We start from the raw sequence: 57,671 nt of genomic DNA, 5'->3' as shown, positions 1-57,671 counted from the left end.
ATGACAATGCGTTCATGGCAAGAAAATGGTCATACTAAATTTGGACAATGGATGAAAGATGTAACAAAGAATAAATGGCATCAAATTGCAATTATGGACTTTCCGGTTGCTAATGTTGCATTTAATCATGGATTAGGAATGTTTCAAGAAGACTGGGCTGATAGTGGACAGAATGTTCGAGAAGCGCGCCTAAAAAATGGTTATAGCCGAAAATTAGTTGATAAACAATGGAGTTCTTGGAATAATCAAAGTATTTCTGGGACGCATGATAATACTTATCAATATGATGGAGGATCTACTTCAGAATATGTATGGGTCAAAGCAGGAGGTAATACGCAGTCTACTATTGGGTCAGGAAAAATATTCACGCTAAATCAACCTACTCAACCTGAAATAGGAAAACTAGATTTTGATATCCAATCTATATATTATGAAAATGAAAAATTAAATGTATCTTGGAAACTAAAAGAAAATAGTACACCGCAATTTAAGGGGAAAATTGAAATTTATAACAATGAAAATATGACAGGCCAACCTATTAACGTAATTAATGATATTAAATCCTATCAAAATGGAATCAGTCAATCTATATCATTACCAACAAATGCTTATGCAAAGATTGTATTAACGGATATATTTGATCAAACTGTTGAGAAAAAGGTACAAATCAAAAATGAGTCTCCAAACATTTTTGAAGGTAATGAATTTGCATGGTCGCTGAAAGGGATTGGAGATTTTGAATTTGCGAAAGTAAATTTAAATAAATCAACAGAAGAAATGCAAATTGATCTAAAAGCAGGTGTACCACATGACTACTTTGATAGTACATATGCAAGTATTAAAGTGCAAAACACATCAGGTAAAGTGGTCTATAACAAAGAGATTTATGGAAACAAGCAGCAAAATGCTGAATCGCAAAAAGTTCCAGTCAAAGTAGGCGATTATATAGAGTTAACACATCTAGAAGGTGTACATAGAGCTACTCTTACAAATGTAGATAATAGTAAACAAGAGAGCTTTGGAAAAAAAGCCATATACGAAGTTACAAAGGAAGGCCTGAAGAAAGTAGAAAAAATGCCAGAAGCAACAATTTTAGAAGGAAACAAGTTTGCATGGTCATTAAAAGGATATAGTGATAGAGAAATTGCAAAAGTAGATTATGATAAAACGGTAGAAGAGATGAAGGTAAAACTAGAAGCAGGTGTACCACATTCCTATTTTGCTAGTACGTATGCGAGTATTAAGGTCCAGAATTCTTCTGGTAACGTTCTGTACAATAAGGAGATCGTGGGAAATAAACAACAAAATGCTGAAAGCCAAACTGTGCCCGTCAAGGTAGGGGATTACATTGAATTTACCCATATAGAAGGAGAAGCAACAAAGGAAAAAACGCGAGCAATTTTAATTAACCTTGAAAATAACAAAAATGAAACCATTGGAAAAACAGCAAGATATCAAGTTACAAAAGAAGGCTTGAAGAAAGTAGAAAAAATGCCAGAAACAACGGTTTTAGATGGAAATCATTTTGGGTGGTCATTAAAAGGATATAGTGATAGAGAAATCGCAAAAGTAGATTATAATAGGACAACAGAGAAAATGCAGGTGAATTTAGAAGCGGGCGTACCACATTCTTACTTTAATAATACGTATGCAAGTATTACAGTAAAGAATTCAACCGGTAGTATTTTGTACAATAAGGGAATAGTGGGAAATAGACAGCAAACTGCTGAAAGCCAAACCGTGCCCGTAAAAGTGGGAGATTACATTGAGTTTACCCATATAGAAGGGGAAGCAGTAAAAGAAAAAACACGCGCTATACTTATTAATCTTGAGAATAATAAACAAGAATATATGGGCAAAAAAAGAACCTATCAAGTTACTTCAACGGGATTAAACAAAATAGAGTAACATGAAAAACATTCTAATTATTAGTTAGATGCAAATAGTCGTTCATTATGAACGGCTATTTGGCTTTTATTTAAAGAGAAGTGAAATGAAAAGATTCTCTCTTTTGTATATACTCTCGTTGCTATCAACTGCTACATTCTTTTATCAGGAGAAAATAATTTAAAAAATGTGCTTGAGAATTGATACATGTTTAAGTGCTATAGATTTGAGAAAAAAGAAACAGAATAGTAAGGTATTTGTTGATAAATCAACTTTTATATTACAATATTTTACATATTTAGTATGATGTATATGAGTTCTGTATATTAAGGGAGGAATGGGAATGAAAAGGTTCATAACACGTGTAAGTGGTAATGCAATCTCAAAAAAGTTAGTTTTAATGGTGTTGTCGATGGTTTTAATGATATTGATGATTACCCCATCGAATGATGTATCGGCAGCCAACCTATCAAAAGCAGGTTCACTAAAAGGCGTGAATTTATTTAATGGAAGTTGGACAGTTGCTATCCAGGCAGCAAATTTACAATATGTTTCCGCTGAGCCTTTTGGAAATGTAATAGCAAATCGTAATGCAGTTAATGAATGGGAGAAATTCGAATTAATTCCGACTGGGGAATTATATACGTACGCTTTAAAAGCTAAAAGTAATGGGAAGTATGTTTCGTTTGAGCCAAATGGTAGAGTAGTAGCAGATCGTACATCAATTGGGGCATGGGAAAAGTTTATCTTATATAATGGTGGAGACAATAGGATATATGTATTACAAGCACTAAGTAATGGTAGATATATATCAGCAAATGGTGGTAGAGAATTAACAGCTACTAGTTATGTAGCTGGAAGCTGGGAAAGATTTGTTATTGTATACTTCTAAACTTTGAAGTGTTATATATTTAAATGATAATGGCATGTTTAGTTTTTATAAACACCTTAATACAATAAAGTGTTAAGTATTTAATACAAGTGTATATTAACGTGTAAAAGGGCTGCAAGTAATTAGCAGTCCTTTTTACATGTTAAATAAGGACTTACTGAGGTTATAATGAAAAGAAAAAGAACCCTATAGGGTTCTTTTTCAAGGCATATTAACAGTAAGGAGAATCATGAAATGCTACTTCAAATCTTTATTAGGGGAAAGATTTTGAATAAGCTTAACATACATCTATTTTTACATAAATGTAATATATAGTAAATTGATAATGTTTATACTTACTATTACTAATATTCAATTAAGATAATTAACACTATTTGTATAGTGTTAATTAAGTCTGTATTTAGAAAACTAATAATAGTCCCCAAGTTGGTTATATATGTATAATATTATATTATATTTGCTAAAAGAGCTTATAGATATATCATTTTAAAAATTAATTAACATTTAAAGAATTTTAACTGAAATTGGGTGTGTATTATCTAAAAGCAAATAAAATAAACAAAGACCCTGTAATTATTGTAGTAAGTTACATAGAACTAAAACCAAGATATTCTTGCGAACTCAAAAAGCCTAAATTCCTTAATTTAGGCTTTGACGCTATGTCATGGATTACAATCGGAATGGAATCGGGCATATCTACTACAACAGAGTTATAATTTCTTCAGCTCATTAAATTAGAAACTGGTGTTTGATTACCGTAGTTGAATTATTTCTCTTTTAAAAGAACGGAAAGATTTTTTACGTTAGCATTTTTTACATAATAATTATTTAAGAGAAAAAATACTACTGAGTAATGCTATTAAATCCCAGTCTAATTTCTAATGGTCCCAGTATCTTTTATTTTGACGTGCGTCTTTACATTTATTTTAGCCTCTGCTAACGCTTGCAACCAATCACCTTTTACTTTTTTCCACTCTTTATATTGAAATGCTCTAGCATATAGGGATAATCCGATTGGATCAATTTTATTCTGCTGTATTTCATACAACATATTTTGTAAATTATTATTAATTTCTTTTTGAATAGCCCTTTTTAAATTATTTATATTTTTTTTATTATCATAGTGCCCCTTAATTAAATTCGCATTGGTTTTTTCTATTAAAGCTACATTAGCATATATATCGAGATTAAATACAAACTTTCCGTTTTGAAAATTAACAACTACCTTCCTTGTCGCGTTCTGTACGAAGATAGAAGTGTTTGTTTTTTTGTTGGACTTTTTAGGAGGAAGCGCAAGGTGTAGTATCATTCGCCCGCTACTTTTTTGCTTATTTATAAGATTGAAAAATTTAACATCTTTTTTAGGGATATGAGTTAAATATTTCCCTTTTCGATTTAAAAATGCAATTCCTACTGTGTCGATTTCATTCTTTGTTTTTTTGATAATTGGAACAGCTTGCGTCATTCCTTCTTCATTTTGTTCTCTCATTAATTGTTGAATTGTAGAAGAGACGGATTGGTTATTTTGAATTGACGATTCAATTACACCATTTATATAAGATGAAAGTGATGGTTTACTAGGCTTATGAATTTTAAAAATTTCTTCTGCAGGTCCATCTACAAGTACTACTTTAGCATTAATGGTAGCGTAAGGATCACGGTAAGAAGAATCAAGCTCCTGCAACCAATTTGCTTCTTGCGCTAATTTTTTCCCAATTAAAATGATTTCAGCTTTGGAAGCTGTCATAAAGCCCGTTAACTTCGTATCTATCTTACTGAATCCAGTATATACAGTTGATGCTTGTGTCCAATGTTCTATAGTACTTTTTTGCTGTTTATGATGAAAGAGTGGTATGCTTGTTCCAACTTTTATATCTCCATTAGGGGTTCTATCCAAGCCAATTAACAGGATTAATGAAACCTTCTCAAGAGGAATTCTCTGACTACAACCAATTATATATACACAACAAATTACAATCCATATCCATTTTCGAATCAAAGTTGTTTCCTCCTAGTAATCCAAGTAAAAAGAATACTGTAAGTGAAAAATAAGATTGGTAATAGAATAAAGAAAACGACATTCAAGATATCCATAAGAGAATATATAAACAAATATTGATCCACATCAGGATTTAGGAAAATAAATAGGCCAACTATAAATAACATAAAAGCAAGCAGCACCCAATTGCGGGCGTTTTTTTGAAGTGAAATGGTCACAGATTCAAAACTGAAAAATAAATACGGATATATCGTAGTGGAAAATACAATTAAATAGTAAGCGATATATATAATTTCTAATCGTTCCATGAAAGAAAAACGAACCCCTTTTAACAGATGAAATACTGGCCAGATTACGTCTTTTATCCCCTCTGGACTAAAGTATATATAAGAAAGAATAGTAACATATAGATAGAAAAACATGGTTCCAGTATTCGCTATTAGTAGTCCTTTTATGGCTTTTTGTTTTTTTTGTAAGAATGGGTATATATAATATGCAATTTCTAGCTCAGCATAAGGAGTAATGGTTTCTTTTGTTGCTTTTACAATAGGGTATAATCCTTCTTTAAATATAGGTAGTAGGTGTAAAGGATTGTAGTTAGTCTTTAGTGAAAAAAGAAGAAATAGTGGCATCCAAGTAGTGAAGAAGAAAACAAGCATAGAATAACTAGTAAGAGCCCTTAACCCACTCAGGGCTAAAATAATGAAAGGTAATAGTAATAATATGGTAATTTGATAAGCAGGAGTGGAAGGGAATATCCACACTTTTACAATATCAGTTGCCTTTAATAAAGTATTAAATCCAGCAAAAAATAGATAAAAGGCATATGCAAGAAAAAGAATTGTCCCTATCCATTTACCAAAGTATGTTTTTAAGATTTGTGAGAAATTTTTGTTAGGATTTTTTTGTAACATTAATATAATAAATACACCGATTATAGAAGTAACTATCCATCCGAGAATGATCGAAATCCAGCCATCTGTACCAGCAGTAGTAGCAAGTGGGCTGGGCATAATTAACATACCAGATGCAAGTTGCAGCGAATGAATGAAAATAATAAATTCGAATAAAGTTACTTTTTGGAACTTAAGATTCCCCATGTTAACCACCTTCTTTTTTCTTTCTTTGTTTCGGCTGTCCTGTACTCGAGCGGGTGGTAATCATCGAAATAGGAAATCTTACAAAAGAATCTTTTAGCTCTTGGAGACGAAATGGTGCGATTGGCATGCCGTATGGTGAACCATAGGAAGTTAGTGAAACAAAATGAGCAAATAAGAGCATTAATCCACTAACAATACCGACAATCCCATAAAAGTAGGCCAATAACATCATTGGAAAACGGATAAGGCGAATAGAACTTGATAAATCATAATTAGAAACAATAAATGAAGCAATGGCTGTAATAGATACGATAATAACCATAACGTTACTAACAAGACCAGCTTGAACAGCCGCCTGTCCAATTACAATCCCTCCAACGATCCCAATAGTTTGTCCAATTGGTTGTGGTAAGCGAATACCAGCTTCACGTAGCATTTCTAGTGTAATTTCCATTATAAAAGCTTCCAATAAGGGGGAAAAAGGGACTTTGACTCTTGATGTTGCAATAGAAGTGTATAAGTCTATAGGAATAATTTCAAAGTGAAAAGAGACTATAGCAATATAAAATGCGGGTAAAAAAATAGCTATAATAAATCCTGCAAATCGTAATAAGCGAAAAAATGATGCGATGAGCCAATGAATATTATAGTCATCTGGGGTTTGAAAAAATCCAATCAAATTCATAGGAACAACCATTGCACCAGGGGATCTATCCATTAATACTGCTACTTTCCCATCAAGTATATGATTTGAAATGGCGTCTGGGCGCTCGCTTAAATAAGCCTGTGGAAAAGGAGTCCAATTTTGATCTTTTGTATAATTAGATAGCTCTCCAATACTTAATACCGCATCTGTTTTGATTTTACAGATTCTAGTTTCAATTTCTTGGACTACATCTGCGTTTGCTACATCACCTAAGTAAATTAAATAGACTAAAGAAGTGGCTCGTTCTCCAATCGTCAGCTTTTTGATTTTTAACTCTGTAGAAGGAATATATCGACGGATAAGACCTATATTTTTTGTGGCATTTTCAATAAATCCATCATGGGATCCTTTAATAGTAACTTCTGAAATTGGCTCTTGAATTGCTCTCTCTGCCCAGCCTTTTGTATTTATTAGAAGTGACCGCTTTTCTTTCTCCATAAACAGTACACATTGCCCCTCAAGTAATCCTTCTTTAATTTCATTCCATGTATATACTATTTTGGTATGAGTAGCAATAATATTAGAATTAAATATTTGACTGTCTTCATTTACTTCTTGTAATAATGGTGTAACAACATTGGTTTTTAATGCAACACCATCTGTAAGGCCTTCAAAATAATATAGTAAAATATTCGTGTTTGTTTTTAATTGCAAAGGATGTTCAATTAAATCTGCACTAATATCAAAGATATTATCTAGTGTATTTTTAAGTTGTTTTAAGTTACTTGTTTGGATCTTTTCAATGGTTTTATCTGTCTTAGTTTCTAAGGTCTCTTCATGTAAGGACAAAATTGACACCTCTTTAATATATAACGATTAGTTGTATTTATTATTTTTATATGATTGAATTTTATTCACTAATTTAAACTAATTGAAGATAAGAATTAATAAATTTGATGTGCTATATTATTAATTCAATAATTGAGAGCAAAAAGTAGATGTAATTTATGTGGAAATGTAAGTATTAAGATAGAATTGAAATTTGAATGATTATAATAAAAAGAACCCTCGATAGGTTCTTTTTATTTGGTAAATATGTTGTCAACAATAGATGGCGATAAAGGTAGTAATTTAGATGTCTTTATGTTAATCAGCTAAATTTTGTAGGAAGAATTCTTTTTTCATACCTTAATACTCAATGAAAAAGGATATTTCATTTATTTGGATGTTCTAGTGTATTTGAATTTTGCGCACCAACAAATTTTGTTTAGGGACAAAATGCGTTTTCTTAATTATCAGAAAAAACAGCGCAACAAAATTCCTATTCATTATTTTGGTAGGTATCAAATATTTCTTTGGCCTTATTTTCTTGATATTACCGTACGTTTATATGTTTCTAAGGGAAAGAAATACTTTCATTTTTATTACCATCTATTGTTTGATTAAGATGGTAACATGAAAGTGAAACGTTTACAACCAGAAAATAAAGAAAAAATATTAAAATGCGACTTTTTTCGACAATTATTCTATGTTTATATTTAATTTTATTATAGGAAAAGGCGGAGGGAAGCGGACCTTTTCCTATAAACTGTTTTGTTGGAATTAGAAATAACTAAAAAAGTAATAATAGCTTAAAAGGAAAATGAAATTCAATGATAAAGTTATTATTGAATTTGTAAACCTCAGGTATCTTGAAAGTATGGTCAAATTTTAATCCACTTTGCGTTTCTTCCTTTTGTAACTAGCTTAATATGGCCAAACAGTTGCAAGGAATTTAAAGCCTTACTGATTGTACTCTCTGCAATGTCTGGATAAGTGTTACGAATACTTTCCTTGGTAAAGGGTTGTTTTTGTTTAAGTATAAAATCCTGAATTCTCTCAACTTTAGTATGTTTACATATAGAATCTAGAACTGTGTTATGAAGATCTTTGTAAGCCTCTAATATAATTGTTAAAAACGTTTTTAACCAAAAGCTATTATTATGTTCCTCGCAGTACCAATTCACCGAAGATTTATAAATCGAATTGTAATAATCAGATTCATGTTTCTTAATATATTTATCCAAACATACATATTTTACAAATGTATGTCCACTCCTAATTAACAGCAATTGCATTAACATAAATGCCAACCTGTTATTACCTTGATTGAAAGGGACTATGCAATAAAAATTTAATATAAAACGAGCTATTAATAAAAGTGAATGAAGCCCCTTACTAGTATTTAATGAGTTGTATTGATCACATAATTGCTCCATAAACTGTGGAATAAGTTCATGCGGAAGAATGCGGTAACTATTCAAGTGCATTCCATGTTCTGGAATTCCTGGAATAATAAAAGGTTTTTCACGCCATTTGGCACTGTCAGAGGTAATGTAATGTATTAGTTGAAAATGTAATTCCTGTATAGTTGCTGGATTGATTAATAAAGTACAGGAGTTTTTATGTACAAAAGAAAGTGTTTGATAATAGCAAAAAATAGCATCTTCCGAAATATTTTGAGGTACGATATCATCTAAAATAAGTTCTTTTAATCTTTTATTAGGAACTTTTATATCCTCGTAAATAGTTGTGAAATTTTTTATGTAATGTAGTGGTATAGTTTTTTCTAAGCTATTAAATATGTCCGGGTTTTGTTCCTGATAAGCAGCTAATTTTCCTTTGAATTCGCTAATTTCACTTATTAAATTTATTAACCTCCTTTTCAATTCAATATTTTTATACTTATCATCAAAAAAGTCTCTCATTTTTGTTCCCCCTGTAACCCCTTAACGCGTTGTTGCATATATCTTTCCATTCTAAAGGTATTCCACGACATCATTGTAAAATAACGACATTTTCGTTCTGATTTTAAATATATATCAGAATCAATATTTTTATTTAACAATTAAAACATGGAAATTATAAAGAAGAATCGTTAGGATTCAATTTTAATAGGCATAATCCTAACATCAAATGTACAAATGTACAATAAAAAAATAAAAAATATAAAACTATTGACTCTTTTGAAAGATTATTTAAAAGAATTTTAAGAAATTGTAGGTATAGAGGTGCTTTAGTTTAGAGGTAAATATTGAAGTGGTAATAAAGTTTTCATAGCTAATCAAAAAGTAGATAAACTATTAATTTGTGACAATTATGTGTCTAATCTATTATATACTTTTATGAGAACTCTAAAATTAAATCCTAAAGAGCTAAATTTTCTATATTTATCATAAAGATTAGAAGAGGCGTGTTGATGAAATATATCATTTTATATAAAAATATGTAACGTTTAATACTCGTATTGTAAAATATTTTGACATACGTTAATTTAAATATTAGGTACAGGAACATTTAATAAAAACTCAGTACTAAAGTACCCTTTAAACGTTCCACCCTAAGAACGTTTCTCAAGCACACTGAAGTTCATCCTTTGTTTCTGTACCTTATTAGATAAAAATAACACAATAAATTATTAAAATATGATAATTAAAATTGGATTTTTAAATCATTTCTCTTTTCTTGGACATTAATAATCTCTTGATAATCTGTTTAAAGTAAGGAAATACAGGATAGAAAATGGCTATTAATAAAGAAAATATAGTTAAGCAGCTAGATACCTTAAGTTATTTTATGAGTAATTAAGCGTTAGTTTGAATTAGTAGGAGTATTATATGTGTTTGTTAAAAGGCTTGTTTTATTTGATTTGTTACTATTAATTTATGAATTTTAACATCTAGAAGCTAGTCAATATATAGATAATATTAGTTATGTGGGTTTTAACCTCAAGTGTATATGTTTAAGGTTAAAGGATTTGTGGTGGTATAAAAGAAGTGAAAGTCTGGAAGAAACGGATATAATCGGTTTCTTCCAGACTTTTTTTGCTTTTTTGTAATATAAAAAATTTATTTTTCCTACATGATTTAATTATCTGTTTTAATATTTGAATTTTTTGTGAAATTAAACGGAGTTTTTAGTCTTCTTTAAATACATAATGTTACAAAATAGCGTAATTGTATTTACTTTATTTTTATAGGAGATTAAAAATAATAATAAATGTACCAATTTATGAGAGATATTAATATATTAATTGGTGATTTGTTCGTTTATCCCTATATTGCTATTATATTAGCGAGAACAATATATTGGGGGGACAAGAATGAATTTGAAATTAACATCTAAATTGGAAAGATTAAGAAAAAGTAAAAAAGGAATTGGTGCTTGTGTTCTGGCTGCAGGGATGACGGCAATTACAATGATTCCTCAAAGTGCGTATGCACATGGGTTTGTTGAAAAACCGAGTAGTCGTGCTGCTTTATGTAGTCAGAATTATGGGGCATTAAATTTAAATTGTGGAAATGTAATGTATGAACCTCAAAGTCTAGAAGCACCTAAAGGGTTTCCAGATGGTGGACCGATTGATGGTAAAATTGCTTCGGCAGGAGGATTATTTGGAGGAACTCTTGACCAACAAACAACAAATCGTTGGTTCAAAAACACAATTAAGGGTGGAGCAAATACATTTACATGGAAATATACAGCTGCACATCTTACAAGTAAATGGCATTACTACATTACAAAAAAGGGATGGGATCCTAATAAACCATTAACGCGTGCTGAATTAGAACCAATTGGAACTGTGAAACATGACGGTTCGGCTGCATCAAATAATTTAACACATACAATTAATGTACCAACTGATCGTAATGGTTATCATGTTATTTTAGCTGTATGGGATGTAGCAGATACGTCAAATGCCTTTTATAATGTAATTGATGTAAATTTAGTAAATAATGAAACACCTGATACAGTAGCTCCAAGTCAACCAACTGAATTAAATGCCTCTAAAGTTTCTGCCAATAGTGTTGAAATAACATGGAAGGCTTCTACTGATAATATAGGTGTAAAAGAATATCAAGTGTTACGTAATGGAGAAGTAATTGATACGGTACCAGGTACAACTTTTATTGATAAAAAGTTAAAAGCAGATACGGAATATACCTATACAATAAAGGCATTAGACTCTGCTGGAAACATATCAAAAGAAAGTGAAAAACTAAAGGTTAAGACAACACATGCAATCCCAGATAAAGAGGCTCCGACTCAACCAAAAGGATTACATAGTATGGGTACAACAGCGACAACTGTTGATTTGATGTGGAGTCCGTCAGAAGATAATGTAGATGTTGACCATTATATTGTATATAGAGAAAGCGCTGGGGTTATGAATAAAATTGGGACATCAGCTAATACATCCTTTATAGATAAAGGTTTGAAGGCTAATACATCGTATAAATATGTAGTGACAGCGGTTGATTTAGCTGGAAATGAATCTAGTAGAAGTGATGTTTTGAATGTAACTACTAAGTTAGAGGATTCCACATATGAAAAATGGGATGCAAGAAAAGTATATACTAAAGGTGATAGGGTAGTACATGAGGGAAAAGTGTATGAAGCGGTTCAAGATCATCAAGGAAATGGCGACTCAAATTGGATTTTTGCCTTATCGCTTTGGAAGCCAGTTTTGAATAAATGATAAGCTGAAAAAGGTAGCTAACAATTTTGGATTTCTCTTTAAAAATTAAGGGCCGTTCCAAATATAATTATCTAATGGATTAAATGATATGTTAATAAAGTGAAAATTTAATCGCCATCCTAATATTTACGAAATGAAATCAAAAAAGAATCCCAATGGGATTCTTTTTTTCTAATTTGTAATAGCGTATATTTTCACTGTGAATTTGCTAGTGGCACCAATTGGACTTGCAATATAATATTTAGTATTTGTGTAAGCTTCAGTCCTAGATTCATGTGAAATATTTTTCCAACGAGTAGAATCTATTCCTAGAGAAACATCAATCATTACATTGAAAGAAATAGTATAAGGATAATCTTTTTCTGAAGGCTCAATAACCCATTTTAATTCTTTGGTACCTACAGGTAAACTATCAATTTTAAAGTTTTGGCTGGATCGATTTTGTTGCCCTGATAAAGGACTAGATTCAGATGATATTTGTGAAATTAATATTTCTTTTTCATTTGAATGTATACCATTTAATTTAATGATACTATCAATTAAACCTGGACCGGGAAAATCAGCCGCGATGATACCAGAATGTTTAATTGCGCCTTGTTGTAAGAGTTCGGTCCCAAGTGTATTCATCCCCCCATAGTATACTTGTCCGTTTCTATCGCGAGGGAAATCACTCCACGCATTAGTGGAATTCGTTTGAATCAATTTAGGACTACTGTCAGTATTTCTGCTTTCTTTTCCGCTTGCAACAAACCAAGGATATACATTATTTAAAAATGCGGCTGCGCCTCCCGTACCACTAAAATGGTTGAGATAAATTTTTCCATTATTAAAATTAATATTTGTATTATGTAGATGGTTTTTTATCGCAATCCATTTTGTATATATTTCGTCTGGTCCGCTTCCAATTTCAAATTTATCTTGTATATTCAAACCTTCGTAATCAATCCCGTACAATTGAGCGGATGTAAAGTTTTGTAAGATTACAATTTTTCCGCGGGTACCTCCTAAAGTAGGGTTATTTCTATCTGAAGTTGGTACGGAATTAGGATCCCAAAAATATGAAGCATTAACGTTTTTATATTTTAAAAATATCTCCTCAAATGATAGAGATCCACTTTCAGGAGTAGTTTCTTCTTTTAAGCGCATTAATATTGTTTCTGTTGGATGATCTTTTAAAAATTGAATGGTCTCTTTTAATACATCTTCAAACACAGCTTTTTGATTTACAACGCCATGATACATTGTAAAAGAATCTTTTACACGTTTAACACGCATATCTACATATCGAATTCCGGAATTTAATTGTTGGGATAAACTCATAGTTTGATTTCTTGTCAAATTTTCATCAAGAAAACTCGCTCCATGTAAAGCCATCGTACCGTGAGTCCCTGGAATAGATATTTCACTTATTTTTGTTGAATCTTCTATTTTCGACATCCACGATGGATTTTGATACCCTATATTGGATTCATAGGAGTAACCTGGATGACTATCAGCTAAAATAGTAGATGGTGTACTTAAACTTGCTAGTGTAATACAAGTAAGGATACTAATTTTAAAGAAATTTCTCATTTTTATTTTGTTCATTTTTTCTCTCCTGACCTTTAAACAATTGTTAGATGATTTTCTACTATATTTATTGTTTTTCATTCTTAAGATAATAAATTTTTGTATTTAAAAATAATTAACAATAGGGGGAGTAAGTTATTTGAGACTTTAATAATTTTTTATTATAAATTTTCCCTAATAGCCAAACGGATTCTTGAAAACTCGAAGTATAGCCTCCAAAAAACAACTGTTTATCGTATTAAATACAAACAAAACAGAAGTCCTAAAAAAGACTTCTATTTTGTGACATATAATGAATGATAAAGTGGTAAACAAATCAAGATAATGTGATTGAGTGGTAAAAATTTATTAATAGCTGTTTTAGAATCTCTTATAACAAGGCTGATTACAAAAAGCGGATCTCTATACTGCTAATAAAAATTGAAAAATTCTACTCATTAAAACTTAGACTAACTACAGTTGCAATTGATTGGGCTGCATGTTCCCAGCTTCCATCTATAACTTTACCAATCTGCTGACCAAGTGCATTTAAATCATTTGGATTAACTGGAATTCCATTATACGCAGCAAGAATTGATAAAAGTGGAGCAGCAAATGGTGTCCAACCACCTCTATCAATATTAAATACAGGTTTATCTAGTACCTTTCCATCTTGTACTGTAAACTCATAATAAAATTGATCATCTGGACGAAAACTTAAATGATGAGAGATTTGCCCCTTAACATATTTTTTTCCTGCACCTAGATTTACTACTTCTATTTCTTTTACATTAAATTCATGTTCAAATACTTTGATTTTTTTGACTTCTGGACCATTTAAGGCAGCTTGAACGGCTGTTTCCAAATTGTTTTGTGCAAAAGGTTGAATACTTAATTGTGCCTCTTTTGGTTGAATGGGAGCCTCCTTTTCTGTAGCAAACACTGAGGTAGTAGGTAGTGCACCTGTAGCTAACGTAGCTGCAAGTGCTGTTGTCATAATGATTTTTCGTTTCATCTTCATAGTTTTCCTTCCTCTCTTAAAGTTATGATATATAATTTTTTAAGATTGACACGGTACAATTTTTTCATAATGTACGCAAAAAACTAGTTTAAGAACTATGTGAAAAAACGTGTCAGAAAATTAAAATTAATTATATATGTATTTTAAATAATATCTATCTACACATGTTTTTTCAATTTTTAGACAAATTAAACAGTAATTACTGCATAAGAATCAATTTAGCACTTTATTTATCTATACATTTCCTATAAACACATTTAGTTCATAGTAAAAGTAATATATTTGATATTAAATGTCTTGCATAATGCGATAAAATTTCACAATTTTATCGCATTATATACAAAAAATGAAGAATTTAAATAAGTATGGTCCCAAAATTCGCAAGAAAAGAAAGAGAACTGCTATTAATACAGTAGAAGAATTTCAAGAAATTTTGAGCAGTGTTCACCAAATAGTTGATATAAGAGATGTATCGAGTTTTGCTGCAGGTCATATTGAGAAGTCAATAAACATACCTTATAAAAATTCTTTCACAACTTGATGTGGATGGTTATTAGATTATAAAACAGAAACTTTAATAATTTTAGATGAGGAAAAGGTTAAAGTGGAGGCAGTTATTAGAGAATTTGAATCTATTGGGTTAGATAATATTATTGCTTTTGCACCCTAAAAAGTAATACAGAAACTTAATAGATTTGAAAGTTACAAAGAAAAAACATCGATTGAATTATATCCGTATATAAAAAGTGGAAGTGTTAAGGTTATCGATGTGCGTAGTACAGCAGAGTGGGAGGAAGGAAACCTTCATGATGCAATATATCACTTTAGGCAATCTATTTGAACAATTAGATTATATACCGAAAAATTGTTCAATAGTTTTGCAATGTCGAACCGGATTGCGTTCCCTTATAGCAGCTAGTATTTTACAAAGAGCTAGTATAAAGGAAGTAGTGAATTTAAAGGGAGGATTTCTTGCATGGAAAGAAGAAGGGCTTCCTTATACAATATGCAATCTCAATGTGTAGGAAAATGATAGGTAAGAATAATTAAAAGAAGTTATAAATGAAGTGTTAGACAAGGAAATCATAATTATTGTAGCTTCAGGAAATACATTAGGATTATTAATTGATTATCCGGTTAGATATAAAAATGTAATATATGTTTCAGCATTAAAGAATTTTACAGTGGATCCATCTTTTACGGAATGGCAGTGTTAGAAGACTTAGGCATTATCAATAAGAACCCAATAAAAAAATTCTTGGATACAAGAGAATTTTTTATTGCGAATAGTGAGGGTGGGAGGCGGTACATTACATATGGGAAAAGGTAGAAGTAATAATGCTGGTAAAAAGAAACCGAAATTTGATGATTCATCTAATTTCGCTAAACAAAGCCAACCGACAGAAAAGAAGAAGAAATAAGCACAGGGGCTCTCTTGATTAAGGGAGCTCCTGTTAAAAGTATATTGACGTTCTACAACAACATATCGATGGATTAATCCAATAGTCATAAATACAAGGTTTAAATTCTTACGAATGGCACTTAATTTAATATTATTGTCCCACTTTTTTATACTTATTGAAACGTTAAATTCATTTGAAATGCTCTCTTAATGGACTTCAATTAAAATTTTTTAAACCTAATGGGACTTACCATTAAGAGAGCAAGGGTTAATGTAATCCATGTATTGCTATATGAAAACAATCCCATACCAGCCAATGATAATCCTGCAGCTGGAATAGGTAATCCCTTAAAATATCCAATAGTTGGTTTAATACTAAATTTAGCTAATCTTAAAGCACCCATTGTTGGGAAAAGGATAAATGCCAAAGAAGTTAAAATAGAAGGTGTTGCTATCGTATGAAATAAAAGCGCAGGAGCGACGCCGAAACTAACAATATCAGCTAAGGAATCCAATTCTACACCAAACTCACTATTCACTTTTAATTTTCTCGCAATTCTTCCATCAAGAAAATCTAAAACAGCTGAAAAGAAAATGAAAATAGAGGCTAATCCCAAATATTCACTCATATTTAAGGTGATTGAGAAAACACCACACAATAAATTTCCAATCGTAAATAAATTTGGTATAACTTTCACAATCTGATTAAACAAGTTTGTTCCTCCTAAATTAATTAAACTTCACATTTCTGTAGCGATTTCTATATATTCTTCCGTTATTCTTAAAAATATATGACTATTGTATTACTGTAAGCTAATTAAATTTCGATAAGAGAAAAATCGACTTCCTAAACGTTACGCTGATTTATAATAATGTTTAATCATTTTCGGTACGCGTTATTGAATATTAGCACCTGATAGTTGATATTTCGAGTAGTCAGGGATTTTCCGGTTCTGGTGCAAAAAATTCAAGGTAATTAAAAATAATCTCTAAAAAGGAGACATAATGATACTATTATTCTAAAAAGGTTCGTGGTTGGTATCGAATATAAAATGGGGTTTTTATACAAAAAGCACCCGAAAGGGTGCCTTTTGTATCTCTTAAAATGACTGAAGATGCGTATACTTGAGTTCATTAGGTAGTTAGAGACTATCTTTAACGAAAATGTTGAATAGTTCATCATCATTATATATATCAATTTAGTAATGATTAGGGGTTTAGAAAGTTCCATGGAAAGTACATATCAACCTCATTGGAAGATTGGAAATTTAATAACTGGTGATACATTTTACTTAACGCAACATTTTGGTACGCAAATGAAAAATTTTAAAGTCCACACAAATGGTACCCTAGAACGATTTCAAACAATAGAACTAGAATTAAAATAAAATTTTTGCAGGATCAATTAAATTCATTTCTTGTTATGCAAACACATTTTCAGCGGAACTAACTTCTTTACTATTTTGCGCAGGACAGACTTTATAAAAAATGGCTACGTTTCCTGATTTTGAAATAATCCTCTTAAATTGCAATTCTGCTTTTCTAAAAGCTTTACTGCATCAACAATAGAAGTAATTGCTAAAAAATTTTTTCAAATAAAATTTATAAAAACTTGATAGGCGATACCAAGTGTAAATACCGTAGCTACTATATGTGCAGTCCATTTAGGCATATTTAAATTTAATACGGTATTGTACAAGATCCCATATACGATACAAATGATTAATACAAATGCAATGAATTGAAGAACTAATAAAAATAGCGGTTGTTCCATTTATTCTCACTTCCTTTATTTAATATATTAATATAATTTATTTGGAAGTGAAAGTTTTATTTCTATGAATTTCCAAAAATGTGATATGAAAGGAATAGTAGTAATCACAAGAATTACTGCAAAACTATAATGTAACTAAAAGTATTATTACGAGATCAGTAAAGTAGTAAAGAAGGTCGCCATTCAAGGCGACCTTCTTTACTATGCGTTATACCCAAATAATTTTAAATCTTCTCCTGAATCTGAAATGATTTTCTCAAATCGTAATCCTACTTTTTCTAAAAGCTTTCCTGAGGCGATGTTATCTATAGAAGTAATTGCTACAATTCGTTTCATGCCGAGCTTTTGTACACCGTATTCGATTATCGCAGAAGCTGACTCGTAGCCATATCCTTTTGAACGGAATGTTTCCAAAAAGGCAAATCCGATATCAACGTCTTCTAATGAATCTCTTTTAATAAGGCCACACATACCAAGTGGAGTGAGATCTTCTTTGCGTTCTACTAAGTAAAGGCCAAATCCGAGTTTGTTATACATATCGATAGGACCGTTTACAATATAATTTTTTGCATCTTCTAAGTTTCTAACTCCTTTGTCACCGATAAACTGAATCCATGCAGGATCGTTTACTAAATCAAGAATAAAAGGAGCGTCTTTTATATCAAACCAACGAAGATTAAGACGTTCAGTTTTAAGAACTATCAATTATTACACCACCTTTAAAAAGTTATAACAATTAGTATGGATTGTGTAAAACAAAAGTGCAACATATTTTAATAGGGGTGTTTGTTCACATAAAGTTCGTTTGTTTTGTATAGAGAGATATTTTATAATTAGGATTGATTGTAAAGAGTGAGATGCTTATACAATGACTCCTAGGTGACTAGGAGTTTTTACTATATAACTATCATTATTACTAAATATGACACACTACACATTCTACTCAAGGAGGTACATAATGAAGAAATTATATAATGCATCGTTTACGTATTTGATTATCGGTTTATTATCAGGGATTTTCGCTAGGGAGTATGGTAAGTATAAAGGGATTTTAGGATCTACTTTGTTAAATCTTTTGCATACGCATACACTTGTACTTGGCTTTTTCTTCTTTTTAATTGCTTTAGGATTAGCAAAAGTATTCGCGTTTCATGAAGTGCAAGGGTTTAATAAGTGGTTTGTTTTACATAACATTGCATTAACATTAATGTTAGGTTCGCTAGCAGCGAGAGGGCTTCTTCAGTTAAATGGAGCTGACTTTAAAGGGTTAACTTATATTGTAGGCTTTTCTCATTCGTTGATGGCAGTTACTTTAATTTGGTTTATGTTGTTAATAAAGAAATCGTTTAAAATGTAGTGAAAAAGAACTTGTAGCGTGTGCTGCAGGTTCTTTTTTGTATGTTCAGATTTAATAATCTTATTTTTCTAATTATTCGGTATAAAGATGGTATACTTGTTTTAAAATTAAAAAGGAGAGTTGATTATGGAAATAACAATTGAACATGTAGTAAATGAATTAAAAGGCATACTTCCTGAAGATCGAGTAGTAATAAATATGACAGTACGAGAGTTACATAGTAAAGATGAATCTTACCATGTTAGTAGTTTACCTGATGTAGTTGTTTTTCCAAAAACAACCGAAGAAGTTAGCGCGATAATGAAAATAGCGAGTCAGCACGGAACAGCTGTCGTTCCATTTGGAGTAGGATCCAGTTTAGAGGGACATGTAATCCCTTACGAAAAAGGAATTACAATGGACTTTTCTCTTATGAACAAAATACTTGAAATAAGAGAAAGGGATTTTCTTGTGAGAGTACAGCCAGGGGTGACGCGCTCTCAGCTTAATAAAGAATTGAAAAAGTATGGATTATTTTTTAGTGTAGACCCAGGAGCTGATGCAACGTTAGGAGGAATGGCTGCTACAAATGCGAGCGGAACGACAGCGGTAAAGTATGGTGTAATGCGTGATCAAGTTCGAGATTTAGAAGTCGTTCTTGCTGATGGAGGAGTTATACATACCGGGAATTTAGCCGCGAAGTCATCATCAGGTTATCATTTAAATGGTATTTTCGTAGGATCAGAAGGAACACTTGGATGTTTCACGGAGTTAACTTTAAAAGTATACGGTATACCAGAACATGTTATGGCTGCGAGGGCATCGTTTCCAACTATAAATGATGCAGTAGAAGCTGTAATTAACATATTACAAGCAGGTATTCCAATCGCGAGAATTGAACTCGTTGATGAATTATCTATGAAACAAGTAAATCATTACAATGAAACAAGTTACAGAGAAGAACCGACACTGTTTTTAGAGTTTCACGGCAATGAAGCAGGGTTAAAGCAAGATATTGAATTTACGAAAGAAATCGTTCTTGATCATAAATGTATAGAAATTGCATTTGAGACGGAAACAGCAGCGAGAAATAAAATGTGGGATGCAAGACATAACTTAGCGTACTCTTACGTGCATAGTTATCCTGGTAAAAAGCTAATGAGTACAGACGTATGTGTGCCAATTTCGGAATTAGCTGGCGCAATTCAACATGCGAAAGAGGTATTAGATAAAGTAGGCCTTATTGGTGGTATTCTCGGTCATGTTGGGGATGGGAATTTCCATGTACTCTTAATGATTGACGCAAATGATAAAGAGGAAGTGAAGAAGGCAGACGAAATAAACGAAAGTATCGTTTTGTATGCTCTTAAACGAGGAGGAACGTGTACAGGAGAACATGGCGTTGGAATCGGAAAACGAAAGTATCAAGAAGAAGAACATGGGGCGGCATTATTTGTAATGGAGAAAATAAAGAAAGCTCTTGATCCGCAAAATATTTTGAATCCGAATAAGGTGTTTCAATTAAAAGATAGGGGCTGAGTGGATGAAAGTACTAGAAGCGATAAGTAATATAGCTGGAAAGTATTTTGCATTTTGGGTTATTTGTATGGCAGCTATTGCATATTTCACTCCCACGCCATTTCTCGGGTTAACTAGTTACATAACGATTTTACTTGGGATTGTAATGTTTGGGATGGGATTAACATTGAAGGCTGTTGATTTCAAAATCATCGCTACAAAACCATTGCCAGTTATTATCGGTGTATGTGCTCAGTTTATTATTATGCCACTTGTCGCATACGTACTAGCCTACGTTATGGACCTGCCAGCGGAATTAGCAGCTGGATTAGTGTTGCTCGGTTCAGTACCGGGTGGCACTGCATCAAATGTTATGGTTTATTTAGCAAAAGGGAACTTAGCGTTGTCTATTGCAATGACTTCATTATCAACGTTACTAGCACCAATTGCTACACCGCTCATTCTATTATTACTTGCAGGGCAATGGATGCCAGTAAATGCTATGTCCATGTTTCTTTCTATCGTACAAGTCATTATTGTGCCTATTATTTTAGGACTAGTAGTGAAAAAGTTTTTCCCTCATATCGTTAATAAAGGAATGACTGTTATTCCTTTATTATCCGTTGTAGCAATTATTATGATTGTTTCCGCAGTTGTTTCAGCAAATGTAAGTAGTATTACTTCTTCAGGACTTCTTATCTTTATTGCGGTGATGCTCCATAATGCTTTCGGTTTTTTGCTCGGATATATAACTGCGTTCGTACTTGGACTAGACGAAGGGACAAGAAGGGCTATTTCAATAGAAGTAGGAATGCAAAATTCTGGCTTAGGTGTTGCACTGGCGACAGCGCATTTTGGACCGGCTGCTGCACTCCCAAGTGTATTAGCGGCAGTATGGCATAACATTGCAGGGCCAATATTAGCAACCATCTGGTCAAAAAATGCAAAGAACACTTTCAGCGATGAAAATGTATCAATAAATATAGAAAAATAGGAATGATAAATAATGCAAAAACGTATTGTACATTTTGAAGGAATGGTTGTATTTTTAGCCACGATTTATATGTATTCAATATATGAGTTTAGTTGGATTATATTTTTTGTATTCCTTTTAGCGCCGGATCTATCAATGTTAGCATATGGGATTAATAATCACGTTGGTGCGAAAATATATAATGTATGTCACACATATATCATATCCATATTAATTGTTCTAATAGGTGTCTATTTTAAGATAGATACCGTTATAATGATTGGCTTAATATGGACAGCACACATTGGAATGGATCGAATGTTTGGATATGGATTGAAATATGAGACGGATTTTAAGGATACTCATATTCAGAGGGTATAAGAGATGATGTAATGTGGGCAAATAATAAATTGAGGAGTTGAATTTTAAACAATTGTTGAGAAATATATATAAATATGGATATAGATAATTGAATTGTGTTATTTTTAGAATAATCAAAGAGAAGGGGAGGGGTTTCAATGAATATACAAATCACAGGTAATAAATTAATTACCAAGATGCTGAATGATTGGTACCAAAACATCAGAGCCCAACGAGTAAGTGAAGCGAAAAAATTAAAGGAAGAGATTGATAAAAAGCTACATATTATCGAAGAAGATATAAATGTCTTATTTCACTATTATCTTTTAGATTTTCGATATAAAGTGCTAATGGATGGTATAGGTATTTCAAAAAATTCTTTTGATAAAGTAGATTCGTTACCTAAACCAAATGATGAATTTTTGGAATATTATTATTATTTATTTAAATCTATATATTCTACAATTCTCTCAAATTATAGTGAAGCGAGTAACTATTTTGATAAAGCGGAAGAATTACTAAAGCATATTCCAGATGAAGTTGAACAAGCAGAGTTGAACTACAGAGTTTCTACATTAAAATATCAAATGTATCAAGCGTATTCAGCTATTGAATATGCTTCGAAAGCAAGGGATATCTTTGCAAAACACGCAGGGCATGAAATGAATGTAGCGCTATGTGAAAATGTTTTGGGGTTATCTTTTTCAAAATTAAAACAGCATGAAAGAGCAGAGGAGTATATTGTTTCAGCATTAAATACTTTGCAAAAAAATGATGCTGAAACACTAGTTTTAAGAATAAGACATAATTTGGGATTATTGTATGCGAGTCAAAACCTTTCAGATTTAGCTATTAGGCACTTATCGGAAGTTTCTGAAAAAATGCCGAATCATTATAAAGCTATTTTTATAGAGGCAGGGGAATATTATAAAATAGGAAAAATAGAAAAGGCAAAAGAGTTAATTGAAATTGGATTGGAAGTTTGTGAAGAATTAAAAAATGATGAATATAGGTATCATTTTTTAATTCTAAAGGAATTTTGTCAATGTTTGAAAGCAGAAAGCGTAGAACAAATTATGCTTGAAAGTTTTTCTTACTTTGAAAAAGAAAATTTAATCGAATATATTTGTGAATATGCTGAAAAGCTGGCAATAGAGTTTCATAAAGAAGGCAATATAGAACAGGCTGAAAAGTATTTTTATAAGACTTATGAAATAAGAAGAAAAATATTTGATAAAGGAGCGTTGAAATAATGAGAAAAATTGGATTAACTATTATGGGATTAACAGTTGCTGGTGTTGTATCTTTGAGTATTGGGGGTATTTTAACTGAATCCAAACAAGCGGCACATGAAAATTTTTCGATGTTAAAACTTGATACAAAACAATACGCTGCTCATGGAGATACGCCTGCACCTGCAAAACCAGATTTTTTAGTAGTAGAACGTGTATAAATATAGAATGAAGTATTTTTGATTTGAAGTCGGCATTTTTAGTTGATTTTAAAAGTGGACATTAAATAAGTTAGCTTAAAAGGTGTTTTCAATATTGAAAACACCTTTTAAGTTTGTTGTTAACAGTTAATATAATTAGAAAGATTCTTTTAATTGCAATCAAGTGCCACAAAAAGTACGATAAGGGCGATTCGTCGGTGCAGGCGGAATGCAGTATTCTTCTTGATCTGTAGAATGCGCATAAGGGTTTGATAAAGCTTCAAGAAGTTGCTCCATTACGCTATAGTCGTCATTTGTAACAGCTGCTTCTAGTGCTTCTTCTACACGGTGGTTCCTCGGGATGATTGATGGGTTATTATTTTTCATCATCTCGTAGGCGTTTTCTTTTGATTGTTCTTGTCTTTCTAATCGAGATTGCCACAGTTTGTACCAATCTTTAAATTCAGGACTTTCAAATAGAGCTGTATTTTCGATAGCATCAAGAGTTAATGAACGGAATGTATTTGTATAATCCGCTTTATATTTCTCCATCATTTTTAAAAGTTGCTCAATAAGTGATTGATCTTGTTCTTCGTTGCTAAATAGTCCTAATTTCTTTTTCATTCCAAGGAACCAATTGTTTTCATACTGTACGCTAAATTTCGAAATTTCGTCTTGAGCGATTTTTAGTGCTTCTTCTTCATCTTCGTGCAGAATTGGTATTAAAGATTCTGCTAATCGGGCGAGGTCCCATGCGGCCATATATGGTTGATTTCCATATGCATAACGGCCTTGTGTGTCAATAGAGCTAAATACGGTTCCTTGGTCGTAATTGTCCATAAATGCACAAGGACCGTAATCAATTGTTTCGCCACTGATCGTTATATTGTCAGTGTTCATTACGCCGTGAATAAATCCAACAAGTTGCCATTTTGCGATAAGACTTGCTTGTTTTTTAATGACTTCTTGTAGTAATGCAGTATATCGGTTTTCATGGGATTCACTTTCTGGGTAATGTCTTTTTATCGTATAGTCAGCTAGCGATTTAAGGTCCTCTATTGAACCACGAGCTGCAGCATATTGAAATGTACCGACCCGTATATGACTACTAGCTACTCTAGTTAAAATTGCTCCAGGTAACTTTGTTTCACGATATGTAGGTTCACCAGTTGTGACAACAGCCAAACTACGAGTAGTCGGAATATCAAGTGCATACATTGCCTCACTAATAATATATTCACGTAGCATCGGACCGAGTGCAGCACGGCCATCTCCTCGGCGTGAATAGGGAGTAGGGCCAGAACCTTTCAGTTGAATATCGAAACGCTCACCTGAAGGAGTAATTTGTTCGCCAATTAAAAGAGCACGACCGTCGCCTAACATATTAAAATGTCCGAATTGATGACCAGCATATGCTTGAGCTAATGGATGAGCTCCTTCTGGGAGTCCATTACCAGCGAAAATGGCAATTTCAGCTTCCTTTTTCAGTTCTTCAGGGGTCAAGCCAAGAGATATCGCTAATGAATGGTTTAGTTTAACTAACTCAGGTGAACTTACGGGAGTAGGGGGGATTTCTGTATAAAATGATTGTGGTAAAGTCATATAACTATTATCTAAATTCCAACCTGTTTCATTATTTTTAGTCATTGTATCTCCTCCTTTTTGTATTTTAAATTATGTATTTGCACGTATGTATTCTTTGTAAAGTTAACTAAAAGTATAATACAATATTTCCCCTTGCAATCTATTGTAAGGACTTCATTGTACTATGTCTATTTAACAGCAAATTTAAAACCTCCATTTTTAAAAATGGAGGTTTTATTATTATTTTATTTTTACAATTATTTTCCCTTTTGCTCTTCCAGACTCTGAATATTCCATTGCTTTTTGCGCATCTTCAAAAGGAAAAACTCGATCGATTACAGGTTTGATTTGTCCAGCTTCAATATAGTTTGCAATAGTACGTAATTGATCCCCGCTTGGCTTCATAAATAAAAATGAATATTGAGCATTATGCTTTTTTTCAAGTGCAGTAAGTTTTTTGCTGGCTAATGAAAATAAGAGAGTTTTAAAGAATCCTGAACCAAATTCTTTACCGAAGCGAGCATTCGGCATGCCTGAAACGGAAACAATGTTTCCTCCGCTTTTTATAATATTGAATGATTTTTCAAGTGTTACACCTCCGATTGTATCAAATACCGCATCATAATTTTTTAGTATATCTTCAAATTTCTCTGTTTTGTAATTAATAATTTCATCTGCGCCAAGAGACGTTACTAAATTCGCACCAGCTTCACTAGCAGTCGTTGTAACAATGGCACCCATTATTTTTGCTAACTGAATAGCGAAAGTACCAACACCACCGGATCCAGCGTGAATTAAAATCTTTTGTCCTTTTTGTAATTGCATGATGTCATGTAATGCTTGATATGATGTTAAGCCAACGAGTGGAATCGAAGCAGCTTCCTCAAAATTTAAATTTTTCGGTTTTAAAGCTATATCATCTTCATGAATGGCTATATACTCCGCGAAAGTACCAATCTTATTTTTTCTTGGGCGTGCATATATTTCATCACCGACTTTAAAGTTAGTCACTTTTGCCCCAACCTTTACGATGACACCGGAAAAGTCATTACCAAGGATTAGGGGCATCTCATATTTAAGCAACATCTTCACTTTTCCATCGCGTATTTTAAAATCAATTGGATTAATACTAGCTGCATGAATTTCTGCGAGCACTTCATACTCATTAATTTCAGGAGTAGGTACCTCTGCCATACGCATTGGGACTTTTCCGTACTTATCAATTATCATTGCTTTCATTTCTTATACCTCCAAGTTTTAATAAAAGTTTTGCAATAGCTTCTCAATATCTAATACAAGATTTTTTAATAAACCTAATTTTGTGCGTATATCAATATAATAAAAATTCTTTGTACCTTCTTTTCTCATTAAAATAATGCCAGCTTCTCGTAAAATCTTAAGGTGATGTGATACTGCTGGACGGGAAAGGTGTGTTTGCTTCGTGATTTCTCCTACACGTAAGCCTGTTTGACATTCCGTTTCCATTAGTACTAATAAAATAGCTTGACGCGTTTCATCACCAATTGCCAATAATACTTTTTGAGAATCAATAAAATTTTTTTTTATAATATTTAATTGTTCTTGTTTATTCATTTCAATCACTTTGCCTCCAGGTAATTAGTCGAAAGGTTTAAGATGATGAACCATTATTTCGATACGGTAATGCTACATGATTGTTGTATGAGGTGCAATATTGAGAAAGAAAATCGAGACGAATGAATTTTTTATTGTTGAAAATTATAGGGAGATAGAAAAGGCATTGGAAGGATTACATAACACAATAGATGAAGTTTTAAAAACAAAAAATGATGTAACAATAAAATAAGCGGTTGTAACCTTGTATAATCCATAAGGTTACGACCGCTTATAATGTTTGTATTATTTTTGATTTTTACGATAGAACATGGTTCAACGTAAAGTACGTTCATTTGTTTTACACTTTCATACAGCCACAATTCAGGTGGATTATAGATGTATGAAAAGGTAAAAGGAATTTTGGGGCGTAATCTATCTATATGATAATTCAAAATGAAATATAAGTCTATATTTTAATGTTTTTTTTGATTATATTTATGTCACTGAGCTCAGAACAATGATGTGGAGGGTAAATATATGAAATCGAATTATGTACCAGTTTTAATTGTTGGAGGGGGATTATCTGGGTTAGCGTCTGCGTTATTTCTTGCAAAACATAACATTGAGTACTTATTTATTGAAAGGCATCCGTCTACTGCCATTCATCCGAAAGCAGGCGGTCTTACTTTACGTACAATGGAGTTATTTCGAGAATTAGGCTTGGAAAAAAGAATTACATTGGCAGGTAAAGCATTAGAGAACTGCCGAGGAAGAATAGCAGTTCATACAATAGCTGAGGCGAATAAAGAAGAATTGGAACAAATGAGAGCGACGCAATACGGAAACGATGAAGAGTTACTTCAAAAAATAGAAAAGATTAGTCCATCAAAACAAACTGCTTGTTATCAAATTATTTTAGAAGAGATGATGTTACAAGAAGCGAAAACATTAGGCGGGCAACTATCTTTTTATCATGAATTAGTTTCATTTGAACAAAATGAAAACGGGGTAAAAGCAACGATTCGAAATCGTGAAACAGAAAAAGAAAGTGTCATACATTGTGACTATGTAATTGCAGCAGATGGAGCGAAAAGTAAAATACGTGAGCAGTTAGGGATTAAAACTGAGGGGCGTGGGACCATTGGTGGCTATTATATGAATATTTATTTTGAAGCAGATTTAAGTGAGTTTATACAAGGAGACGCATTCGGTTTTTCTATGGTACTTCATCCAGAGGTTCTTGGTGCACTGATCCCAGTAGATAACGTAAAAAAATGGATTTACCATGTAGCCTACGATCCATTAAAAGGAGAGGGACCAGAGGATTTCACTATAGAACGTTGTAAACAAATTATTGAAATAGCAATTGGAAGTACAAATGTTGAGTCAGAAATATTAAGTGTTTTACCGTGGGAAGCGGCCGAAAGTACAGCAATGAAATTTCAAGGAAATCGAGTCTTTCTAGTTGGAGATTCAGCACATATTATGCCGCCAACAGGCGGATTTGGTTCAAATACAGGAATACAAGATGCGCATAACTTAGCTTGGAAATTAGCGGCTGTTATAAAAGGGAAGGCAAAACCAAAATTGTTAGAAACATATCATGAAGAGAGACACTCTGTTGCAAAATTAACGACAGCTTATGCAAGTAGTTTACTGTTTCGTGCTGCGAATAGAGAGGAAGGCAGTTTGAATAATATGGATGGTTTAGCTGTTACAGTTGGATATCAGTATTGTTCAGAGGCGATTATAGATGATTCAGTCACTCCGCATAGAATGGATAGTGTAGAGTTGAACGGCAGATCTGGAACGCGAGCGCCACATGTATGGGGAACGTATGCAGGGAAGAAAGTTTCTATATTAGACTTATTCGGTAACAGTTTTGTATTACTTACAGGAGTAGAAAATAGTTCTTGGGCTGAAGCAGCACATACTGTTTCAGCTAAATTAGGAATAAATATAAAAGGGTATCGTGTTGGCTTAAGTGGAGACTTTATTGTTCAAGAAGATATTTTTAGCAAATTATATGGTATAGAGAATGGAGGTGCTGTATTAATTAGACCAGATGGCTTTATCGGATGGCGTTCGGCAAAAGAGGTATCAAATCTAGATACAGTGCTTAACGAAGTAATGAATCATTTATTGTGTAACTTTTAATTAACTAGGAAGAATTGTCTTATATAAGGCAATTCTTCTATTCCCTTTCAACTTACAAAATAAAAATATTGTAAGTTGAAAAAGGATATGTTAATCTTATAACCTAATTGAAATAGTATTTTTTTGCACTCAACTTACAAATAATAAAAAATGTAAGTTGTTATTTAAATAATATTATTATGTAAATAAAATGGACGGTGAGAAAAATGACAGATAAGGCGTTAACGAAAAATGTTGTTTTAGATGCAGCGGAAAAAGAGTTAATGAAATATGGATGGAGTAGGACGACACTTGTTAGTATTGCGAAGTCACTTGATGTTAGTCATGCGGCTTTATATTCTTACTTTCGGAGTAAGGCCACGCTACGCGATGCCATTTTAGAAAGGTGGCTGCTTAAGTACTCGGATCAGCTTGAGCAAATTGCGGGAAAAGATGGAGATACAGAAATCATATTACAAGAGTGGTTCGTTTGTTTATTTCAGCTTAAAAAGAAAGAGTTACTTGAAAACGAAGAGTTATTTACATTGAATAGTTCGTTAGTGCAGCAAAAGAATAAGGTGATTCAAAAGCATGAAGAAAGATTAGTTGGGCAACTGGAGAAAGTGATAAATCGCGGGATAGAACGCAATGAGATTAAAAAACAGGATAGTTTATTTTTAGCACATACGTTATTTGGGTTACTTGCATCGTTTTATCACCCTGCTTTTTCTGAGAGATGGAAAGAAGAGAGGATCAACGAAGAGTTTCAAAAGTCATGGGAAATTGTTGCCTGTGGCATTTTTCAAAAGTAAAGGGTTACGTATCATATAAGGCTTTCAAATAGTATGAGAAGGGGAGATTATATGAGTCATTATAAAGAAGAGCAACAACGTGTCAATGTAGTCATTGAAAAAGTAGATGAAGAACTGAAAGAGCTTGATGTCCGAGTTGGATCGGTGAAGTCTGAAATTGTTAGTATTAGAAAAAACTTTTGGGAAGATGTAAAAGTAAATATAGATAATATTAAAGAAGCGGTTGAAACGGCGGCGAGTATTAGGCAAGAGGCAGAAGTTCTTGCTGAAAGAGAACATACACATCGTCATACGAAAAATGAATATAACCTTTTAACGAAAATAAAAGAAACGCCGTATTTTGGGCGGATTGATTTTAAAGAAGATGCTGAAGCGGATACCGATGAAATGTATATTGGTATCGGCTCTTTTTATGATAAAGAAAGTGATGAGTTTTTAGTATATGATTGGCGGGCACCTATTTCGAGTCTTTATTATGATTACACTTTAGGAAGGGCACAGTATAAAGCGCCTATTGGTACGATTTCAGGCGATTTGCTTCTAAAACGTCAATACATGATTCGAAACGGAACGATTCAAAGTATGTTTGATACAGGTGTGACGATAGGTGATGAATTATTACAAGAAGTACTTGGACGCAATGCAAGTGAACAAATGAAAAGTATTGTAGCGACAATACAAAGGGAACAAAATCAAATTATTCGAAATGATAAAAGTGATGTGTTAATTGTGCAAGGGACTGCTGGGAGTGGGAAAACTTCAGCAGCACTGCAGCGTGTTGCTTATTTATTGTATCGTTACCGCGGGATAGTTCATGCGGATCAAATTTTACTGTTTTCTCCGAATGAGTTGTTCAATAGTTATATCGCGAATGTTTTACCAGAGCTTGGGGAAGAGAATATGCAACAAACGACTTTCCAATCGTATGTGGAACATATGATTGGAAAAAGCTTTACTGTAGAAGATTCATTCGCGCAGTTAGAATACGTTTTAACGAAAAAGCATGAAAGTACGTATGAAACTAGAGTGAAAGGAATTCGGTATAAATCCTCAGTTGAATTTATGGGACTACTTGAGAAATACGCGAGAAGCTTAAGTGAAAAAGGTTTACACTTTCATGATGTTACATGTAAAGGTGAAGTGCTCATAGAGGCAAAATCCATATGTGAATATTTTTATAGTTTAGATATTTCTATTGCTATACCGAATCGAATGCAACTTACAATGGAATGGATTCTTCAGAAGTTACATGAATTTGAAAAGATAGAAGCGAAAAAAGATTGGGTGGAACGAGAAATTCAGTATTTAAATAAAGAAGATTACAATCGCTTATATGAAAAATTAGAGAAAGATAATCAATTTAATTATTATGAGAAGGAACATGAGCTATTAACGAAATATGTAGTGAAGAAACATTTTCGTTCGTTACGTAGAAAGGTGAAAAAATATGCTTTTATAAATCATACTGCGATTTTTGAGCAGTTATTTGAAAGCATTCAGAAAGATCTTTTCGTACCAAATTGTTGGGAAGATATATGTAAGCAAACGGTGAAGCGTTTGAAGAACAAACAACTAGCAAATGAAGATGCTACGCCGTATTTGTTTTTAAAAGAATTACTGGAAGGGTTTAAAACGAATCATCTTGTGAAGTTTGTATTCGTTGATGAAATGCAAGATTATACACCTTTTCAATTAGTATTTTTAAAACGACTATTTCCGAAGGTGAGATGGACGTTACTTGGTGATTGTAATCAAAATATTTTCTCTCATGATCTTAATAGAGAGAACAATATCGTCTCCACATTATTTGCAGATCGTAAGGTAGAAATAGTCCAGCTTAACCGTAGTTATCGATCGACAAAACCGATAATTGAATTTACAAAGTGTATGATTTCAAATGGAAATGATATTGAAGCTTTTAACAGGGCTGGTAAGAAGCCCGTTTATATACAAGTAAGTGATGAACGAGAGCGTGTAGAGAATATGGTGCTTAAGGTGAAAGAGTTAAAAGAAAAAGAACATAAAACAATTGCAATCATTTGTAAAACAAATGAAGAATGTATGAAAGTGATAGGGCTAATAGGGGATACATTACATGCCCATCTTATGCAACAAGAGAATACAACTTATGAGAAAGGCGTTGTTGTTATTCCAGCTTATTTGGCGAAAGGGATAGAGTTTGATGCTGTTATTATATTTGATGCTTCTAAATCCAGCTACTATAGAGAGTCTGAACGCAATTTGTTTTACACAGCATGTACGAGGGCTATGCATGAATTATATGTATATTATGCTGGAGAACTAACGGAATTCCTGACGCATGTTACAGAAAAATTATATATAAGGGAGAAATGTTAGATGACGAATCAATATAATATTTTTCAAAATTGTAGTAAGGAAGTTGCGTTGGTATTACCAATTCCGAAGTATGTAAAATTAGTACGGGAACATAATGAATTACGTGACGGTGTGAATGTTGCCATTCAGCGTTATCAAGCAGAGGAGCCGTTACATTACGGCGGTGCTCACATTACAATTATTACTTCTCAAAATGGTAAGCGTTTATTAAGCTATACGAGTATGATGCCGGTATACGCTAATACATTACCTCATAAAGATGAGGCGGAAAAAATAGCGATGGATGTAATGGAAAAGGTTGATCAACAATATGCAAGTGGTTTAACTTTACTACGCATAGAAAAACAAACGAGACAGTATAAAGAGGAAAGGGAAATTGTTACTTTCCCTGTTTTGTGGGTGAAAATGATGCATCATAACGGCAGTTTCAACTGGGTAACCATTGGCGGAGAAGGACAAATCATTGAATTTGAGCGCGAAGTACGCTGGGATTATATGATGAGCCGCCGTCAGACAGAAATGTGGTATTACGATGATTGGGTATTGGCGCGTACGGGGAAAGGGCCACAATTAATGGCGCCAGCTGCTTTAGCGTAAAGATTATCTCTTAAAATAATATTCACAAATTTCAATAGGTTTGATATGATTAAATTCGACAAGTTAATAGAGGCCGGAGATATTTGAGAAAAGCCATAAATTTATTTAAGGATACAGGAGTGTATTCTAAATAATTTATGGCTTTTTTTATTGAATGAACCGTGCATAATAGGGAGTTACATGTGAAAAGGAGGGCTATAGAGATTAAATAGGATAATACTAGTTTTCTATATTAAATAATATAGAGAAAGTATAATTGTAAGATTGGAATTTTAATATAGGTTTATAAAAATAATGAAAGTATGTTTTCTATTTCGTGTAAATCTCATTAGCTTGTTGAAATTTGCAACGTAGGAAGGGTTTGAAGGATGAGAAAAATTATTAGCGTATTAGTTATTTTCTTTACGATGGGAAGCATCTTTGCTGGGGGAGCTGTTCATGCAAAGTCAGAAGGAAAGCATGAGTGGAATACGAATAAGTTTTTAAATATTGCACATCGCGGAGCAAGTGGACATGCACCTGAGCATACTTTTGCTTCTTATGATTTAGTGAAAAAAATGAAAGCGGATTATTTAGAGTTAGATATTCAATTAACAAAGGATGGTCAATTAATTGCAATGCATGATACAGCAGTTGATCGCACTACAAATGGAACAGGCGAAGTACGTGATAAAACGTTAAGCGAAATAAAGAGTTTAGATGCTGGATCATGGTTTAATAAAGCGTATCCAGAAAAGGCTAAGCAAGAGTATGTTGGGCAAAAGGTTCCAACTCTTGAAGAAATCTTCCAAAAGTATGGAAGAAGTATGAAGTATTATATTGAAACAAAATCACCAGATGTGTATCCAGGAATGGAAGAGAAATTGTTGGCGTTGTTACAAAAATATAATTTAGTAGGTCAAAACATGTCTTCTAGCCGTGTTATGATTCAATCATTTAGTAAAGATAGTTTGAAAAAGATTCATAGTATGAATGAAAATATTCCGTTAGTTCAATTGCTTTGGTATTATCCAAATGAAAACAATGAAATTGTCGAATGGTCTGGCATTACACATGAACCGAAAAGTGTAACAAATGATGATTTTCAAGAAATTAAAAAGTATGCAGCTGGTATTGGACCAAACTTACGTAATGATAACGGAGAACTAATTATTGATGAGTCATATATGAAAATGGCTAGGAAAAATGGACTGTTAATTCACCCTTATACAATTAACGAGAAACCAGATATGAGACTGTTAATCAAATGGGGTGCTACAGGAATGTTTACAAATTATCCGGATCGATTACATAGTGTATTGAAGGAAAAATAAGTGGAAAAGGGTATACCAGTGTTTTAGGTATACCTTTTTAATTTAACTCCCCAATAAACAGAATCTCTTTTTCATAGCATTCATCTTCATCATAAATAATTTCTTGAAAGTGAAGCGTTTTGAAGGAATGACAAACTGACATTTCCCATGTCTTCCCAAAATCAATTTCATTTGAAAGAAGAATCCATTTTTGAAATTCACTATTTCTATTAAAGAAATTATGAAAGTAGTCCTCATTTTTAAATATAATGATTTGCGAATCCCACAAATTATTTATAGAAATCAAAACAACAACTCGATATGTATGTGTATCGCTCGGTTTCATATTTATTAAATGATTTGCTTGATTTAATAAGGTTTGAATACATAATCGCTTTACTTTTCTAGGTGTTTTACGAGAGTCAATAAAAGCTTGCGAAACTGGCAATAGCATATTCCAATATTCATCGTTATAGAAAGTAGAAGGGAACGTTTTTGTATGTTCCTCAATTCGCTTTATCATAGTGTTTGTTTTTCGTTTCATACCACGTATTTTCTTTTCACGCATTGAGAGTCATCTCCATAAATTTTTGTAATGCAGCAGAGTGATATATATCTTTTCTAGTAATAAAAGTAGTAGGAACTTTTTTGAAGCTATTTGGCAAAGGATTGAATGATATGTCATGTTTATGACCATTTAAAATAGACTTCATCATAATTGCTACGCCCATACCTGATTTTACACATGCGAGTATCGCTTCAATTGTTCCAAACTCTAATACTCGTTTAGGTGAAATTCCTTCTTCTTGAAGCCAATTTTCTAATAAATTTCTATAATAGCACCCGTGACTAAATGCAAGTAAATTCATGTCTCCTATGTCTTTAAAGGAAGATAAAGGCTTTTTGCTAATGAGAACTAATTCTTCTTCATGAAATATATTTGTATGAAGTTCAGCATGCTGAGTGGTTCCAGCGATAAACGCCCCGTCTAGTTTTCGTTCTAATACAAGTCTAATCAATTGTTCCGTCGTATTTGATTCTAAAATCAATTCGACTTTTGGGTATTCCTCATAATAGGCCGTTAATATAGATGGAAGTCTTACAGCGGTTGTAGATTCTGTACATCCAATTTTTAAAGTGCCCCTTGGTTCGATCCCATTACTTTGAACTGCTTTAACAGATTGATCCATTAAGTGGATAATTTGTTTAGCGTATGTTAATAAAATCTCACCGTTAGAAGTTAAAGTTACACCTTTTCCGTTTCGGTAAAATAAAGGTACACCTAGTTCATTTTCTAGTTGTTTTATACGCATTGTTACGCCAGACTGTACATAGTTTAAATTTTTAGCTGCGTGAGATATGTTTTTTTCTTTCGCAACTTCGTAAAATACAGTTAAATCTTTTATATCCAAGTATCATCCCTCCATAAAAGGTATCATTTTTTTTGATGGATTACATGATAAATCTTTATTTTATATGATATCAGAACTTTCATACAATGGAAGGGGATGGAGGGATTATTGTGTTAATGGAAGAAAGGATGAATGGTACTTATAAGTGGGTTATGTTAATTTTTGCGACAGTTGCTCAAACAACAGCGACACTTATAACGTATGGTGTTGGAGCATTTGCTTTATTTTGGAAAGAAGAATATGCACTTACGAATACGGAGAGTGGATTGTTAGTAAGTGTTGTAAATATAGGACCGCTATTTTGTATGCTTTTTGTTGGGCGGCTACTTGATCAATACAATGAAAAGTTGTTAATTTCGATAAGTTTATTTTTACTAGGGGTTTCGTTTTTACTGACTAATATGGTCAATGGATTTAATGGGTTACTCTTTGTACTTTTATTAGTAGGAACGTTTTATAGTGTTTCGCAGCCAGGAGGAAGTAAGGTGATAATGAAGTGGTTCTCAAAAGAAAATCGCGGGTTAGCGATGGGGATTAGACAAGCCGGTATACCGATTGGTGGTACATTAGCGGGAGTATTGATCCCGTTTCTTACAATAAAATATAATATGGCCTATGCGGTAAATAGCATTGCATGCATTTGTATAATTGGAGGGTTTTTATTTTTTATATTTTATAAGGAACCATATATTCAAGAGAAAGTTAAACAAGAACGTAGTAAACTTTCTTTTTGGATGCAGTTAAAAGAAGTGATGTGTAAAAAAGAGTTGTATGCAATTTATATAACTGGTATTTGTATGATTTCATTGCAAATGGTGTTAGTTGGACATTTTATAAAATTTTTAGTAACAGAACAATCAATTACACCAATTTTAGCCGGAAAAGTATTTTCCGTTATGTTCTTTTCTGGAATGGTTGGTAGGGTTATATTAGCAGCTACTAGTGATTTGTTTTATAAGGGGAATCGGCGGACCCCTTTATTTATAACTGTTTGTATTTCTATTTTCTTCATTCTAATATTAGTAATGAGCATACATACAATAACGAATGTATTGTATGGTGTAAGTGCATTGTTAGGGTTCTTTTCAATTGGATGGTTTAGTCTTTTTATAGCTGAAGTTTCAGAATCAGCAAGTGAAAAATCGGTAGGGATGACAGTGAGTTTTGCACTTACATTAAATCAAATTGCCATTATTGTTGCGCCTGCTTTATTTGGTTATATTGTAGATAAGAAGGGATATACGTACGCGTGGTTATGCATAGTTGTATTACTAACTATTTCAGCGGTTAGCTTATATAGGAAGTATAGAAAATGAAGGAATGTTAGCAATGTAAATTTTTTATGAAGAAAGTCTAAAGAAATGTTGAATGAGCGACATTTCTTTTTTTATTTGTTGTATAATCAAAATGTAAATGAGATTCGTTTTCAATTTCGTTCATTACCTCTTTTGAAATTACCTGTAATTTTAGCCATAATTAGCTGTTTTTCTTTATCGTTATTTGCATGATTTATTTTATTTAAAAATTTTTCAGCATCATTTCCTTTTAATGTCATAATTTGTTTTCCGTAATATTCAATTGATACAATGTTGTTTTTTGTTATCCGATAATGAAACATCTTATCATCTAAACGATTGCGTTTATCGGTATTTTTCATATTACATCTCCATTCTTTTTAGTATATAACAAATGTTACAAAAGAATTTGAAATTATAGTGTAATGCATCCGATTGTATGTTGGAAATTTTGCAAGAAAGAAATACAATAGAGAGTAGTAAAAATTGAAAATGAGAAAAAGGAATCTAGTTTTAACAGAGTGAATATTAAATAATATTATAATATACTTGATAATTAAAAGATATAAAATAGAATGGATCTACGTTAAGTGAAACTAGATAAAAGAGGGTTCCTAGTATGTTAAAGAAATGGTTAATCGTTTTCTTTATTTTTGCTGTTTTTTGTGGAAGTGTTGTTACACTAATACATGCAAATAAAGGAAAAAAATATGATGCAAAGGCATTTTCTAATGTAAATAGTAAGCAAAAAGATGTTAAGCAGGAAGTTGATGCGAATGAGAAAAAGCGTTATGAAATTGCAGCTGGAAAACTAGATCAGTACTTAAAAGATAAAGGATTTAATGGGAGTGTTCTTGTAGCAAGTAAAGATCATGTCATTTTACGAAAAGGCTACGGTTATGCGAATGTGAAAGATCAAGTATTAACGACGCCAAGAACGAAATATCGCATTGGGTCTATTACGAAAACAGTAGTTGCAATATCTATTATGCAACTAAAAGAAAAAGGGAAGTTGAACATTGAAGACAATGTAAATAAATATATCCCATCGTTTCCGGCAGATAAAAACATTACGTTACGAAACTTGTTAACACATACGTCTGGATTACCAGAACAGGGACAAGGTAGTGTTGACGCAGCATCACGGTTAAAATTAGTAACATGGATTGGGGCACAAACGTTACAATTTCCAGCAGGGACAGGATGGAAATATACAGATTATAATTATATGGTGCTTGCATATATTGTAGAAAAAATATCGAATAAACCACTTGCTGAATATGTGAAAGAAAATATTTTGACTCCTGTTGAAATGCATGAATCTGGAATGGGCGCAACACTCCCAGAAGATATTTTCTTAGCAGAAGGGTATACGAAAAAAGATAATAAGTTAATAGCCACGCCTCGCTTAAAAATGAACTGGCTGTATGGTTGTGGTGAAATGTATACGACTGTTGAAGATATGAAAAAGTTAGATGAAGCTATTATGGATGGTAAACTACTTTCTAAACAAAGTGTATCAGATATGTTTTCTGCATCACCTGCAAGAAAATATGGATTTAGTTTCTATATTTACCCAGATTATTATCATAACCACGGTGTATTAGCTGGCTGGAACACTTTTAATAATTTTAACTGGGATAAACGAACGTTTGTCATATTATTTTCTAACGTCCAAAATGGTATGAATGATGCATTTAATCAAGAATTTAGGAAAATGGCGAATGATTTAATAGAAGGAAAATAATTATAAAAAATCGGTATTGATATGTAATTATCAATACCGATTTTTTTATTTTGTAAAGTTTTACTTACTGAATAAAGTGAAACTTTAATCAATGGGGTGTGTTCATCTCCCACCTAACTTCTTTGCTTCCGCTGAATTTTGAGGTGGGGGTCTTACTGCCCATAAATAGCGGGATAAATAGGTGAAAAAGGTGATTGGCATTTGAATAAATCTAAATAGGTAGTTAAATGATAAGTAATGCAAAGAATAATTGGTAATTTTTACATTGATAAAAAAGCTTGAGCTTCACACTATGTGAAGCTTTACATTATTGGAGACAAGAACAGGAGGTTGAAAAAATGAAAAAGGCAATAAAGTTTTGTTTAATAGCTACATTATCTACAACGATTATTAGTGGATGCTCTTTTGAGGGTAACAATGAAAATGTTAAAGGGAAAGAAGGAGAAAAAGTAGAGGTACAGAAAAATGCTGGGAAATATACGATGCCAGATGAAAAAGATAAACATGAAGGTACATGGCTGCAATGGCCACATGAGTACACATATGGCGAAGAGTATAAGCAGGAAGTTGAACCTATTTGGGTTAAGATGGCAAGTGCTTTAACTGAGGGTGAGAAAGTCCACATTGTTGCATATGACCAGGAAGAAAAAGAAAGAATCAATAAGCTTTTAACAGATGAAGGGTTAAATATGGAGAAGATTGATTTCTTTATCGCGCCTACTGATGATGTATGGGCAAGGGACAGTGGACCAATTTTTGTTTATGACAGCAACAAAAATCTCAAAATATTAGATCCAGCATTTAATGGTTGGGGGAAGAAGACACCTTATAAAAATGATGCTCAAATACGTAAGAATGTTAGTAAGCAATCAGGAATTGAAAGAATTGATTGGGGAAAATTTGTCCTTGAAGGCGGCGCAATTGAATTAGACAGCAATGGGACTGCGTTATTAACTCGAAGTGCGGTAACGAATAAAAATAGAAATCCTGATTTATCAGAAAAGGAAATTGAAAAATATATAAGTGATCTTGGGGTATCAAACTTTATTTGGTTAGATGGAGTACCTAATTTAGATATTACGGACTTTCATATTGATGGATTTGCTAAATTCCATAATAAATCTACCATTGTAACGATGAAAGAAGATGACCTAGCTGAATGGGGTTTATCCAATAAAGATATGGATACATTGTTAGATGCCAAAAATGCTTCAGGACAGAAATATAAGTATGAATACTTGCCGCTTAGTAAAGAAAAGGTTGCTTTAGAGAATGGAAAAACTCTCGATTATAAGGGATCGTATATCAATTATTATATTGGGAATACAGTTGTATTAGTGCCTAATTATAATGATCCGAATGATAAAATCGCAAACGATACGATTCAGAAGTTATACCCAGATCGTAAAGTAGTCGGTATTGATGTGAGAGAGTTGTATAAAAACGGCGGTATGATTCATTGTGTGACACAACAACAACCAATTGCATTGAAGTAATTAATTGTAATTTCGTTGTGCTGCTATATAGACAAAATAGGTGAAATCTTATCTTTACCTATTTTGTCGTTCCTTATTATTTGTAAAAATAAAAATTAAATATAATGATAATTGAATTGTAGTGTATGTTCGCTTTTCGTTTTATATGGTAAAGGAGAAAAATGTTTGTGTTAAAGAATTTTAAAATAGTGTTTTCGTATTTCCCTATCGTTTTACAGTACATTTTAAATGTAGCTTTAATTTGCTTAGGGGTTGTTCTAAGTGTATTTCTTATGAAAGAAGTCATTCAGTTTATACAAGAACTGAAATTGGATGGTAATGAATCTAGTTATCATTTAATTGATAGTATCGTCGTATTCTTTCTGTACTTCGAATTCATCGTAATGATTATAAAGTATTTTCAAATGAATTTTCATTTTCCATTACGATATTTTATATATATAGGTATAACAGCTATTGTTCGTCTTATTATTATAGATCACGATAGTCCGTTAGATTTATTGTTATATGCCTGTGCAATCTTTGTATTAATTAGTGCATTGTTCATTGCGAATTCTAAAATGATGCGTCGGGATTTAGAATAGTGAACATTTGTTGTTGAATTAAATAAGATATTTTATCTTTTTGAAAAAAGGAGTAACAGTATTGAAAGAAATAATCTTAACCAGCCTCATAATGATAGGGTTTATGATTCTATTATTTAATTGTATACTTTCATGATTTAAAAGAATAAAAGGTTAATAGAGAAAGAGGTTTTTGTAAATATGGTTCATTACAATAATCAAAATAGTTTACATCAAATATTTACATTAAAAGGGACAATTATAAGAGATATTTTCCCGCAAATCGTATTATATACGTGTATTTCAACGATAGTAGCTGTGATTAATTATTACTATACAGAAATAAATATAAATCAGACTCCTTGGGTAATCGTCGGAGGAGCTTTAGGATTACTATTAGTGTTTCGTACGAATACTGCCTATGATCGGTACTGGGAAGGTAGAAAGCTGTTTGGCACGATTGGTGCTTGTACTAGAAATTTAGCAATTAGTTTTTTGTGTCATTGGGATTCTAAAGGGAAGAGTATGGAGCAGGAAAAAATAAAATTTTTACATCTATTAATTGCATTTCCAAAGTTAGCGAAAGGACACTTGAGAGAGGAAAAAGATTTATCTGAAGTGAAATCATTGCTTGCTGTCTGTTCTGAGAAGGAAAAAGCATTTTTGGTTGAGTCCAATCATTTACCGATTAGTATAGTTTTTATGTTAAAAACTATACTATCAAAAGGTTTGAAAACGGGGCAAATTCATCCAAATGCGATAATTAGTATGGAAACGGATTTGAATACGTTACTTACATCTGTGGGGGGATGTGATCGTATCAAAACAACACCTATTCCTTTTGCATATTTTGCTCATATAAAAATTTTATTGATTATATTTTGTGCGACTTTACCGATTGGTCTTGTTGATAGTCTCGGATGGTTTACAGTACTTGCGACTACGTTTATAAGTTTTGCATTCATAGGTATTGAAGCAATAGGGGTTGAAATTGAAGATCCCTTTGGTCAGGATCCAAATGATCTTCCGCTAGAAGGAATTTGTATAGGAGTAGAAGCGCATTTAGTGAATCTATATAATCAAAACAATCTATTAGAAGCAATGGGTTTGAATCGTGATAAAAAAATCATTTAATCATTTATTGTTGTTTTAAAATAAGTTATTTAAAAAACTTGTCAAGAGTCAATTTAAGGCTTAACGTCAGCTTTATATTTTTTATATAAATATATAATATTTCTCCATGCTATAATCCATTCATGAAATGTACATGTTGCATGAGTTGTAATGAAAAAAGATATAAATTTAGGAATAGTTTGCTTTGTGAAATCAGTTATGTAACTACTATTAAAAAGCGAGGTAAATAATATGGAACAAAAACATAATGGCATTATTTTTACTGCAATACCAGACGAATCGAATGAATATTATCAACCATTTTATGAAGACTTGATTTACTTTAATGAATGTTTAAATGAAAAGAAATCAATTGCAGATCAACTTATATCTTTATCTGTTGAAGAACAAGACTTTCATACGAGCTGTTTTGAGTATGATGATATTTGGCTAAGAGATGTTGCACCGGTTGTCACAACTCATCTAGTTAAATTTAAATATAGACCAAATTATTTGCCGGATGATCAGGGGCGATATTTAGATCAACAGTTTAATAAATGGTTGAAAAAGAACGATTTTGAATATGTGAAATCCCCATTAATATTAGATGGTGGTAATCTTATTTGGAATAAAAAAGATACCGTAATATTAACAGAACGTATATTTGATGATAACGATGATTGGACAGAAGAGGAAATTATTGAGCAGTTAGAATGGGATTTAGATGTGAGTCGAGTTATTATTATTCCTGCTGAAGAAGGGGATGTACTAGCACACGCAGACGGAATGGTTAAATTTATTGATGAACATACAATGTTTATTAGTGATTTTTTAGGGGATCATGAATTTAGATATAGTGTTCAAGAGATTATTCAAGAACAAATGCCAGAAGCTGCATTTATAGTTGTTCCTTCATCATATACAGAGAAAGGACAATATGATCAAGAGATAGCATCGGCAAAAGGGTTGTATATAAATATGTTAGAATCATGTGATGCTCTTTATGTTCCTAAGTTTGGACTAGCTAAAGATGAGGAAGTTTTACGATATATTCAACAGTATACGGAGAAGCAAGTTATTCAAATTCATGTAGGAGAAATATCAACAATGGGAGGCGCAATGAATTGTTTAACATGGTATTGTCCAAGTCATTTGTTACCTTCAAAAATGAGAAGATTAAAAAATCAGAATGAAGATTTTTCAATGAAGAAGATTTTTGATTGGTTTTAATAAATAAGTAATGAAAAGAAAATATATTCAAGGAGTATTGATATGTATACCATCGCTGAGTTTTCTCGGATTTGTAAAATGAGTACGCGGATGTTAAGACATTATGACAAAGAGGAGATATTAAAACCGGCATATGTGAATCCGGTTAATGGGTATAGGTATTATGAACAAGGGCAGCTGGAAGTAGCGTTGAAAATCAAAAAGCTAAGGGAGTATAAATTTCCTCTTCCAAAAATTAAAATTGTTTTGCAGTCATCAGATCAAGATTCGTTTGTTCAACATATACAATCACAAATTATCGAGTTGTCTCATGAAGTGAAGCAAAATTTACAGGTTATTTCAGAAATGAATGAAATGGTAAAGGTGAATAGTAGTCTAAATATTGCTCGTCATAGAAATTACGATATATTAATGGGAATGAGGAATGAAGTAACGATAATTACTCAAAGAGTAAAAATAGATATAGATGATATGGATGATTATTTTTATGACTTATATGAAGAGGTACAAAAAAATGATTTTCAAATAGTCGGTTCGCCATCTGCAGTCTTTTATGATGAAGAATATATTCCAAGTAACAGTGATATTGAATTAAGAATCCCGGTTATGCAGGGGAATGATGAAGACGTAGTACAAGAATATGAAATGAAAAAACTAAGTCCACATCAAATCGTTACTACTATGCATTATGGAAGTTACGACTATATAGGTTACGCTTATATAGCGTTAGAAGAATGGGTTGAAAAAAATGGGTATGTAATAGTTAATTCGCCATATGAGGTTTATATAAAGGGACCTGAATGTGATTGTTTAGCAGAAGAGTATGTGACACAAATTTGTTTTTTAGTTACGAAAATAGAATGAGAATAAGGATTGACATTAACATTATGTCAATCCTTATTCTATGTACGAAAGCAATTTATCATAATAAAAAGGAGAGAGAATATGAGAAGGACAATCATGATTATTTGTCTGGTTCTAAGTATGGTATGGATTTCGGCATGTACTTCTAGAGTAGGAGAAGGTGAGAGTGGTAGCGCTGTACTACCTAATCAGTTACCTGAAAATGTAGTGTTTAAAAATGGTACAATCTATACTTCAAATGAAAAGCAAGATATCGTAGAGGCTGTAGCCGTTAAAGCGGGGAAAATTACATTTGTTGGTTCAAACAAGGATGTAGAGGCATTTATAAATGAAGATACGAAAGTGGTGGATTTACAAGGACGTTTTATCCTCCCTGGTTTTGTGGACAATCATAATCATATATTTGAAGCGAAATCACCAGCAGCAGGAAATTGTAGTGTTTCATCAGATGCTTCTCTGCAAAAACAACGCTCGTATTTAAAGGCTTGTAAAAAAGGTGTGAAAGATGGCGAATGGATAAGTGGAACGGGATTCAGTTTGGAAGAGCTGTTAAAAGATATGGACGAAAAATCAGAACAACAAACCCCATTACAAGTTCTTGATGAGTTATTTCCTAATAATCCAGTATTAATTATGGAAAGAACGTCCCATTCTGTATGGGTTAATTCAAAGGCACTCGAGTTAGCTGGAATAAATAAAGATACGAAAGATCCACAAGGTGGAAGGATTATTCGGGATTCCGAGACAGGAGAACCGTTTGGTATTCTTTATGATACAGCAGGAGATATCGTGATGGAAAAAGCATGGAACTCTCAACCAAATCTCTTTGAAAAAAATTATGAAGGTTTGTTAGACGGTTTAGATGAGGTTGCGAAGAATGGTATTACTACAGTTGGTGATGGACGTCTTTATTGGAAGCGAGGTTGGTTAGAAGTTTGGAATAAAGTAAATGACGAAAAAAAGCTAACAACGCGAGTAGTACTTCGTCCATGGGTATATCCAAATTTAAATGAAACAGAACAAATGGAGTATTTCCAAAAAATTAAACGTGATGATCTGTCATCCCGCATGCTTATTAATCAAGTGAAAATGTATAGTGATGGAATTAGTATTAATAGTACTGCAAAAACACTAGAAAAATATAAATTTGAGTGGTTTAAAGGAACCCCGTATGGCTTGAACTATATTCCGGAAGAAAAAATGAAATGGTGGTTAACAGAGCTTAATAAAATTGGTTACGGTGCACTCATTCACACAATTGGTGATGGTGGGGTAAGAGAGAGTTTAAATGCGATTGAAGCAGCGAAAAAAGAAGGCGCAAAACAGCCGTATACACTTACGCATGTGGAAATGGTAGAAGATAGTGATATAGATCGTTTTGCTAAATTAGGTATTAGCGCTGATTTTCAAGTAGGTCATGATTTTGCGGAAGATTCAAAACAAAGCTGGGCAAGTACGTATTTTACAAATCAGCAAATGAAACGAATTATGCCGTTAGGGCGAATTTGGAAAACCGGTGCGAATGTATCACTTAGTAGTGATTGGGATGTAAATGAACTGAATCCGCTTGTGACGATTTCGAATGCATTAAGCATTGATGAAAAGGGTTTGTCTGATGTATACGCAGCTATTGATGCTTATACAATTAAGCCAGCGAAAGCATTAGGGCTTGATAATATAACTGGCTCGATAGAAGTTGGAAAGTCAGCTGATATGATACTACTAAATGAAGATATTACTAAAATGAGTGCCGATAAGATTCCAAATGCGAAAGTATTAGTGACGGTTTTACAAGGAGAAGTAGTGTATCACAAGGCGAAATAAAGAGTCACCTTATAAAGTTCCTACAAGTAAATGAAGATATTCCTGTTGACCTTAACACGATGTCAAAGTATAGACTGTACGTACATTCATATAAGGGGTGAACACGTATGAGAAATATAGAAAATAGTTTGTTTTATATGCCTGCGGAATGGGAGAAACATGAAGGTACATGGCTCCAATGGCCACATGATAAAGCACATAGAGGTGAAGGTTATAGAGCTAAGTTAGATGATATTTGGATATTGATGGCAAAGGAGCTTCACTATGGAGAAAATGTCCATATTGTTGTATGTGATGAAGAAGAGAAAATACATGTCCAATCGAAGTTAATGGAAGCTAATGTAAATATGGATAAAATTGATTTCTTAATTCAAGAAACTGATGATATTTGGATAAGAGATAACGGACCAATCTTTGTAACGGATAAGGAAGGGAATCGCTGCCTAACGCACTGGATATTTAATGGTTGGGGAAATAAATATCCGTACGAAAAAGACGCTAATATTCCGAATGAAATAAGTGAAATGTATCGCATTCCAAAAGTTGAATCTAGTGTCTGTCTAGAGGGCGGGGGAATTGAGATAAACGGAAACGGGACCTTAATGGCGGCGAAAACGTCTATTATAAATGAAAATCGAAATCCCACACTAAGTCAGAAAGAAATTGAAATGGAGTTAACGAAATATTTAGGAGTAACGAATTTTATATGGATAACTGGTATACGCGGAGAAGATAATTATGATGAAGATACGGATTATCATATTGATGGCGCGGCACGGTTTGTAAATGAAAATACGATACTGTATGAATATGATCCTTTCGGTGAAGGAGAGCCATACCTTTTGGAGGCGTACGAAAAGCATTATCAAGAATTGCGACGAGCGAAAAATATAGATGGAAAGCCATTTCAGCTCATTCCAGTACCAGTAACAAGAAAAGTGGTAAAAGAAGCAGACTGTAAGGGTTCATATTTGAATTTTTATATTGGTAATGAAGTCGTATTAGTTCCTGTATATGGCGATGAACATGACAAGTTAGGGCTGCAAATTATTGAAGGTCAGTTTCCAGGAAGAAGAATTGTCGGTATTTATGTGAATGAATTGTATGCGTATGGTGGTATGATTCACTGTGTGACGCAGCAGCATATAGAATAGAGTAATTCAAATGAAAAAGCATGCAGAGCATATACTCTGCATGCTTTTTATAATGCTGAAAACTCCTCAACAAGTTGAGTGAATTGTTTCAATGCACTTTCAATCGGTTCTGGCGTAGTTAAATCAACACCAGCTTTTTTCAATAGGTTTAGTGGATAATCAGAACTTCCACCTTTCAGGAATTCAATATAATTTTTCTGAGCATTCGGATCACCGCTTAATAGTTTATCAGCGATTTGAATGGCAGATGCGAATCCAGTTGCATATTTGTATACGTAAAACGGGCGGTAGAAATGAGGGATTCTAGCCCATCCGTATTTTACTTCTTCATCAAATACAAGTGAATCACCGTTATATTCTTTAAATAGTTTTTCATAAATTTCACTGAAGACTTGTGCATTTAATGGTTTACCTTGTTCCGCCATTTCATGTGTGATTTTTTCAAATTCTGCAAACATAATTTGTGTAAAGAAAGTACCTTTGAATTTTTCAATAAAATGGTTAACTAAATGGTTACGCACGTTCGTTTCTTTTGCTTCTTTTAATAAATAGTGAATTAATAACACTTCATTTACTGTAGAAGCGACTTCTGCCACAAAGATAGAATAATGTGCAGAAATTCTTGGTTGGTATCCATGTGAATAGTGCGTATGCATACCGTGCCCGCATTCATGAGTAAGAGTGAACAGGCTATTTAAATCATCGTGATGATTTAAAAGAATGAAAGGGTGAACACCATATACACCAAAGTTATAAGCACCAGAACGTTTTCCTGGTGTTTCTCTTACGTCTATATATCGTTTATCTTTAAAACTTTTTAATGTCTCAATATATTCTTCTCCTAAAGGAGCTAGTGATGCAATCATAATGTCAAATGCTTCACTATATGGGATGTCTTGTTTTGCACCTTCTACTAAATCGACGCCTAAGTCGTATTGTCTTAGTTCATCTACGTTTAATTTTTCTTTTCGAATTTCATTGTATGTATGTAATGTTTGAATGTTTTTTTTCGTTGTATCAATAAGGTTTTCATATACTTCTTTCGGAACCATATCGCCAAATAATGATTTCTCTAGCGCTGATGGATAGTTTCTTAGCTTTGAAACGGTAACATTATTTTTAATAGCAGCGGATAAAGTAGATGCGATGGAATTCTTTAACTGAACATATGGTTTGTAATATGCTTTATAAGCTTCTTTACGCTTTTCACGATTCGTATCTTCTATTAACTTTGCATACATTCCGCGTGTTAAGTTCACTTTTTCTCCATCGTCAGTCGTCACTTCACCAAATAATATATCTGCATTGTTTAACATACCAAATGTGTGCTGTGGAGAAGAAAGAGCTTCACCCATCTGTGATAAAATTTCTTCTTGGTCCTTATTCAATACATGTTTTTTATAACGGTATAATTCAAACAAGTCTTCTTTATAATATTGTAAGCCTTCTGTTTCTTCTATGTAAGAATGTAATGTGCTTTCGTCTATGCTAAGTAAGAAGGGGGAAAAGAAAGATTTAGCTGCACTTACTTTTACGTGTAATTGTGATACTTTATCGACAAGAGATTGCGCGTCAGTATCGCGTGTATCAAGGTCAGATTGTAATCGTGCATAAGCGAACATTAAAGATATTATGCTAGAAATTTCTTCACTCTTCGTTAAATAAGCTAATAAACTATTGCCATCGTGAATATTGCCATTAAACTCGTGTAATTCCTTCGTTAATACTTCAATTTTATGAAAATCACTTTCCCAATCTTCAATTGTATGGTAAATGTCTGTTAAATCCCATTTTTCTATATCAGCTACTTGTAATCGATCTTTAAGTTCTGTCATAATCATTTCCTTTCTAAACATGTAGTTATATTTCTATATAACTATGAAATACAACAAATTGCAAAAAATCCCTGCTGAAAATTGAAAAGCCTTGCTAAAATAACAAGGCTTACATACTTATAGTGTAATTCCGAATTTTGAATGTAAAAGGTTTGTATATTGCATGTCTGTAACGGTTTCTTTCGTTTTTTTACCATTTTTCGCTACTGTAAGGCTATCTTTCGTTAAAGAGGCATGCCCATCTTCAGTTAGTTTTACAATAAGAGGTACTTTATTAAAGGGTGACCCTTCATGTTCAACGATAATTTTTTGTGCTGTATTTGCTTTTTCTTCATCCACTTCTTCTATATAAAATGCATAACCTAACGTCCAATCATCAGCAGAAGATTGATCCAAGAACTCATTGTTTTTCCGCATCTCTAAAATGTAGTTTCCCTTTTCGGTCATTTCTTTACGAATACGATAATCTCCTGTAACAGAGTGAATGACTCCACCTGAGAAAGGGACAGGGGCAAGAGGTAAGTATGATCCGAATCCTACTTCAATTAAATAAGATTCATTATGATGTGTTAAAACGGTTGCGATATGGCCAGAATCAACAGCCCATATGGAGTTTGCAGCGTTATAAACTGTTCCTGAAACGAGATGAACATCAAATCCAGCGTCTTTAAGGAAGTAATACATAGTAGGATTGAGTTCATAACAAAGACCGCCACGGTTATTTACTAAAATTTTCTCTTTCAAATTTTCTTTTGATATTTCTTTAAAATTCTTTTCGAGAATATTTAAGTTTTCAAAAGGAACAGTTTGTGCCATTGCGTACATAATGTTAGATAAATCTTCAAATGAAACTGTGTCTTTTTCTTCTATATATAATCGTGCGAAAAATTGTTTTTGAAAGTCTGTCATAGAAATCCCTCCGTTATGTTTTTATAGGTAAATTGTAAACAATCTTGAATAGGATGTGAAATTAAAACTACGTTGAATATTTGAAGTGAGATTAAAAAAAATGTGGGAGAGTGAGAGATTGCTACTTTACTAACGGTGGGACGAATATTATAATAATTCTGATAAACTATGCAAACGCTTTCTTAGAAGGGGATGGTGTACAGATGTTTAAAAGAATAACAATAGTCGGATTGTCAGTTGTTATGTTTTTACCTAGTATATATGAGGGGAGTAGAGCATATGCAGATACAGTTAATAATGGAACGTTAATGCAGTATTTTGAGTGGTATGCTCCGAATGATGGGGATCATTGGAATCGTTTGCGTACTGATGCTGAAAATTTAGCGCAAAAAGGAATTACATCTGTTTGGATACCCCCTGCATATAAAGGAACTACGCAAAATGACGTAGGATATGGAGCATATGATTTATATGATTTGGGGGAATTCAATCAAAAGGGAACAGTGCGGACGAAATATGGGACGAAAGCACAATTGAAATCTGCAATTGACGCTTTACATAAGAAAAACATCGATGTATACGGTGATGTAGTTATGAATCATAAAGGTGGGGCTGATTATACGGAAACTGTCACAGCAGTTGAAGTAGACCCGAGCAATCGAAATGTTGAAGTATCAGGTGATTATGAAATTAGTGCGTGGACAGGCTTTAACTTTCCAGGGCGTGGAGATTCTTATTCTAATTTCAAATGGAAATGGTATCATTTTGACGGAACAGATTGGGATGAAGGAAAGAAATTAAACCGAATTTATAAATTTAGGGGCATAGGTAAAGCGTGGGACTGGGAAGTGTCTAGCGAGAATGGGAATTATGATTATTTGATGTACGCGGATCTTGATTTTGATCATCCAGATGTTGCGAATGAAATGAAAAAATGGGGAACGTGGTATGCGAAGGAATTAAATTTAGATGGCTTTCGTTTAGATGCTGTTAAACATATTGATCATGAATATTTGCGCGATTGGGTAAATCATGTTAGACAGCAAACGGGGAAAGAAATGTTTACAGTAGCTGAATATTGGCAAAATGATATCCAGACTTTAAATAATTATTTAGCGAAGGTCAATTATAATCAATCTGTGTTCGATGCACCACTTCATTATAATTTTCACTATGCTTCAACAGGAAATGGGAATTATGATATGAGAAATATTTTAAAAGGAACGGTAGTTGCGAATCATCCTACACTTGCGGTTACTCTAGTTGAAAATCATGATTCACAGCCTGGTCAGTCATTGGAATCTGTAGTGAGCCCTTGGTTCAAACCGTTGGCATATGCATTTATTTTAACGCGTGCAGAGGGATATCCTTCTGTTTTCTATGGTGATTACTATGGTACAAAAGGAAATAGTAACTATGAAATTCCAGCGTTAAAGGACAAAATTGATCCAATTTTGACGGCACGAAAAAACTTTGCATATGGTACGCAGCGGGATTATTTTGATCATCCAGATGTAATTGGCTGGACAAGAGAAGGTGATAGTGTACATGCTAATTCTGGTTTAGCAACATTAATCTCTGATGGACCAGGAGGGTCAAAGTGGATGGATGTTGGAAAGAATAATGCAGGGGAAGTATGGTACGATATTACGGGTAATCAAACAAATACTGTAACAATTAATAAGGATGGTTGGGGACAGTTCCAAGTAAGTGGAGGATCAGTTTCCATATATGTTCAGCGGTAGGTTTCCCCCTTCTTTTTTACATGCTGCATAGTTATAAAGGTATGACACCTTTACTTCTCACTTAACATATAGTATGATGATTTCAATAAATTAGATTTCAATGACTATAATATAAATTAATGAGAGGTGCTTTTTTGTGAGTGCGGTAGGTACTAAATAGGAAAAATTTAATGAAATAAATCGGATAAAATCAGGGGATTTTTATGTGTATCATACCCCTAAATTTGTCATGGATTTATTTCGATACCTATGAAGATACCTACAACACTTTATAAAGCGTGTAATAAGGGGATTGCCATCCGTTTTTTATGGTTTATTTCCTCATATGTTATTGCACATGCCTTGTAAATGTAAAAGCTGCGGTATCCCCGCAGCTTTTTTGTATATATTTTTAATGTATAAAAATGGTAATTGAATAATGTAGAACTCATTGGAATCTAATGAGTAGGTATCTTCATTTATGATAAAAATCAATCATTGTGAGGAGAAACAAAATGAATACGATGACTTTTGAAAAGTTACAATATAACGAATTAAAGGATATAGTGAAATCTTATTGTGTAAGTGGATTAGGTAAGGAATTACTAAACAAATTAGAGCCGAGTACGAGTCTAAAAGTAGTGAGAAATCGCTTGAATGAAACGACAGAAGCACGAGCTATATTAGATGCAGAGGGGCATGTTCCTTTCTTCGGCATTTCTAATATTGCTAGTACAATTCAAAAATTAGAAAAAGGGATGATTTTAGACCCAGAAGAATTAGTAAGTGTTTCAGACTTTTTACGTGGGTGTAGAAAGATTAAAAAGTTTATGTTAGATAAAGAATTTTTTGCACCAGTATTAGCTTCTTATGCAAATTCAATGACTGAATATAAAAGTATTGAAGAGGAAATTAACTTTTCAATTAAAGGAAATAGTATTGATGTAGCTGCAAGTAAAGAGCTAAAGCGAATTCGAAATAATATCGATTCTGTAGATGGGAAAATAAAAGAACGTTTAACGAAGTTTTTAAATAGTAGTGCAAATAAGAAATTCATTCAGGAATTCTTTATTAGTAAAAAGGATGACCGTTATACGATTCCAATTAAATCTTCCTATAAAAACCAAGTTGCTGGAAGTATTATTGAAGCCTCGGCAAAAGGTTCTACTGTATTTATAGAACCACATACGGTTACGAAATTGAATGCAGAATTAGCAGGCTTGAAAGCAGAAGAAGCGGTTGAAGAGTATCAGATTTTAGCGACTTTATCAGGAATGGTGTTAGAAAACATTTATAGTATAAAGATTAACATGGAGCTAATTAGTCAGTATGATATGGTATTCGCGAAAGCGAAGTTTAGTAAATCGATTGATGGAATAGAACCGAAGTTAAACGATCATGGCTACATTCATTTAGTGAATTGTAAGCATCCGCTTTTAACAGGGCAAGTTGTACCGTTACATTTTAAAATTGGTCAAGAGTATCGTAGTTTAATTATTACAGGGCCGAATGCGGGCGGAAAGACAATTGTGTTAAAAACGATTGGATTGTTAACATTAGCTACAATGTCAGGCCTTCATATTGCAGGAGATAAAGGTACAGAAATTGCTATTTTCGAAAATGTATTCGTAGATATTGGTGATAATCAAAGTATTGAAAATGCACTAAGTACATTTTCTTCTCATATGAAAAATCTTTCTGAGATTATGAGGATGTCAAATAATAATACGTTGCTATTATTTGATGAAATAGGAAGCGGTACAGAACCGAATGAAGGTGCAGCACTTGCAATATCTATTTTAGAAGAGTTGTACCTTGCGGGATGTATTACCGTTGCGAGTACGCATTACGGAGAAATTAAACGATTCTCAGAAATGCACGATGACTTTATGAATGCAGCGATGCAATTTAATAGTGAAACGTTAGAGCCGCTTTATAAATTAGTTATTGGCAAATCAGGGGAAAGTAATGCACTTTGGATTGCAAACAAAATGAACGTAAAAGAACATGTACTGAAAAGGGCGAAAGAGTACATGGGAAATAAAGAGTACGCTTTAGAAAAAGTGAATGAAAGTAAAATTAGAAAACCGAAATTTGTACAAGAAAAAAGAGAATCTCATTATGAGTACAAAATCGGCGATCGTGTGAATTTATTGGATTATGATGATTTTGGTATCATCTATAAGGAAAAAGATAATTTTTATAACGTTGATGTATATTATAACGGTGAATTCGTTGAAGTAAATGTAAAACGTATTACTTTAGAGGTAGCAGCGAAGGAGTTATATCCAGAAGGATACGATTTAAATACACTATTTGTTGATTATAAAGAAAGAAAAATGCAACACGATATTGAGCGCGGATCGAAAAAAGCACTGCGTAAAATTCAAAAAGAAATAAGAAAGAATAGAGGATAAGTTAAAATGGTAACGATTAGACAAGAACAAAAAAATGATTATAGAAAAACAGAAGAAGTCGTAAAAGAGGCATTTTCACTTGAAGAATTTAGCGATAAAACAGAACATGAACTTGTAAAACGTATTAGAGAATGTGACGCATTTATTCCGGAGTTATCAATTGTTGCGGTAGATGAAGATATAGTTGGTCACATTATGTTATCGAAAATTACAATAGAACAAGATGGAACTTCTGTAGAATCGTTAGCACTTGCACCAGTTTCAGTTACTAGGGGCCATCAGAAGAAAGGAATTGGCGGAAAACTGATCACGGCTGCTTTAGAAAAAGCGAAAGAACTTGGATACGGATCAGTTGTAGTATTAGGACATCCAGAGTACTACCCGAAATTTGGTTTTAAGAAAGCAAGTGAGTGGAATATAAAAGCACCGTTTGAAGTGCCTGAAGAGGTATTTATGATAATGGAATTAACAGAAAATGCTCTTCAAGGTGTAGAAGGAATTGTACAATATTCGAGTGCTTTTGCTGAGTAGGAGTACCGGTTAAGAAATGTAATCATAAAAGATGCTATCTTTTTGTATGGATATACAGAAAGATAGCTTTTTTTATTAAGCGGATCTACTGACGTATATTTTGCTCAATGAATAATTGAGGTGGTAAAATTGATATAGAAACGTAAAGGGAGAGAATGAAATGAATAAGCGAGAAACAGATAGCAATGAGAATGCAGTTACGTTATATGTTACAAGGCACGGTAAAACAATATTAAATACGAATCATCGCGCGCAAGGTTGGGCAGACTCTCCATTAGTAGAAAAAGGTGTGGAAGTTGCTACAAATTTAGGAACAGGATTAAAAGATATTCATTTTATGAATGCGTATAGTAGTGATAGCGGCCGCGCGATTGAAACTGCTAATTTAGTATTAAAATATAGTGAGCAATCAAAATTGAAACTTGAGCAAAGAAAAAATTTGCGAGAATTAAATTTCGGTATTTTTGAAGGTGAAAAACTTGAGAATATGTGGGATGTGGTTGGAAAAGCTGCGGGCGTTGCATCACCAGAAGAACTCATGAAGTTTTCTATTCAAGAAGTTATCGATCTTATTAGAGCAGCAGATCCTACGAAACAGGCGGAAGATTGGGAATTATTTTCTACTCGTATAAAAGTAGAGATTGATAAAATTAGTGAAGAAGCTGCTAAAAATGGCGGCGGTAACGTATTAGTTGTCGTTCATGGGCTTTTGATTACTGCCTTAATAGAAATGTTAGACAGTAGCAAAACAAAACTTGGGGTGGAAAATGCTAGTGTGACGAAGATTGTATACCAAGATGGAACATATACAGTCGAGTCGGTTGGAGATATGAGTTATGTTGCAAAAGGGAAAGAAAGTGTTGAAATATAATTAAATCTCAAATAGAAATAAGAAAAGGAAGGTAGAGAAATCTAGCTTCCTTTTCATTTTGTGAATTATGGGATTAATAAAATCTTCCCAGTACTTTTACGGCTTTCTAATAATTCATGAGCACGGGCACCGTCTTGTAAAGAGAATGTAGTAGGATTTGAAATGTTTAATTTTCCAGTTGCGATCCAATCAAATAATTGAGTGGAGCGCTGCTTACGTTCTTCATAAGTGGTAAGAACGTTCCAAAGGTCTCCGCCAGTTAAAGTTTTTGAAGTATCCATAAGCATACGTGGATCAACTGGAGCAGGATTACCACCAGCCATTCCGTAAAATACGACAGTACCGCCAATTTTAGTAGCGTTAAAACTTTCCTCTAATGTAGAACCTACTGATTCATATACAACATTTACTCCAGTTCCATTAGTCATTTCAAGTACTTTCGTATGCCATTCTTCGTTATATAAAAATACGTGATCGGCACCAGCTAATGTAGCTATCTTTGCTTTCTCTTTTGATGACGTTAAACCAATTACTTTTCCGCCATATAGTTTAATCATTTGAACGAGAAGTTGACCGACGCCACCAGCTGCAGCGTGTACTAAAGCTATATCACCTTGTTTTAGTTGATAGCTATCTTGCGTTAAATAATGTGCTGTTAATCCTTGTAATAAGACAGAAGCGGCTGTTTCAAAAGAAATAGAATCTGGTAGTGGGATTACTTTTTCAGATGGAACGGCAACCAGTTCTGCATTTGCAAATGGGACGTCCGCAAATGCAATACGGTCTCCTAGGTTGATAGTAGTAACGTCAGCTCCTACTTTTTCAACAATTCCAGCTCCTTCATAACCTAATACATAAGGCGGATTGCCAGCAAGATGATAATCGCCGCGGCGTCTATAAATATCAGCGAAGTTTAATCCGATTGCTTTCGTGCGGACTAGAATTTCATTTGGATTTATGGTTGGATCATGTATTTCTTTATATTGTAGTACATCTGGACTTCCAAACTGTTCGAAACAAAGTGCTTTCATATGGAATACCTCCATTTTATTGTTTGTCGATGCTCTTTATCATACAATATAAATATCAATAGACAAAGAGGATTAATTCGATGGAATCAATCGGAAATATCGATTGAAAAGAGGGATGATAAATGGAGATAAAACAATTAATTACATTTAAAGTAGCAGCAGATACTTTGAACTTTACACAAACTGCGAAGAAATTAAACTTTGCTCAATCGAGCGTGACAGCGCAAATTAAAACGTTAGAAGCCGAGCTTGGTACACCGTTATTTGAAAGATTAGGAAAACGTCTTTTCTTAACTGAAGCAGGAAGAAAGTTTCAACTATATGCGGACAAGATTATTGCACTTAGTAACGAAGCAAAGACGGCCGTGAAAAATGATGAGGAAATAGCAGGTACGTTAATAATTGGTGCACAAGAAAGTCAATGTACATACAGACTGCCTTCTATATTAAAGAAGTTTAAAGCACAATTTCCTCAAATAAAACTTATATTTAAACCAGCACATTCTAATAAAGATGCGAAGGAACAATTGATGGAAGGGAAAGTAGATCTTGCATTTATTTTGGACGAATGTAAAACAGAAGATGTTTTGCATGTGGAACCACTTATGAAAGAAGAATTAAAAGTAGTAGCTGCTCCAGGGCATCGTTTACTTGAACAACCTTCAGTTTCTATAAAAGATTTAGAGAGTGAAACACTTTTACTAACAGAATTAGGCTGCTCGTATCGGACTTTATTTGAAGAGCTATTTCGCGGGGAAGATGTATATCCAGCAAATAAAATTGAATTTGTTAGTGTTGAAGCAATTAAACAATGTGTTATTGCAGATTTAGGCATAGCCGTTTTACCAGCAATAGTAGTAGAAAAAGATATACGAGAGGGGACGATAAAAGAGTTACATTTAGAAAATACAATCTCTCCGATTTATACGCAAATCGCTTGGCATAAAGATAAATGGATGACAGCACCACTGCGGCAATTTATTGATGTAACGAGGGAGTTTTTTGTAACGGATTAAGTGGAGAAATATTTATTTTATATAAAAGAAAAAATGGCAATTTTGTATAAAGAACCGATGCTTGAATATAACAAGTATCGGTTCTTTTATGTTTTAAATATAGAATGCTATAAAATGTGTATTTCTCAACTTTTTTTCTTACAAGGATAAGTAAAATTTTTCGTATATTCCAATAATCATAAGGGAATTTACAACGTTTATACGTTTCTGTAAGATGCCTCTAGGAAGCGTGAAAGGAGGACTTACATAGCAGTATAGTTTGTCTTTAGTATACGTACTTATTGTGAGGAGGAATTTAAAATGTTTAAAAAGTTAATGAAAGTATGCGTGTTAAGTGCGGCAAGTATAGGTGTATTATTTAGTTTTCAAGGAAGTACATTTGCAGCTACTGATTTAAGTAGTTATTATGACGGGAAAAATCCAGCAACAACGAAAGTATACGGGGGAAGTACGACGTGTGATGCAGATGGATTTAATGCAAAATCTACAGCTGTATATGAAGGTAGTAAAAAAGTAGGGACAGTGTATTTACGTTACAGTAATAAATGTCATGCAGCATGGGCTAAGTTTGTTTTAGATCAACCAGCACCAGCTGTTTCGGGAGGAGTGTACGCGTACGCTGTTGTGAATAAATACAAAAATGGTGTATTTCAAAAATCAGTTACTTCTAATCAGGGGAACGGCACAATAAAAACAGGTCAAACGAGCACTTATACAGGAATGGTATTTGATTTAACTGCTGATTTCGGATACACAGCAGATGCTGAAGCAGTTACGTTTAATAACGGTTACGGGAAAACAGCACGTTATTAATAAAGGAGTGAAATGATATGAAACTTTTAAAAAAGACGAGTGCATGTTTATTGCTATCTTTACTCG

The 57,671-nt window shown here is 33.0% G+C and carries 50 protein-coding genes and 1 pseudogene (2 of these 51 cut by a window edge); 33 read left to right on the top strand and 18 right to left on the bottom strand.

Features of this window, described 5'->3' with window-relative positions:
• Positions 1–1,908, top strand: partial view of a putative mucin/carbohydrate-binding domain-containing protein gene (locus RT27_RS12640; protein ID WP_043936346.1) — the 3' portion only. The gene continues 459 nt to the left of window position 1, outside the view; the window shows 1,908 of its 2,367 coding nt (coding positions 460–2,367); the start codon falls outside the window, past its left edge; its stop codon occupies positions 1,906–1,908.
• A gap of 322 nt (positions 1,909–2,230) precedes the next feature.
• Positions 2,231–2,779, top strand: coding sequence for a hypothetical protein (locus RT27_RS12635; protein WP_016080744.1), 549 nt, complete (start codon positions 2,231–2,233; stop codon positions 2,777–2,779).
• Positions 2,780–3,650: 871 nt separating this feature from the next.
• Here the strand turns inward: RT27_RS12635 and RT27_RS12630 are convergent.
• The 4 genes from RT27_RS12630 to RT27_RS12615 all read right to left on the bottom strand — a co-directional run bounded on the left by RT27_RS12630 (position 3,651) and on the right by RT27_RS12615 (position 9,271).
• On the bottom strand, positions 3,651–4,778 hold the full coding sequence (locus tag RT27_RS12630; RefSeq protein ID WP_016080745.1) for a Ger(x)C family spore germination protein: 1,128 nt from the start codon (positions 4,776–4,778) through the stop codon (positions 3,651–3,653).
• Positions 4,775–5,878, bottom strand: coding sequence for an endospore germination permease (locus tag RT27_RS12625; RefSeq protein ID WP_043936345.1), 1,104 nt, complete (start codon positions 5,876–5,878; stop codon positions 4,775–4,777). The genes RT27_RS12630 and RT27_RS12625 overlap by 4 nt, the downstream gene beginning before the upstream one ends.
• Position 5,879: 1 nt before the next feature.
• Positions 5,880–7,373, bottom strand: a complete 1,494-nt coding sequence (locus tag RT27_RS12620) for a spore germination protein (RefSeq protein WP_029442944.1) — start codon at positions 7,371–7,373, stop codon at positions 5,880–5,882.
• A gap of 854 nt (positions 7,374–8,227) precedes the next feature.
• Positions 8,228–9,271: a Fic family protein gene (locus tag RT27_RS12615; RefSeq protein WP_016080748.1), complete on the bottom strand. Its 1,044-nt coding sequence runs from the start codon at positions 9,269–9,271 to the stop codon at positions 8,228–8,230.
• A gap of 1,394 nt (positions 9,272–10,665) precedes the next feature.
• On the opposite strand from RT27_RS12615, the gene RT27_RS12610 reads away from it, so the two are divergent.
• Positions 10,666–12,042 (top strand): lytic polysaccharide monooxygenase, encoded by a 1,377-nt coding sequence (locus RT27_RS12610; protein WP_029442943.1) that lies wholly within the window; start codon positions 10,666–10,668, stop codon positions 12,040–12,042.
• A gap of 171 nt (positions 12,043–12,213) precedes the next feature.
• Here RT27_RS12610 and RT27_RS12605 read toward each other — a convergent pair whose 3' ends face one another.
• Positions 12,214–13,629 (bottom strand): phosphatidylinositol-specific phospholipase C, encoded by a 1,416-nt coding sequence (locus RT27_RS12605; protein ID WP_029442942.1) that lies wholly within the window; start codon positions 13,627–13,629, stop codon positions 12,214–12,216.
• Between the two features lie 412 nt (positions 13,630–14,041).
• Positions 14,042–14,611: a hypothetical protein gene (locus RT27_RS12600; protein WP_029442941.1), complete on the bottom strand. Its 570-nt coding sequence runs from the start codon at positions 14,609–14,611 to the stop codon at positions 14,042–14,044.
• A gap of 346 nt (positions 14,612–14,957) precedes the next feature.
• On the opposite strand from RT27_RS12600, the pseudogene RT27_RS12595 reads away from it, so the two are divergent.
• Positions 14,958–15,636: pseudogene (locus RT27_RS12595) on the top strand (rhodanese-like domain-containing protein); the annotation flags it as partial.
• A gap of 598 nt (positions 15,637–16,234) precedes the next feature.
• Here RT27_RS12595 and pssA read toward each other — a convergent pair.
• Complete coding sequence (pssA, locus tag RT27_RS12590; protein ID WP_016080752.1) at positions 16,235–16,726, bottom strand: CDP-diacylglycerol--serine O-phosphatidyltransferase; 492 nt, start codon at positions 16,724–16,726, stop codon at positions 16,235–16,237.
• A gap of 492 nt (positions 16,727–17,218) precedes the next feature.
• Between pssA and RT27_RS36215 the strand changes: the two genes are divergently transcribed.
• The gene (locus tag RT27_RS36215; RefSeq protein WP_029442939.1) at positions 17,219–17,401 is read left to right on the top strand and encodes a hypothetical protein; all 183 of its coding nucleotides are present in this window, start codon (positions 17,219–17,221) and stop codon (positions 17,399–17,401) included.
• Between the two features lie 203 nt (positions 17,402–17,604).
• Here RT27_RS36215 and RT27_RS12580 read toward each other — a convergent pair whose 3' ends face one another.
• Positions 17,605–17,787, bottom strand: coding sequence for a hypothetical protein (locus RT27_RS12580; protein WP_029442938.1), 183 nt, complete (start codon positions 17,785–17,787; stop codon positions 17,605–17,607).
• A 201-nt stretch (positions 17,788–17,988) separates the two neighbouring features.
• The gene (locus RT27_RS12575; RefSeq protein WP_029442937.1) at positions 17,989–18,492 is read right to left on the bottom strand and encodes a GNAT family N-acetyltransferase; all 504 of its coding nucleotides are present in this window, start codon (positions 18,490–18,492) and stop codon (positions 17,989–17,991) included.
• A gap of 253 nt (positions 18,493–18,745) precedes the next feature.
• On the opposite strand from RT27_RS12575, the gene RT27_RS12570 reads away from it, so the two are divergent.
• The 6 genes from RT27_RS12570 to RT27_RS12545 all read left to right on the top strand — a co-directional run bounded on the left by RT27_RS12570 (position 18,746) and on the right by RT27_RS12545 (position 23,427).
• Positions 18,746–19,144: a DUF2871 family protein gene (locus RT27_RS12570; RefSeq protein ID WP_000737896.1), complete on the top strand. Its 399-nt coding sequence runs from the start codon at positions 18,746–18,748 to the stop codon at positions 19,142–19,144.
• A gap of 126 nt (positions 19,145–19,270) precedes the next feature.
• Positions 19,271–20,662, top strand: coding sequence for an FAD-linked oxidase C-terminal domain-containing protein (locus RT27_RS12565; protein ID WP_043936344.1), 1,392 nt, complete (start codon positions 19,271–19,273; stop codon positions 20,660–20,662).
• Positions 20,663–20,666: 4 nt separating this feature from the next.
• A complete protein-coding gene (locus RT27_RS12560) occupies positions 20,667–21,635 on the top strand; it encodes a bile acid:sodium symporter family protein (RefSeq protein WP_043936343.1) in 969 nt (322 codons plus the stop codon).
• A gap of 12 nt (positions 21,636–21,647) precedes the next feature.
• A complete protein-coding gene (locus RT27_RS12555; RefSeq protein ID WP_043936342.1) occupies positions 21,648–21,995 on the top strand; it encodes a DUF4260 domain-containing protein in 348 nt (115 codons plus the stop codon).
• A gap of 137 nt (positions 21,996–22,132) precedes the next feature.
• Entirely contained in the window at positions 22,133–23,227 is a 1,095-nt protein-coding gene (locus RT27_RS12550) for a histidine kinase (protein ID WP_043936341.1), read from the top strand.
• A complete protein-coding gene (locus RT27_RS12545) occupies positions 23,227–23,427 on the top strand; it encodes a hypothetical protein (protein ID WP_043936340.1) in 201 nt (66 codons plus the stop codon). Before RT27_RS12550 ends, RT27_RS12545 begins: the two co-directional genes overlap by 1 nt.
• Before the next feature lie 159 nt (positions 23,428–23,586).
• Here the strand turns inward: RT27_RS12545 and RT27_RS12540 are convergent, their stop codons facing one another.
• The 3 genes from RT27_RS12540 to RT27_RS12530 all read right to left on the bottom strand — a co-directional run bounded on the left by RT27_RS12540 (position 23,587) and on the right by RT27_RS12530 (position 26,592).
• Positions 23,587–25,053, bottom strand: coding sequence for a protein adenylyltransferase SelO (locus RT27_RS12540; RefSeq protein ID WP_043936339.1), 1,467 nt, complete (start codon positions 25,051–25,053; stop codon positions 23,587–23,589).
• Between the two features lie 177 nt (positions 25,054–25,230).
• Complete coding sequence (locus RT27_RS12535; RefSeq protein WP_043936338.1) at positions 25,231–26,229, bottom strand: NADP-dependent oxidoreductase; 999 nt, start codon at positions 26,227–26,229, stop codon at positions 25,231–25,233.
• A gap of 18 nt (positions 26,230–26,247) precedes the next feature.
• Positions 26,248–26,592, bottom strand: a complete 345-nt coding sequence (locus tag RT27_RS12530) for a metalloregulator ArsR/SmtB family transcription factor (RefSeq protein WP_017763468.1) — start codon at positions 26,590–26,592, stop codon at positions 26,248–26,250.
• Between the two features lie 91 nt (positions 26,593–26,683).
• Between RT27_RS12530 and RT27_RS36110 the strand changes: the two genes are divergently transcribed.
• The 6 genes from RT27_RS36110 (at position 26,684) to RT27_RS12500 (ending at position 33,781) form a co-directional block, all read left to right on the top strand.
• On the top strand, positions 26,684–26,815 hold the full coding sequence (locus RT27_RS36110; RefSeq protein ID WP_029442929.1) for a hypothetical protein: 132 nt from the start codon (positions 26,684–26,686) through the stop codon (positions 26,813–26,815).
• Between the two features lie 287 nt (positions 26,816–27,102).
• Complete coding sequence (locus tag RT27_RS12520; protein ID WP_029442928.1) at positions 27,103–28,722, top strand: FAD-dependent monooxygenase; 1,620 nt, start codon at positions 27,103–27,105, stop codon at positions 28,720–28,722.
• 206 nt (positions 28,723–28,928) lie between these two features.
• On the top strand, positions 28,929–29,513 hold the full coding sequence (locus RT27_RS12515) for a TetR/AcrR family transcriptional regulator (RefSeq protein ID WP_029442927.1): 585 nt from the start codon (positions 28,929–28,931) through the stop codon (positions 29,511–29,513).
• A gap of 51 nt (positions 29,514–29,564) precedes the next feature.
• Positions 29,565–31,871 carry an RNA polymerase recycling motor HelD gene (helD, locus tag RT27_RS12510; protein WP_043936337.1) on the top strand — a complete coding sequence of 769 codons (2,307 nt, stop codon included), beginning with the start codon at positions 29,565–29,567 and terminating at the stop codon, positions 31,869–31,871.
• Positions 31,872–32,468: a hypothetical protein gene (locus tag RT27_RS12505; RefSeq protein WP_016080765.1), complete on the top strand. Its 597-nt coding sequence runs from the start codon at positions 31,872–31,874 to the stop codon at positions 32,466–32,468.
• Positions 32,469–32,836: 368 nt separating this feature from the next.
• Positions 32,837–33,781 (top strand): glycerophosphodiester phosphodiesterase, encoded by a 945-nt coding sequence (locus RT27_RS12500; protein WP_016080766.1) that lies wholly within the window; start codon positions 32,837–32,839, stop codon positions 33,779–33,781.
• Positions 33,782–33,818: 37 nt separating this feature from the next.
• Here RT27_RS12500 and RT27_RS12495 read toward each other — a convergent pair whose 3' ends face one another.
• On the bottom strand, positions 33,819–34,328 hold the full coding sequence (locus tag RT27_RS12495) for a DUF3916 domain-containing protein (protein ID WP_043936336.1): 510 nt from the start codon (positions 34,326–34,328) through the stop codon (positions 33,819–33,821).
• Positions 34,321–35,172: a LysR family transcriptional regulator gene (locus RT27_RS12490; RefSeq protein ID WP_043936335.1), complete on the bottom strand. Its 852-nt coding sequence runs from the start codon at positions 35,170–35,172 to the stop codon at positions 34,321–34,323. Before RT27_RS12490 ends, RT27_RS12495 begins: the two co-directional genes overlap by 8 nt.
• A gap of 86 nt (positions 35,173–35,258) precedes the next feature.
• On the opposite strand from RT27_RS12490, the gene RT27_RS12485 reads away from it, so the two are divergent.
• Entirely contained in the window at positions 35,259–36,488 is a 1,230-nt protein-coding gene (locus RT27_RS12485; protein ID WP_043936334.1) for an MFS transporter, read from the top strand.
• 110 nt (positions 36,489–36,598) lie between these two features.
• Here RT27_RS12485 and RT27_RS12480 read toward each other — a convergent pair whose 3' ends face one another.
• Entirely contained in the window at positions 36,599–36,829 is a 231-nt protein-coding gene (locus RT27_RS12480) for a hypothetical protein (RefSeq protein WP_043936333.1), read from the bottom strand.
• Between the two features lie 257 nt (positions 36,830–37,086).
• On the opposite strand from RT27_RS12480, the gene RT27_RS12475 reads away from it, so the two are divergent.
• The 8 genes from RT27_RS12475 (at position 37,087) to RT27_RS12440 (ending at position 46,458) form a co-directional block, all read left to right on the top strand.
• A complete protein-coding gene (locus RT27_RS12475) occupies positions 37,087–38,214 on the top strand; it encodes a serine hydrolase domain-containing protein (RefSeq protein ID WP_029442921.1) in 1,128 nt (375 codons plus the stop codon).
• Between the two features lie 338 nt (positions 38,215–38,552).
• On the top strand, positions 38,553–39,710 hold the full coding sequence (locus tag RT27_RS12470; protein ID WP_016080772.1) for an agmatine deiminase family protein: 1,158 nt from the start codon (positions 38,553–38,555) through the stop codon (positions 39,708–39,710).
• Positions 39,711–39,877: 167 nt separating this feature from the next.
• Positions 39,878–40,294 carry a phosphate-starvation-inducible protein PsiE gene (psiE, locus tag RT27_RS12465; RefSeq protein ID WP_000916570.1) on the top strand — a complete coding sequence of 139 codons (417 nt, stop codon included), beginning with the start codon at positions 39,878–39,880 and terminating at the stop codon, positions 40,292–40,294.
• A gap of 180 nt (positions 40,295–40,474) precedes the next feature.
• Positions 40,475–41,407, top strand: a complete 933-nt coding sequence (locus tag RT27_RS12460) for a bestrophin family ion channel (RefSeq protein WP_029442920.1) — start codon at positions 40,475–40,477, stop codon at positions 41,405–41,407.
• Between the two features lie 231 nt (positions 41,408–41,638).
• Positions 41,639–42,616: an agmatine deiminase family protein gene (locus tag RT27_RS12455; protein ID WP_016080774.1), complete on the top strand. Its 978-nt coding sequence runs from the start codon at positions 41,639–41,641 to the stop codon at positions 42,614–42,616.
• 42 nt (positions 42,617–42,658) lie between these two features.
• Entirely contained in the window at positions 42,659–43,480 is an 822-nt protein-coding gene (locus RT27_RS12450) for a MerR family transcriptional regulator (protein WP_016080775.1), read from the top strand.
• An 81-nt stretch (positions 43,481–43,561) separates the two neighbouring features.
• On the top strand, positions 43,562–45,304 hold the full coding sequence (locus tag RT27_RS12445; protein ID WP_043936332.1) for an amidohydrolase: 1,743 nt from the start codon (positions 43,562–43,564) through the stop codon (positions 45,302–45,304).
• Positions 45,305–45,411: 107 nt separating this feature from the next.
• Positions 45,412–46,458 carry an agmatine deiminase family protein gene (locus tag RT27_RS12440; RefSeq protein WP_043936331.1) on the top strand — a complete coding sequence of 349 codons (1,047 nt, stop codon included), beginning with the start codon at positions 45,412–45,414 and terminating at the stop codon, positions 46,456–46,458.
• Between the two features lie 47 nt (positions 46,459–46,505).
• Here RT27_RS12440 and pepF read toward each other — a convergent pair whose 3' ends face one another.
• Together pepF and RT27_RS12430 are read right to left on the bottom strand one after the other, a co-directional pair.
• The gene (gene pepF / locus RT27_RS12435) at positions 46,506–48,293 is read right to left on the bottom strand and encodes an oligoendopeptidase F (RefSeq protein WP_029442916.1); all 1,788 of its coding nucleotides are present in this window, start codon (positions 48,291–48,293) and stop codon (positions 46,506–46,508) included.
• A 117-nt stretch (positions 48,294–48,410) separates the two neighbouring features.
• The gene (locus tag RT27_RS12430; protein WP_043936330.1) at positions 48,411–49,202 is read right to left on the bottom strand and encodes an arylamine N-acetyltransferase; all 792 of its coding nucleotides are present in this window, start codon (positions 49,200–49,202) and stop codon (positions 48,411–48,413) included.
• A gap of 203 nt (positions 49,203–49,405) precedes the next feature.
• On the opposite strand from RT27_RS12430, the gene amyS reads away from it, so the two are divergent.
• From amyS to RT27_RS12410, 4 genes are all read left to right on the top strand, one after another.
• Positions 49,406–50,947: an alpha-amylase gene (gene amyS, locus RT27_RS12425; RefSeq protein ID WP_043936329.1), complete on the top strand. Its 1,542-nt coding sequence runs from the start codon at positions 49,406–49,408 to the stop codon at positions 50,945–50,947.
• Between the two features lie 494 nt (positions 50,948–51,441).
• Complete coding sequence (locus RT27_RS12420; protein WP_043936328.1) at positions 51,442–53,343, top strand: mannonate oxidoreductase; 1,902 nt, start codon at positions 51,442–51,444, stop codon at positions 53,341–53,343.
• 6 nt (positions 53,344–53,349) lie between these two features.
• Positions 53,350–53,874 carry an N-acetyltransferase gene (locus RT27_RS12415; protein WP_043936327.1) on the top strand — a complete coding sequence of 175 codons (525 nt, stop codon included), beginning with the start codon at positions 53,350–53,352 and terminating at the stop codon, positions 53,872–53,874.
• A gap of 160 nt (positions 53,875–54,034) precedes the next feature.
• Complete coding sequence (locus RT27_RS12410; RefSeq protein ID WP_043936326.1) at positions 54,035–54,745, top strand: histidine phosphatase family protein; 711 nt, start codon at positions 54,035–54,037, stop codon at positions 54,743–54,745.
• 65 nt (positions 54,746–54,810) lie between these two features.
• Here RT27_RS12410 and RT27_RS12405 read toward each other — a convergent pair whose 3' ends face one another.
• Positions 54,811–55,776 (bottom strand): quinone oxidoreductase, encoded by a 966-nt coding sequence (locus RT27_RS12405; RefSeq protein WP_043936325.1) that lies wholly within the window; start codon positions 55,774–55,776, stop codon positions 54,811–54,813.
• Between the two features lie 122 nt (positions 55,777–55,898).
• Here RT27_RS12405 and RT27_RS12400 point away from each other — a divergent pair, with 122 nt between their 5' ends.
• The 3 genes from RT27_RS12400 to RT27_RS12390 form a co-directional block, all read left to right on the top strand.
• A complete protein-coding gene (locus RT27_RS12400; protein WP_029442909.1) occupies positions 55,899–56,792 on the top strand; it encodes a LysR family transcriptional regulator in 894 nt (297 codons plus the stop codon).
• A gap of 300 nt (positions 56,793–57,092) precedes the next feature.
• Positions 57,093–57,605 (top strand): YjfA family protein, encoded by a 513-nt coding sequence (locus RT27_RS12395; RefSeq protein ID WP_000473732.1) that lies wholly within the window; start codon positions 57,093–57,095, stop codon positions 57,603–57,605.
• Positions 57,606–57,622: 17 nt separating this feature from the next.
• Positions 57,623–57,671: the 5' end (the start) of a DUF2690 domain-containing protein gene (locus RT27_RS12390; protein WP_029442908.1), read on the top strand. The gene runs 428 nt beyond the window's last position; 49 of the gene's 477 nt are visible here — the first part of the coding sequence; the start codon lies at positions 57,623–57,625; its stop codon lies beyond the right edge, outside the window.

This window comes from Bacillus sp. L_1B0_5 (genome assembly GCF_000836715.1).
In the GTDB taxonomy this organism is placed as follows: Bacteria; Bacillota; Bacilli; order Bacillales; family Bacillaceae_G; genus Bacillus_A; species Bacillus_A thuringiensis_S.
This window is presented reverse-complemented; position numbering and strand designations above follow the sequence as displayed.

What these genes read in the sequence shown, in the direction of transcription:
- RT27_RS12605 (WP_029442942.1), bottom strand. Translation starts at nt 13,629, where the DNA reads ATGAACAAAATAAAAATGAGAAATTTCTTTAAAATTAGTATCCTTACT.
- RT27_RS12495 (WP_043936336.1), bottom strand. Translation starts at nt 34,328, where the DNA reads ATGCGTGAAAAGAAAATACGTGGTATGAAACGAAAAACAAACACTATG.
- RT27_RS12550 (WP_043936341.1), top strand. Translation starts at nt 22,133, where the DNA reads ATGAATATACAAATCACAGGTAATAAATTAATTACCAAGATGCTGAAT.
- RT27_RS12445 (WP_043936332.1), top strand. Translation starts at nt 43,562, where the DNA reads ATGAGAAGGACAATCATGATTATTTGTCTGGTTCTAAGTATGGTATGG.
- RT27_RS12460 (WP_029442920.1), top strand. Translation starts at nt 40,475, where the DNA reads ATGGTTCATTACAATAATCAAAATAGTTTACATCAAATATTTACATTA.
- RT27_RS12500 (WP_016080766.1), top strand. Translation starts at nt 32,837, where the DNA reads ATGAGAAAAATTATTAGCGTATTAGTTATTTTCTTTACGATGGGAAGC.
- RT27_RS12555 (WP_043936342.1), top strand. Translation starts at nt 21,648, where the DNA reads ATGCAAAAACGTATTGTACATTTTGAAGGAATGGTTGTATTTTTAGCC.
- RT27_RS12485 (WP_043936334.1), top strand. Translation starts at nt 35,259, where the DNA reads ATGGAAGGGGATGGAGGGATTATTGTGTTAATGGAAGAAAGGATGAAT.
- RT27_RS12615 (WP_016080748.1), bottom strand. Translation starts at nt 9,271, where the DNA reads ATGAGAGACTTTTTTGATGATAAGTATAAAAATATTGAATTGAAAAGG.
- RT27_RS12545 (WP_043936340.1), top strand. Translation starts at nt 23,227, where the DNA reads ATGAGAAAAATTGGATTAACTATTATGGGATTAACAGTTGCTGGTGTT.
- RT27_RS12480 (WP_043936333.1), bottom strand. Translation starts at nt 36,829, where the DNA reads ATGAAAAATACCGATAAACGCAATCGTTTAGATGATAAGATGTTTCAT.
- RT27_RS12400 (WP_029442909.1), top strand. Translation starts at nt 55,899, where the DNA reads ATGGAGATAAAACAATTAATTACATTTAAAGTAGCAGCAGATACTTTG.
- RT27_RS12455 (WP_016080774.1), top strand. Translation starts at nt 41,639, where the DNA reads ATGGAACAAAAACATAATGGCATTATTTTTACTGCAATACCAGACGAA.
- RT27_RS12570 (WP_000737896.1), top strand. Translation starts at nt 18,746, where the DNA reads ATGAAGAAATTATATAATGCATCGTTTACGTATTTGATTATCGGTTTA.
- RT27_RS12600 (WP_029442941.1), bottom strand. Translation starts at nt 14,611, where the DNA reads ATGAAGATGAAACGAAAAATCATTATGACAACAGCACTTGCAGCTACG.
- RT27_RS12410 (WP_043936326.1), top strand. Translation starts at nt 54,035, where the DNA reads ATGAATAAGCGAGAAACAGATAGCAATGAGAATGCAGTTACGTTATAT.
- RT27_RS12535 (WP_043936338.1), bottom strand. Translation starts at nt 26,229, where the DNA reads ATGAAAGCAATGATAATTGATAAGTACGGAAAAGTCCCAATGCGTATG.
- pepF (WP_029442916.1), bottom strand. Translation starts at nt 48,293, where the DNA reads ATGACAGAACTTAAAGATCGATTACAAGTAGCTGATATAGAAAAATGG.
- helD (WP_043936337.1), top strand. Translation starts at nt 29,565, where the DNA reads ATGAGTCATTATAAAGAAGAGCAACAACGTGTCAATGTAGTCATTGAA.
- RT27_RS12450 (WP_016080775.1), top strand. Translation starts at nt 42,659, where the DNA reads ATGTATACCATCGCTGAGTTTTCTCGGATTTGTAAAATGAGTACGCGG.
- RT27_RS12470 (WP_016080772.1), top strand. Translation starts at nt 38,553, where the DNA reads ATGAAAAAGGCAATAAAGTTTTGTTTAATAGCTACATTATCTACAACG.
- RT27_RS12415 (WP_043936327.1), top strand. Translation starts at nt 53,350, where the DNA reads ATGGTAACGATTAGACAAGAACAAAAAAATGATTATAGAAAAACAGAA.
- RT27_RS12565 (WP_043936344.1), top strand. Translation starts at nt 19,271, where the DNA reads ATGGAAATAACAATTGAACATGTAGTAAATGAATTAAAAGGCATACTT.
- RT27_RS12625 (WP_043936345.1), bottom strand. Translation starts at nt 5,878, where the DNA reads ATGGGGAATCTTAAGTTCCAAAAAGTAACTTTATTCGAATTTATTATT.
- RT27_RS12475 (WP_029442921.1), top strand. Translation starts at nt 37,087, where the DNA reads ATGTTAAAGAAATGGTTAATCGTTTTCTTTATTTTTGCTGTTTTTTGT.
- RT27_RS12515 (WP_029442927.1), top strand. Translation starts at nt 28,929, where the DNA reads ATGACAGATAAGGCGTTAACGAAAAATGTTGTTTTAGATGCAGCGGAA.
- RT27_RS12430 (WP_043936330.1), bottom strand. Translation starts at nt 49,202, where the DNA reads ATGACAGACTTTCAAAAACAATTTTTCGCACGATTATATATAGAAGAA.
- RT27_RS12395 (WP_000473732.1), top strand. Translation starts at nt 57,093, where the DNA reads ATGTTTAAAAAGTTAATGAAAGTATGCGTGTTAAGTGCGGCAAGTATA.
- RT27_RS12405 (WP_043936325.1), bottom strand. Translation starts at nt 55,776, where the DNA reads ATGAAAGCACTTTGTTTCGAACAGTTTGGAAGTCCAGATGTACTACAA.
- RT27_RS12440 (WP_043936331.1), top strand. Translation starts at nt 45,412, where the DNA reads ATGAGAAATATAGAAAATAGTTTGTTTTATATGCCTGCGGAATGGGAG.
- RT27_RS12580 (WP_029442938.1), bottom strand. Translation starts at nt 17,787, where the DNA reads ATGGAACAACCGCTATTTTTATTAGTTCTTCAATTCATTGCATTTGTA.
- RT27_RS12520 (WP_029442928.1), top strand. Translation starts at nt 27,103, where the DNA reads ATGAAATCGAATTATGTACCAGTTTTAATTGTTGGAGGGGGATTATCT.
- amyS (WP_043936329.1), top strand. Translation starts at nt 49,406, where the DNA reads ATGTTTAAAAGAATAACAATAGTCGGATTGTCAGTTGTTATGTTTTTA.
- RT27_RS12505 (WP_016080765.1), top strand. Translation starts at nt 31,872, where the DNA reads ATGACGAATCAATATAATATTTTTCAAAATTGTAGTAAGGAAGTTGCG.
- RT27_RS36215 (WP_029442939.1), top strand. Translation starts at nt 17,219, where the DNA reads ATGATTAGGGGTTTAGAAAGTTCCATGGAAAGTACATATCAACCTCAT.
- RT27_RS12560 (WP_043936343.1), top strand. Translation starts at nt 20,667, where the DNA reads ATGAAAGTACTAGAAGCGATAAGTAATATAGCTGGAAAGTATTTTGCA.
- RT27_RS12635 (WP_016080744.1), top strand. Translation starts at nt 2,231, where the DNA reads ATGAAAAGGTTCATAACACGTGTAAGTGGTAATGCAATCTCAAAAAAG.
- RT27_RS12420 (WP_043936328.1), top strand. Translation starts at nt 51,442, where the DNA reads ATGAATACGATGACTTTTGAAAAGTTACAATATAACGAATTAAAGGAT.
- RT27_RS12610 (WP_029442943.1), top strand. Translation starts at nt 10,666, where the DNA reads ATGAATTTGAAATTAACATCTAAATTGGAAAGATTAAGAAAAAGTAAA.
- RT27_RS12540 (WP_043936339.1), bottom strand. Translation starts at nt 25,053, where the DNA reads ATGACTAAAAATAATGAAACAGGTTGGAATTTAGATAATAGTTATATG.